Genomic DNA, 56,663 nt, shown 5'->3' on the forward strand with positions numbered 1-56,663 from the left:
ACCGCGCTAACCTGGGTATGGAAGTAATGCACGAGCGTAACGCTCACAACTTCCCCCTAGACTTAGCTGCTGGTGAAGTTACACCTGTCGCTCTGACTGCTCCTACTATCAACGGTTAATTCTGAAGATTTAGCTAAATAAAAAGCGCCTCCACAAATGGGGGCGCTTTTTAGTTGTAATTATTTTAAAGATTAAAAGTAAAGTCTTTCCAGGTTTGTGGTTAGCTGTCACCTCACTAATCATAGGAGATATGACAAAAGTTTTAGCAGTACTGCAACAAGGGTTAAATTCAAAAAAACACGCTGAGTTTGTTGAGCGTTTAGCTTAATAAAATTTAAAAATAATGTCTTGAAAAATAAAAATTACTAATGTAAAACGTGATATTATGAGCCGGGAAATTTTCCCCTTTTTTCAGACAGTCTCCCTTGGGAAATTAGTTAACAGCATTTTTGGTGTGAGGTAATTCCAGAGAGTCCCGGCTATTAGGGAGAAGGTATTTGGCGAAGTCTTTGAAAACAGCTTAATTCTCAATTCTTAAAATTGGGAAAGTTTGTTGTCACCGATTTATCAATAACACAGTTATGACCACAACTTTAGGAAGAAGCGAAAGCGGCAACCTGTGGGATCGTTTCTGTCAATGGATTACTAGCACCGACAATCGGCTTTATATTGGCTGGTTCGGCGTTTTAATGATTCCTACCCTATTAACCGCTACCATCTGTTTCATTATTGCCTTTATTGCTGCACCACCCGTTGATATTGACGGCATTCGGGAGCCAGTTTCTGGTTCTTTATTATACGGCAATAACATCATCACTGGTGCTGTTGTACCTACATCTAATGCAATTGGTTTGCACTTCTACCCAATTTGGGAAGCTGCTTCAATGGATGAATGGCTCTACAACGGCGGCCCTTATCAACTCATTGTCTTGCACTTCTTGATTGGTATCTTTTGCTGGCTCGGTCGGCAATGGGAGTTAAGCTATCGTTTGGGGATGCGTCCCTGGATTTGCGTTGCTTACTCTGCGCCTGTAGCTGCTGCGACTTCGGTTTTCTTAATTTATCCAATTGGTCAAGGTAGCTTTTCTGACGGGATGCCTCTGGGCATTAGCGGCACGTTTAACTTCATGTTCGTATTCCAAGCCGAGCATAACATCCTCATGCACCCATTTCATCAACTAGGTGTAGCGGCGGTGTTCGGTGGTTCCCTGTTCTGCGCGATGCACGGTTCTTTGGTGTCTTCCTCTTTAGTTAGAGAGACAACAGAAGCTGAATCTATAAACTACGGTTACAAGTTTGGTCAAGAACAAGAAACCTATAGCATTGTAGCGGCTCATGGTTACTTTGGGCGGTTAATTTGGCAATATGCCAGCTTTAACAACTCGCGTTCTTTACACTTTTTCTTGGCTGCTTGGCCTGTAGTTGGGATCTGGTTAACGGCATTGGGCATCAGTACGATGGCGTTCAACCTCAACGGGTTTAACTTTAACCAGTCAATTCTTGACTCCAAAGGTCATGTAGTTAATACATGGGCAGATGTGCTAAACCGCGCCAATTTGGGTATAGAAGTGATGCACGAGCGCAATGCTCACAACTTCCCCCTGGATTTAGCGGGTGGTGAGGCAGTACCTCTGGCAACGATGTCTACGACGGGCGTAGATGCAGCACCTATAATTCACGGTTAATTGTAAGTTAAAATTCACTGCGCTCTCTGTATGGAGGGCGCTTTTTTCGTGCATGAAGCTATAGTTATACAAATATTTACACAGATAAAATATAAAAAAAATATCTGGTGTATTTGGGTACAATTACTAAATTGTTACTCATTTATATTAGTAAATGCATTGGTATAAATAAAAATAATTATCAAAACTGTAAGCAGTGGATAAACTAACTACTGATGATTATCCCAAAAGTTTACATACATTGTGTTTTCACAAACTACAAATCTTAAATTTTAGTTTTTGTCTCAATTCAATATAAAATCTAAAACTTAAAATCCAAAATCAACATGGCAGACCTAACTCCTAATTCTAGTTTTAGTTTGACACTGCGCTTGCAGATTCCCAATCGTGTAGGGATGTTGGCGTCAGTAACACATGCGATCGCAACCTGTGGCGGTAATCTCGGTCAAATCGATTTAATCGAGCAAACCCGCAAAGAGTCCACCCGCGATCTGACTGTAGATGCTGCTAGTACTGAACACGCTGAAACCATTGTGCAAGCAATCAAGGTGTTGCCAGATATCAAGTTACTCAGTGTTTACGATCGCACCTTTAATTTGCATCGCGGTGGCAAAATCAGCATTAGCAGTAGAATTCCCTTGAAGAGTGTTTCCGATTTGGCCATGGCTTACACCCCCGGAGTCGGTCGAATTTGTACAGCGATCGCTCAAGATCCAGAGGAAGTTTATAAGTTAACCATCAAACAGAACACCGTTGCTATTGTTACCGATGGTAGTGCCGTTTTGGGTTTGGGAAATCTCGGCCCAGCTGCCGCCCTACCAGTTATGGAAGGCAAAGCAATGCTATTCAAGGAATTTGCGGGGCTGGATGCTTTTCCTATTTGTCTCGCCACCCAAGATACAGAAGAAATTATCCAGGCAGTTAAGAATATTGCGCCGGTGTTTGGGGGCGTGAATTTAGAGGATATTGCTGCACCTCGCTGCTTTGAAATTGAAAAGAGATTACGCCAAGAATTAGATATCCCCGTTTTTCACGACGATCAGCACGGTACAGCAATTGTCACTTTGGCTGCGTTATTTAATTCTTTGAAACTCGTACATAAATCCTTAGCAGAAATCAAGATCGTGATTAACGGTGCTGGGGCGGCGGGAGTGGCGATCGCTCGGTTACTCCGCAAAGCTGGGGCAGAAAAAATCTGGATGTGCGACTCTAAAGGGATTCTCTCTACCAGTCGCAGCGATTTGACAGAAGAAAAACTCGAATTTGCTGTGAAAGGTCAAGGTACATTAGCGGGTGCAATGCAAGGAGCAGATGTGTTTATTGGTGTCAGCGCACCAGGAGTTTTGACACCAGAAATGGTGCAATCGATGGCGAAAGATCCAATTATCTTTGCAATGGCAAATCCGATTCCAGAGATTCAGCCAGAATTAATCAGTAAAGATGTGGCTGTCATTGCGACCGGTCGTAGCGATTACCCAAATCAAATCAATAACGTCCTTGCTTTTCCTGGGGTATTCCGTGGTGCTTTAGATTGTCGGGCACAGACAATTACCATCAAAATGTACCTAGAAGCCGCAAGTGCGATTGCCTCTTTAGTTAAGCCTTCAGACTTAAATCGGGAACACATTATTCCTTCAGTCTTTGATGAGCGTGTTGTCACTGCTGTTGCTGCTGCTGTGCAACGTGCCGCGCGGGAAGAAGGCATCGCGCGAAATTAATTAACTAAGGGACTTCCAAATAAAAAATATTCAATTATTGATTGTAGGGTGGGCATCTTGCCCGCCATATAAACTGGGCACTCATGTTGCCCACCCTACAAGATTGGATAGTTTATTTCTTGGAGTTCCCTAAAATAATCACTTTTATGGGATGGGCGTATCGCCTGTCCCTGAACTTTTAGGCTGCAATCTATTTGCGCTATCAACTGATGTTAAACAGATAAGAATTGATGCATGATTGGTGATTAGATGAGTTGGGCTACCAATTTAGGAGCAAAGTAACACATCTAAAACACCATCATGTCAACTGTTTGCAATGAAGTACCAAGTTGGGGACGAGTTTTTACAAGAACTACCACTGATTTTAGCGGGGCCAATCCTCAAACATACTGAGCCAGAGTCTGTGACAGTATGGATGGCACTGAAACAGTCTTGTCAGGTAAAACTTAAGGTTTATGACACAACAAATGATGGTGAAACACTAGGAAATTGCTTATTGGAGGGAGAACGCTCTACCTTTGCTCTGGGTAAGTATCTTCATGTAGTTGCGATCACGGCTCGATCTACAATTGGACATTGCCTAACTGGAGGTCACATCTATGCATACGACCTCCAGTTTACTGTTGCTGACCAAACCCTGCAAATGCAACAAGCATTATGTTCAAACTCCTCTCCTCCAGTCAACATCAGCTACTTCGATCATCAAAAACCAACCTTTGCTTTACCGCCAAACCGTTTTCAAGATTTGCAAATTGTCCATGCTTCCTGCCGTAAACCTCATGGGCATGGGTTTGATGCACTGCCAATTCTCGACAGTATGATTCAGGCATCAGCAAATCAACCCCAGCACCGACCTCACCAGCTGTTTCTCACGGGAGATCAAATTTATGGAGATGATGTAGCAGAACCATCTCTGTGGGTTGCAACTACTCTTGGTGATGCCCTCTTGGGTTGGGAAGAACGACTTCCGGTGAATGGAGTGTACTGCACTCCTCAGCAGCTACCCCCTGGAGAACGGGCTGATGCTGCGACAAATCAAGCTGGTTTGACGGCAGGACTACATAACAAAGCAGAGAAAGTCAACAGTCATCTTTTCAGTCTGGGTGAATATTACGCTACTTATTTACTCGCTTGGTCGCCAGTGTGCTGGCCGACAACATTTCCCAAAGGACAGCAAGTAATGCGCGATCGCCATGCTATCAAAGACTGGAATCGCGCAGTCAAGCATTTGCGACAATTCATCTACACCCTTTGGAAAGTGCGCCGCGCCCTTGCCAATATCCCCATGTACACCATCTTTGATGACCATGATGTTACTGATGACTGGAATTTAAACCAAGCTTGGTGTTTGCGCGTGCTGGGGCAACCATTAGGGCGAAGAATAGTCCAAAATGCATTGTTAGCTTATACAGTATTTCAAGGTTGGGGCAATACACCAGAGCAATTTGCAGAAGGAAAATCAGGTGAAAAGCTGTTGGCGGCTGCACAAGCTTGGTCAGCTTCTCAAGGAAGAGATGCAAAGGCTAATCAGGCGATCGCTCGTTATCTAGGTATGCCAGCCAACGACCCCCACACAGACTTACCTATTTTAGTCCGAGACGGTGCAGTATTTATTCTGGATCGAGATCCGGAAGCGCTGACTTGGCATTATATAGTCCGCAGCGATTGCCATGAAGTAATTGTGCTGGATACACGTACATGGCGGGGTTATCCAGCCGATCAAAAACCAATTGCGCCGCCGATGCTGTTGTGTCCAAAGGCTTTTGAGCAACAACTACTTTTGCCTTTACAACAAGTAACTGAACAAACTCAAATTAAAACTACATTTGTGATTGCGCCCACAAATGTTTTTGGATTACAAGTGATTGATTGGATTCATCATTGGCACTTAAACCAGGAGAAAGTTTTTTCAACAGATGTTGGAGATGCCTGGAATATCAATGTTGAAGCACTGGCGAAATTCCTAACTACTTTGTTTGAGGAACGTCAACAAGTCGTGATTTTATCTGGGGATATTCACTACAGTTCTGTTGCTCACTTATCTTATGCACGCACCCATTCCAAATTACAATCTGTCTTGATACAGCTAACCGCTAGTGCATTGAAGAATGAAGAGATGTTGACGCGGCTGATTCATACACGATTGAAAGATTGGCTGCTACCAGAACAGGTACGACATTGGATCGGCTGGATAAAGCCACCCAATATGGTAGAAATTTCCGAGAAACAATTACACCATAATCCTCAGCTGCTGAATGACCCTGACTGGCATTGTGTACTGGAGTGGATACCTCGAAACACTGCTCAGACTTCTACTTACACAGCAGATATATTATCATTGATAGCTCCTTGGAAACGAGCCGAAAATGCTAAATGGAAATGGTTACAACCTCTGATTTTTTGGAAATCTCGTTGGTTTCAGGAGGGACGAGAAGTAGTTGGATTGAATAATTTAGCTCTGGTTCACTTTGAGTTAGCAGATGAGAGTAATTATTGTAAAGTTATGCAAGATTTATACTGGTTTTCTTGTTGGTATCCAACCCAAATTGTTTACAGCCGTTTTGAGAGCCAGTTAACGCCAAATCAGTCTTTATTACGATGAGCGGTTTTGCTATGTGAATGGAAAGTTTAGGTGTATATGTGGGCACTCTAGATGAAAGAAACATACTGGAGAGTGATTTCTATGTCTACGACCCCAATTAGTGCAACATTGGCACAAACAGACAGAGATGCTGTGTTGCAAGCGATCACCACCATTAAAGAAAAGCTACCATTTTTGGTTGATTTGAGTGCCGACGATCGCAAGACTTTACCCAAGATGGGCGATAAGAGTCGCGCCTTTGTAAGCAAAGCATTAGAGGTAGCGGCGCAGAATCCAGAGTTTTTACCGCGATCGTTTGACTTGGATGAAATGCGAAAGGATGTGCAATTATTTGAAGCGTTGTATCCGGTGTTATTGTCGTTGACGCAGTTACAAGAGTTGGTAGATGATACATCTCTTGCAGTCGGTAGTGAAGCTTATGCAGCCGCCTTACAGGTGTATAACTACGCCAAAGCCAGTGGACAAGGGGCGGGTTTAGATGCAGTGGTTGTGGAAATGGGACAACGATTTGCTCGTAAACCTGCAAAATCCAAGTCTCAAAAAGCAGCGTTGTAGAAAATAGCTCAGTACTTGCATTTAAAACGTGCAATATGAAAGCTCAGAATTTGGATGTTGGAGTTAAAAGTACGACATTCCAAGTTCTGAGCTTTATTTTTCGAGTTCAAAGGCGCAACGTTCGAGCAAAAAGGTGCAACTTCCGAGTTCAAAGGCGCAACGTTCGAGTAAAAAGGTGCAACTTCCGAGTTCAGAGGCGCAACGTTCGAGCAAAAAGGTGCAACTTCCGAGTTCAGAGGCGCAACGTTCGAGCAAAAAGGTGCAACTTCCGAGTTCAGAGGCTCAATGTTCGAGTAAAAAGGTGCAACTTCCGAGTTCAGAGGTTGAAAGTTGAGATTTTGAGAGCGATCGCGGAAATATTTATCTGGAAAACTCGTCTCTTAAAAGACATCATTAAGGGTTAGTGAGGTTAACATAGTAAAAATGTTTTCAGCCTCTTGTTGGTGAAAATGCCAAGTCCAGATTACAAATGGAAGCGGTTCTGGTGTCCTCGGTCAGGTCACATTAATCTAGCTGATGGCGGTTATCTATGCGACCCAGAAGAAAAGTGGGGCAAAATATACAATCCAGATTTAGTAACCTTCGATGCTATCTCCCACTTCTCATGTTTAGCACTCTTGGGTGAGCCAGGAATTGGTAAAAGTTGTGCTTTAAAAGCAGAGAAAAAACAAATTATCAGTAAAATTCAACAGCAAGGTGGTGAGGTACATTCGTTAGATGATATCCGTTCCTATGGAAGTGAAGACAGATTAGTTCGCAGATTATTTGACAGCCCAGAATTTACTCAATGGATAGAAGGAACTCATCAGTTACATATTTTTCTGGATAGTCTTGATGAATGCTTGCTACGAATAGATACATTAGCAACGCTCTTAGTTGACGAGTTCAAAATTTATCAGAAGCATATCCAGCGTTTACATCTTTGTATTGCCTGCCGAACAGCTGTTTGGCAACCAGTCCTAGAAGAAGGACTCAAGCAAATTTGGGGTAAAGATAGTGTAGGAATTTATGAATTAGCTCCGCTTCGCCGTATAGATGTTAGTCAGGCAGCAAGAATTGCAGGAATCAATGATGCTGAGGCATTTCTAGAAGAAATTAACCAGAAAAATGTTGTACCTTTGGCTATCAAGCCCATAACATTAGAATTCCTTATCAAGACTTATCATCGCCACGGTGGTCAATTTCCTCCTAATCAAAGGCTACATGAACTTTATGCTGAAGGATGCCTCTGGCTTTGTGAAGAACGGAATCAAAGCCGCATTTCATCAAAATTAATAGGAAATATTGAGCGGCAAAAACGTTTAATTATTGCCGCTAGGATTGCAGCTATTACAATTTTTGGTAATAAATTTGCTATTTGGAGTGGCACAGATTGGGGTGATGTTCCAGATGAAGACGTGCTGATTGAGAAGATATGCCAAGGAACAGAAACCTTTGACAGTAGAGAGTTTGAAATTACTCAAAAAACTGTTGCAGAAGTTTTAGACACTGGTTTATTCTCATCTCGTGGTGAATTAAGCCGTATGGGATGGGCACACCAAACCTATGCTGAATTTCTTGCAGCATGGTACTTAGTTCAGCACGAAACACCTTTGAATCAGGTAATGAAACTGATTGTTTCACCTGAAGATCCTGAACGTAAGTTAATCCCACAACTTCATGAGACAGCAGCATGGCTAGCTAGTATGAGGACTGACGTACTTCAGGAAATCATGAAAACTGATCCTGATGTATTGTTGCGAAGCGACATACCTACAGATGCAAATCTTCGAGCAGCAATAGTTGATAACTTATTAAAACAGTATGAGCAGGGAAAGCTATTTGATTCACATAGAAATAATTATCCCACATACGAGAAGTTTAAACATTCCGGGTTAGCTGTACAATTGCTTCCATATATTCAGGATTTAAGCAAGCCAATCGATGCACGAGATGCAGCAATAGATATTGCTGAGGCTTGTAAGGTAGATGAACTTCAGGAGGAGTTGGTAAACCTAGTACTTGATTCATCTCAATCAATTTACCTCAGAGTTAATGCCGCAAAAGCAATCTGTACAATTGGTAATGTAAATGCAAGATTGCAATTTAAACCACTGACTTGTGAACAGCTTCTAGAAGATGAGGACGACCGACTTAAAGGATATGCTTTGGCAGCAATTTGGTCAGATCATCTAACAGTAGAGGAATTGTTTAATGTCTTAACTCCACCTAAGAAGAGAAACTTTACAGGAGCGTATCAAATATTTCTTGACTTTGAACTCGTACCAAAACTACAGCCATGTGATTTGCTAGTTGCTCTTAAGTGGGTTGAAAAGCAAGGTCTTAGGTGCTTTGGACACTCATTTGAAAGACTTGCGGATGCGATAATGCTAAAAGCTTGGGAACATCTCGATTTACCTGATATAGCAGAAAGTTTTACTAAAATCGCTCTAATACAGTGGAGAGAAGATCAGAAAATCATAACTTTCGACAACGAGATCCAAGCACAATTTGAATTATCACTTGTTAATAATCTTGAAAGACGGCGCAAGCTTGTTGAGCAGGCAGTCATAACAGTTTCCCAATCAGGAGAAAATATATATTTTTTATTGGATTCATTAACACAAAATATCCTTTCGACAGAAGATGTTTTTTGGATGCTCGGAAAACTTCAAAATGTTGATTCTCAGCAAGAGCGAATTTGGGCAGCGCTAATTCAGTGGAAATTTAATCGTCAAGATGTGAAGCAGATAGATGCTATCCTTACAGCTACTCAGACTAATAATATCTTGCGTGAAGAATTTGCATATTATGTTTCAATAATTGATTTGGACTCAATGCAGGCTGAGAAGTCGAGGTCTGACTATCAAGAGATGCAAGAACGCATAGCTCGTAGACAAAAACCTATTCTAGATCCACCACCTAAAGAACGAGTACTTCTATTTTTAGAGCAGCTAGAGTCAGGAAATTTATTAGCTTGGTGGCAAATAAATATGGAGATGCTGCTTAAGCCAGATAGTCAATCTTATGAAAAAGAGCTTGAATCAGATTTAACAAAACTTCCTGGATGGCGAGAAGCTGATAGAAAAACTCGTGAAAGAATTATCAACGGCGCTAAAAAATATATTCAAGAATATAATCAGGTAGCTTATGACTGGATAGGGACAAATACGTATGATCGTCCAGCATTATCTGGCTGTAAAGCTTTACAATTGCTTTTACAAGAAACTCCAGAATTTTTAGACACTGTATCATCTCAGATATGGCAACGGTGGGCATCTATTATTGTTGCCTTTCCTCATAGCAGCACCACCCAAAAAGAATATTACTACACCGAATTAGTTAAGCGGGCATACATAAATGCCCCCTCTGAAACCCTAAATACACTGCTGTGTATTATTAATAAGGAGAATGAGGAACATGGCTATATCTTTATTCTTAATAAATTTGAGAAATGCTGGGATGAAAGTTTTAAAGCTGTTCTTTTAGAAAAGGCTAGGGATACAGTAATTAAACCTCAGTGTATGGGGCAGTTACTTGAAGAACTTTTAAAGCGTGAATCGATTGGAGCTAGAGAGTTTGCTAAATCTCTTGTTTCTATTCCTCTACCTTTAGAAGAAGAAGCACACCAGAAAGCTGTAGTTGCAGGTAGGGTATTAGTCGAATGTGCAGAACCTACTAGCTGGGCGGTTATTTGGTCGGCTATTCAGCAAGATACAGACTTTGGGCGAGAAGTATTTGAAGCAGTCGCTTACCGCTACTCGCATGGTTTGTATTTAAAGCTGACTGAAAAACAGTTAGCGGATTTATACATCTGGCTAGTTTGTCAGTATCCTCATGCTGAAGATCCTGATTACAGTAATGATGTTCTTGCTCACAATATGGGCGCTAGAGAAAGTGTTGCTAACTTAAGAGACAGTGTTTTAACACAACTTAGGGAAACTGGGACATCTCAGGCGTGTATCGAGATTGAGCGTATTGCTGAGGAGTTTCCTGAATTAACGTGGCTTAAAAAAACGCTGCTGAAAGCCCACAGCGTTAAACGGCGAAAAAATTGGCAACCACCTCAACCAGAGCAGATCCTCCAGATTGTGAGCAATCAGTCAAAAAATCAAAGTACACAAATTCAAGCAGGAGTCTTTATTATGCAAGGATCAAACAACCCAAACCTAAACTTTAGTGGATCTGTGGGTGCAGTCAATCTCAATAGCACAGTCAATGGAGATCAGATTGGAACACAGCATAATTATGCTCAAGACCAAAATCTCATAGAGACTTTTGACGATATTCAGCAAATCGTAAATCGGATCACTCAAAATTATCCCGCTCCAACTGAAGTAGAGAAACAAATTATTGTGGCAGAAGCAGTAGAGCAAGTGAAGCAGAATCCAACTTTGAGGAAGCGCTTGGAAGTCGGAGGAAAAGCATTTATATTTGAAGCACTTCAGAAAGCTTCAGATCAGTGGTGGGTTGCTCCATTTGTGAAAGCAATTGAGGCTGCGGTGAAAGGAGAATAAACTAAGTTGAGTAAATAAAGCGATCGCCTTCCAAGCCTCATCATCCAGACTCAGATATGGAAGAAGCAGGTAAAAATAATAGAATGGTAAAACAAAATTTTCAACCGGAACATACGCCGATATCTCCGTCAGATGGTTCTGAAAACCTGTCAACCACCATCAAGTTCAGCGAGATATCCAAATTAAGCGAACTTTCCTTTGACCTAAACGCTGTGCCTATTTGGGAATTAGTAGCTGAAATCTCTGCCCAAGTCCCTGATGAAGAATGGCAAAAACTACCCACAGACTTAGCTAGGAGATTTGATTACTACCAGAAACAGAAACAAGGAAAAGATTGATGCGGGTTGTGTTTGCAGATACAGGGTACTGGGTGGCGTTGCTTAATCCTCGTGATGATTTACATAACAAAGCGGTAAACCTCTCAAAAGCTTTACAGCCTGCTCATATTGTCACCAGTGAAATGGTCTTAACTGAAGTACTGAATGATTTTTCATCTAGAGGTGAGTACTTTCGACAAGCAGCCGCCAATCTGATTAGGAGTCTTTATCGCCATCCAAACACTACCATCATTCCACAAACTAGTATTCAGTTTCAGGCGGCGTTGACGCTTTATGAGCAAAGGGCAGATAAGGAGTGGAGTCAAACTGATTGCGTGTCATTCAAAATTATGGAGGAGCAAATTATTGCTGAAGCGCTTGCCTATGACAGACATTTTGTGCAAGCAGGTTATACAGCTTTGATGCGAAATTGCCGAGTATGAGATGGTTTAGCAGCGAAGCGATCGCCTTCTAACCCCCATCATCTAACCTCAGAACTCAGAGGTTGCACTTCAGAGATTAAAGAGTCGAGCTAGGAGTTTAGAATTTAAGTTACAGGAGATATAGATTACTGGCACAAGGGTTAGACAATGAGTGAAACTCAGACCCAGTTACCGACAGATATATGGATTTGTGCTTCTTGGCAGGAGTATGAGCAGATAGTCGCTAACTTGCTCAACGAGAAGGGAAAAAGCTATTACTACAAAGGACACATGAGGCTGGAGATGCCACCAGTTAGTTTTGCTCATGGTAAAGACCATGTAATAATTATTTTTGCTGTAACTCTATTTGCGACTATTAAAGGGATTTTAGCCACAGGCTTAGACACCACGATTTTTCGTAAAACTGGTATTCAGGACTGTCAGCCCGATGTAGCCTATTACCTCAGAGAACGTGCCCAAACTATCCCAGCAGGTACAGGAATTGTCAACCTCGATCGCTATCCTGCACCGGATTTAGTGATTGAGATTGCGAAAACATCTCTGCTGGATGACTTGGGTACAAAGCGATGTCTGGCGACAAGCCGCTTCGCGTCTACGCTCTATGAAGAATTGGGTATTGCTGAATACTGGGTAGTAGATGTTCAAAATGCCGAAATTATAGCTTATGCGATCGCAGATCGAGGCAGTAAACGGATTCAAGAATCACAGGTATTGCCTGGATTGGTAATTGCAATTTTAGAAGAAGCCTTACGCCGAAGTCGTGAAATAAGTCAATCTGAAGTTGGAACTTGGTTATTGAGCCAGTTTCAGCAAAAGGAGGGTTGAACTTTGGCAGTTTGGAGCATTGTTAATTACTAACAACTTCCATCAGATTTACGATTGGATTCCGAGTATTATCAGCCTGAGTATCTATTTTAGAAGAAGAAAATCTCAAATCTTCATCCAAGATACTTACAAAATTTAGCAATGATTTCTAATGGAAATCATCTAACGATTAGTGAGGTTTGAGATGATTATCCCGATTTTAGATATGCGTCTATTCCGAGAAAAAGAATGGTTATTTAGCTTACTGATAATATCTCTATTTTTATGGCTGATATTTTTGGGAAACTCCGCTTTAAGAGATTGGGATGAAGGTACTGTGGCACAGGTTGCCCGTGAAATTTGGCGTGCCCCGCTTGGTTCAATGCATTGGCTTTACCCCACATTGGGAGGGCAACCCTATCATAATAAGCCACCCCTGATGCACTTATTAATTGCTTGGACTTACTCGATTGCAGGCGTGAATGAGTGGACAACACGTCTACCGGGTGCAGTATTAACTGCCTTGGGAGTGCCTTTGCTTTACTTGGTGGGATGTTTGCTTTTTAACCAAAGTTTACCAGCTCTGTTTAGCGCTTTAGTTTACCTGACGATGTTGCCTGTAGTGCGTCACGGAAGGCTAGCAATGCTAGATGGTACAACTATTACCTTTTTCTTGCTGCTGTTGTTTTGTTTGCTAAAAGCACGTCAAAATCGTCGGTATGCTCTCGGTGTGGGATTTTGTCTGGGGTTAATTGCTCTCACCAAAGGGATGATAGTTTTACCGCTAGGAGCGATCACTTTTTTATTCATGATTGCAGATCGGCAGTTTGCTTTGTTAACAAGTCCCTATTTATTAGTGGGAATATTTTTCGGAAATGCACCTGCGATCGCTTGGTTTGTCGCTCAATGGCAACATTATGGCGAAACTTTCTTCCAAGTGAACTTTCAAACACAAACTTTTGATCGTCTGACACAATCTGTTGAAGGTCATAGCGGGCCACCTTGGTATTATTTAATTGAGTTAATTAAATATAGTTTTCCTTGGCTACTATTTTTACCAGGAGGTTTTTATCTAGCTTGGAAAAAACGTCATACTACCTGGGGTCGCTTAATTCTTATTGGCACAATTATTTACTTAGGGACTATCTCTTTAATGAAAACTAAGCTTCCTTGGTATGTTATGCCTGTATATCCATTTTTAGCTTTGGCAATTGGTGCGAAACTTAGCGAAATTTGGCAGTACGGTCATTTTCAGGTACGAAATTTGAGAATATTTATAACTATTATTGCTATTGCTGGTTTAGGAGGTTTTGTTTACTTTATTCTTGCAAAGAAAGAACCTAGTTTAATAGTCATGAGCATTGTTTTGGCAATCAGTATGAGCATTGCAGCATGGCTAATTAAACAACGCGATCGCAACTTTATTCCAGTGCTATTTTCTGGGATGTACTTAGTTTTAGCACTGTTAATGAGTTCGCAATCATGGATCTGGGAATTAAAGGAAGCTTTTCCGGTTAAACCAGTAGCAGAATTAATTCGGGCAAATGTTTCAACAGGAACACAAATTTATACTTCTTTTGCTTATGGGCGTCCCAGTTTAGACTTTTACTGCGATTGTAAGGTAACTCCTGCAACTGTCCCAACTTTACAACAAATGTTATCTAATAAATCTTATTTGCTGTTAGACAATGGGGCTTTGCAGCAAATCAATTTAACTGGTAGTAAAATTATCGGTTCGGCTCAAGGATTTACACTAATTTCACCATAATTTATGAATGAATTTATCCTTTAGAGACATATTCTCTAAAATTGAACTTTGGATAAATAGCGCTGCTACGATCCTTCGTTTGTTACTTGAACAATGGATTGACTAGATTGGGCTAAATAGATACCCATTAAAACTACGGCAAAAGTCGCCCAGTCAAACAAAGCTACTTGTTCTGCAAAAATAAACCAAGCAAAAATGGAAGCTAGAACTGGTTCTAAAAGAAGCGTGACGGCGACAACGCCTGAAGAGATTCTGCTAAGACTATAAGCTAAAAGTCCTTGACCCAACACTTGGCAGAAGAGAGCTTGAAAAATTATGAAAAACCAACCCATCCAGGAATAGGGCAATAGTCTATCTTCGAGGAATGGGAGGACTGGTAATAGAAACATTGTTGTTACTCCACATCGCCACAGCATGATAGTTGCAGTGCTAAATCTGGTTCGGAGTCTTTCTATCAGCAGCATACACGTAGCCATGAAAACCGCAGTTAGCAATGCTAATGCATCACCTAATATTTGATCGGTTGCAAATTGTACCTTATTGAGTTCAAAGGCGATCGCTCCCCCCAAAGCGACGACCAGACCAATCACGAATCTATTATCGAAACGCCGACCGAATAATAAATACCCAGCCAAAGCAACAAATAAAGAGTTCAAATTAGACAGTAAAGCCACGTTGGCAACACTAGTTTGACTCAGCGACCAAGCCCATAATAGAAGATAGGTTCCAGCAGAGGTTCCCATTGCCAACAATAGCCACACTTCTTGACTTGTAAAAGGCTTCTGTTCTATAGATTGGTTATCAAGTAAGACAGGAGTAAGAGTAATACTGCCTTCTATCTCCTGACTCCTGCCTCCTGCCTCCTGCCCTCTGCCCCCTGCCTCCTGCCCCCTGCCTTCTGCCCCCTGCCTCCTGCCTTCTTCAATAGACTGTTGGTAGCGAAAAGCCTCAAGTCCATTCCACAAACCAAAGACAACTGTTGCAATCCAACTGCGATGAAATACTACAGCATTTGCACCAATTTCTTGTTGACACAATTTAGTTAAAGATGGTGCTAAGGATATGGGAATTAAGGCAAACAATAATGATACAGTTCCTAATAAAGCTGGTGTTTCTGAAAATTGTTGCTTTAGTAATGACAGTTTAATCGTCATACTTTGAACGAAAGTGTTAACTATATTGTTGACTGATGCCTGGAACGGATAATTAATAGCAGCTTGGCTAGATATGGCTAAGTATAAACCCATTAAAACTACAGCGAAACCTATCCAATTCGAGAAAGTTAATTTTTCTGAAAAAATTACCAGAGCGAAAATGCCGCTAAATACTGGCTCTAACAGATGCACCAAGGAGACAACCACAGAGGAAAACTTAGCAAGGCTATAGGTCAAAAGCCCATGACCTAAAACTTGGCAAACCAGCGCCAAGCAAATTACCCACACCCACCCACTGACTGTAGAGGGGAAAAGCCGATCTTGAGTGAACAAAAGTATGGGGAAGATAGCTAGAGCAGCGATCGCACAGATCCACAATTGAATTGTAGCTGGAGAAAATTTAGTTCGTAATTTTTCTACGATCAGCAGGTATGCACTCAATAAAACCGCCGAAACGATCGCAGCCAAGCCTCCTTGAACCTCGTCTGTAGCAATTTGCAATTCCTCAAATTCAATGGCGATCGCTCCCCCAAGGGCGATGACCATGCCAATCAGGAATTGCTTCTCAAAACCCTTACCAAATAGCAGCCACACCCCTAAACTAGTAAATATGGGAGCGAGATTATGCAACACACTAGAAATTGCAACACTAGTTTGAGTCAGCGACCAAGCCAACAAAACTAAAGTGGCAGCCCAAAGAATACCAGCACCTAGTAATAGCAGCATATCCTGACTGGTGTAAGACTGCTGTTCTACAGGTTTGTCTGCGGAAAATTGCTGCCGTATTGCTTTGTATCCATGCCAAATCAAGAAAGCCACGCTAGCAAGCCAAAAGCGATTAAATACAGTTGCACTGGGGCTAAGTTCAATTTCGCTCAATTTCATAAAAATAGAGCCAAAAGAAATGGCACCTACACCTAGAAATAATGAAGCGATCGCTATCTTCGTTTGATTGAATACATTCATTAGGAAATTTAAATTCAATTTCTTCGCAATAATGGATCGAACCTTCTAACCAACCCAATGCTCTTGGGCAAATCCTACAGCTATTTTGGCTAGTAATGTCAAAAAAGCGCCTAATATTAAATATCCTTGACGAGGATAGTGAGATAGCAGCACACCAATTGCTATGTTCAAAGGCACAATACCGTAGGCGAGACGGCTCAAGGAAATAGTGCCTCCAGAGGCTAGCAGTAAACCAATACCACAAAAGCCATAAATAACTGTAACTGTGGTCAGTTGCGTGTGGAAGCGCCACAACACATAGCCACCACCCAAGACCATGAACAAGTTGAGGAAGTTATCGATCCACTGTTCGCTTGCCAGAATCAACAAAAATAAGACTAAACCATAAAACCCATAAAATAATTTTACAGAACTAAAACGTTGACGGAAATGCCATAAAAGATAACCACTAGAAACGATCGCACCAAATAACAAGAGATACCAGGGGTCTTCAATCCCGCCAGAGGAGTTTTGAACCCAACCAAATTGCCAATTTTTACTGCCAACGGCAATTTGCATGAACATATTTAACCAACCCTGCCAATCAAATCCGAGAGTTGGTCGCCATCCTCGCTGTGCTTCGATAAAAGCTAAAGGGTCGCCAAAATAAATGGCACAATACAAACTGAATAGAAGTATGCCAATAGCAGTAGTCAAAGCGGCTATATAGGCAATAGGTGGTCGGCGTTCTTTCCAGGCTGCGATTGCCAATGCTGGAATTAGTGCCATACCTGTAGGACGTGTTGCTGTCGCCATCGCGCCCCAAAGAGCAGTCCAGCCATATTGCTTTCGATCGAACGCCTGCAAAGTCGCCGTACTCAAAAACAAATACAGCCCCTCTGTGTAAATCACTCCCGTAAACATCGAAGCCGGATACAAAGAAAGCACAGCAGTTACCCAGTGTGCTGCATTGATGCCATAACAATCCTTGACCCAAAAATACAAACAGTAAAGTGCTGCAAAAAATGCCAAGTTGTTGACTAACGTGCCTGCCAATTCAAACGGTAAGCCCAACTCCATCAAAAACCAGATGCTTAAGGGAAACAGGGGAAAGAAGGCCAGATTATGTTGCTTGCCGTCATTCACAAATTCATAACCAGAAGTTGCGATCGCACGGTAATGGATACTATCCCAAGCATCAAAAACCCCCCAGCCAAAACGGGGCAAAAATTCCTCTGCTGGTAATGATAGTTTTGGCGCAACCAGCAACATAGCTGTCCAGATAAATATTCGACTGGCAAGCCACATTGCTGCTGGAAACAGGAAATCATTTTTCCATAAAATTTTTTTTATAACTATCTGAGCTTTGACCATAGGGTTGAGTGCTTCAACAAACTCCTTTATGTATCTTTTTACCTATGGCTGCAATCTAGCAATTTATGAGTAAGATTTTGCATATTAAATCCTCCACCAACATAATTAAGAAACTGGACAGATGAGTAATTAATTGAAATTATTTCCTATTTGGTTACCTTTGCCAATTCTCTCGGAATTTATCTTTTAAAATATAGTATTTATAAATACAAATTTTGTCTAGTTATATGAAAATTAAACCTTGTCTGGTTTGAGATCGTAGCAGGATTTTTGCCGTACTAGCAGTCTATCGAGTTGAAATTAACGGATTGGGACTGGCACAAACAGGTACGCGAACAAGAAGACACGGGGATATGTTCTTTCTTTGCGTCTCTCCTCCTCGTCAGTGTATCGATTATGGCGCTCGCTGTGATTAAAGAGTCCCCAGCAATTTATAGTGAGAGTTGTCTGTAAATCCTTAAGCAATTGTGAAAGCGATTACTCTTGTTGGTTCTACTGGTTCTATTGGTACTCAGACTTTAGATATTGTTACTCAGTACCCAGATCGGTTTCGGATTGTGGGATTGGCAGCTGGGAACAATGTAGAGATGTTGGCTGCTCAAATTCGGCAGTTTCAGCCGGAAATAGCAGCCATTTGCTCAGAAGATAAATTACCAGCGCTCAAAGAAGCAATCATTGACCTCAATCCCCAACCGATTCTACTGGCTGGTGAGGCCGGAGTGATAGAAGTTGCCCGTTACGGCGATTCCCAAACCGTAGTCACTGGGATCGTTGGTTGTGCTGGTTTGCTACCCACGATCGCCGCGATTGAAGCTGGTAAAGATATTGCCTTAGCAAACAAAGAAACTCTGATTGCTGGCGGCCCTGTGGTTCTACCCCTAGTGGAAAAACATGGTGTAAAATTACTCCCTGCCGATTCCGAACATTCCGCAATCTTTCAATGCCTCCAAGGTGTTCCCAAAGATGGCTTACGGAAAATTTTGCTGACTGCATCTGGTGGGGCTTTCCGCGACTGGGATGTAGAAAAGTTAGCAGATGTAACCGTTGCTGATGCCTTGAAGCATCCTAATTGGTCGATGGGACGGAAAATCACGGTAGACTCTGCTACTTTGATGAATAAAGGACTGGAAGTAATTGAGGCTCACTTCCTGTTTGGCTTGGATTATGACAATATCGAAATTGTCATTCATCCCCAGAGCATTATTCACTCACTGATTGAACTACAAGATACTTCAGTTTTAGCCCAACTCGGCTGGCCAGATATGCGCTTACCCTTGCTATATGCTTTATCTTGGCCCGATCGCATTTACACCGACTGGGAACGACTAGATTTAGTCAAAGCTGGAAACTTAACTTTCCGCGAACCAGATCACCAGAAATATCCTTGTATGCAGTTGGCTTATGCTGTGGGTAAAGCTGGCGGTTCGATGCCAGCGGTGTTAAATGCTGCCAATGAACAAGCTGTAGCTTTATTTTTAGAAGAAAAAATTCGGTTTTTAGATATTCCTCGGTGTATCGAATGGGTGTGCGATCGCCATCAAAATGATAACCGTACTAATCCCTCTTTAGATGACATTTTGGCAGCAGATCAATGGGCAAGACAAGAAGTTTTAATAGCAAGTGAAAGGTTAGAAACTCAGTCGCGGATAATCTCTCTGCGATAAAAACCTTCAGTTCAGTTTGGACTGAGGATTAGAAATTGATGCCTAGTCCCCAATCTCTAATCCCCAGCCTCTAATTTAATTAATATGAAAATTATTTCACTCGATCGCAAAGATGTACTCACCGAACTATAAAAAAGTTAACAAATAAAACTTTATTGAAGATAACTTTTGACTTCCGGATCGGTCGTCAGTTTTATGTATATCTATAATTTATCTTCAAAAAAATATAAAGCTTTACAAAAACTTTGCAAATAAACCCAGTATATTACATCAATAATTATCTGATTCTTAGGTAAAATATCTCCAGGCTAATTATCACAAAAACCTCCATTTTAGTAAATATTAACAACTGGGTTTAGCATTTTTTATACCAGTAATTAGTACCAAAATAAAAGCTTATCCTTTCTGAGTCAACTCACTTTCAGACAAGGGCAATTATTAAGGAATGAATATATATGATTATTACGTTAATTATAGCTTGGATAGTCTTCATAATATTATGGAAATTGCTGAAAGCAACCGTGAGCACTGCATTAACTCTTGCGGCAATCCTTGTTTTATTAAATATTAGTTTTGGCATTACTCCCCAAGATATTTGGCATTACGTAACGCAGTTTGCTCAAAATTTGTCGCAGATCCAAACTGGAAAATAACGATCTATACTTCACTTTTGCCAATAAAAGGTGAAGTAGAAAAGGTGAAATGATAACCTTGCCCGATCAATTGTTATTTAATGCTGAAATCTTGGCTAATGCATCCTTAAAACTCGGCGGTAACTGACGCATAATCTTGCCTCTTTCGCGATCTAAAGCGACTAAAGTCACCTTGGCAGTAACGTACAATTGTTGTCCATCAGTTGAGATAATGGCGTAATCCCAATTGATGCGGACACCAGTCACCTCAGCCATACGGGTTTTTACCAGCACTGCCATACCCAATTGAATTGAACGGTGATAGCGCACCGACAATTCTACAACTGGTAAATCGCAGCCTATAGCGACTAAATCAGCAAATTCAATCCCTATAGATCGCAAGCATTCAATCCGCGCTTCTTCCATCCAAGCTATATAAGAACCGTGCCAGACAAGACCGGCATAGTCAGTGTGGTGGGGTTGGACTCTGACAGGATATTCAAACCAATTCCCAAACTCGTGACTGGATGGATTGTCAAGAGCGCTGGTTGGTGGTAGTTTTGGTTGGCTGGGTTTTTCTTCTGACATCTTCAAATTTCTCAACGCCTATAAATTTTCCAAATTATTGAATAGCATAAAAATTAATTGCGTTGCCGGACTTCTTGATTTAATATTTACCTTCCGAGCATAGGGAGTGTTTTGTTATGCAGCCTAATCTCCGGCATGTGAGTGTTGTTACTTTATCTCTACTTAGCTTACTAGGTTTTGGGATGGTATATCCAGACAATAACCAGGTAAATACAAATGCAAGGTTGAGGTACGAATCTGGAGAAAAAGCTCAAGCTTTACCCAAGAATAATCAACTCTCAGAAATTGCAAGGCTCAATCAAGAAGCTATCAAAGAATCTCGTCAAGGTCAATCAAAAGAAGCGTTGCAGAAATTACAGAAAGCATTAACCATCACTAGAGACCTTGGAGAGCGCTCTTGGGAAGCGGTAACATTTAACAATATTGGCAGAATTTACCAAAGTCAAAAAAAGTATCCTGAAGCACTTCAATCCTATCAGCAAGCCTTATTGATTAACAAAGAACTTGGGGATCTGGTTCGACTTGGCAAAACCTACAGTAACATAGGTTACTTATTCGATATCCAAAACCAACCAGAGTTAGCAATTTTTTTCTACAAGCATTGTTTGATTAATCGTGAGAAAGCTCGCTTGAATCCATCAGCATTGAGTGCGCCACAACCAGATGCTTACAACATAACTGTTAGCCAGACATATCGCATTTTGGGTGAACGATTGCTCAAACAAGAACGTGTTGCTGAAGCACAAAGGACAATGGATTTACTCAAAGTTGAAGAACTAGAGGAATATCTCCAGAATGTGCCAGGTAATCAACGTACTGTCAAAGGTATTAATATAGCGGCAACAGAAAAACCAATTAAACAAAAGCTGGATCAAAGTGTGGATAATGCTGTTGTACTGGGTAAGGAATTAACAACACTACGGAAAATTTCCCCTGAACAGCGATCGCTCGAACAGAAACAACGCATCGAACAATTAGTCTTAAATCAACAGCAACTTCTAGATGGATTTAACCAATTTATCAATAGTCCTTCAGTGAAAGCACAGGTAGAGCAAATTAGCCGTACAGCTAGGCGGCAAAATTTGGATTTGGAAAGTCTCAACGAACTTCGAGATAATTTGGCGCGATTACCGCAAAAATCGGCATTACTCTACCCACTGATTTTAAAAGATAGTTTGGAATTGGTATTGGTAACTCCTGAATCCCCACCAATCCATCGCACCGTTGCTGTAAAGCGCGAAAAACTTTATCAAACAATTGATGCTTTCCGTCAAGCTTTAATCAATCCCAGTCGAAATATCAAAGCACCTGCACGCCAATTGTATGACTGGCTAATTAAACCGATAGAGAAAGACTTAAAGCTATCGGGTACGCAAACTCTGATTTACGCTCCAGACGATCGATTACGCTACATTCCTTTAACTGCTGTGTATGATGGCAAACAATGGCTCGTACAGCGTTTCAACGTGAATCACATTACATCTGCTAGTCTGACTAATTTAAACACCCCAAAACAATCCACTTTGCGGGTTTTAGCGGCTGCTTTTACTAAAGGTAATTATCAAATCAAAGTTGGTAATCGACAGGTTGCTTTCGCTGGCTTACCCTTTGCAGTGCGGGAAGTGGAAAGTCTAGCAGCAGCGGTTCCTGAAACTACGAAGCTTTTAGACGATGCCTTTACTCCTAAAGTCGCTGTACCCCAAATGGATGATTATACAATTGTCCATTTAGCGACTCATGCAGCCTTTGTGGTAGGTAAACCAGAAGATTCGTTTATTTTATTTGGAAATGGCGATCGCGTTAATTTTAGAAATGTCGCCACTTGGTCACTCCCGAATGTAGATTTGGTAGTGTTGAGCGCCTGTGAAACCGGCTTGGGAGGCAAGTTAGGTAACGGTGAAGAAATTTTGGGCTTTGGCTATCAGATGCAACAAACCGGCGCTAGAGCCGCGATCGCCTCTTTGTGGTCTGTAGATGATGGTGGTACACAAGCACTCATGAGTGCTTTTTATGGTATTCTTTCTACTGAGAAGCTGACTAAAACTGAAGCTTTACGCCAAGCTCAACTCTCATTAATTACTGGAAACTGGAAGGAAATAAGTCATAATGCACCCGTAGCAGCAGTCAATGACTTTAGTCACCCGTACTATTGGGCACCCTTTATTTTAATTGGCAATGGACTTTAGATATTCGCGCAGTGTCTCGTAGAGAAGTTATCGCGTTTTGATGAAATTATCGCAAAAGAGGAGCGCTCAACTAACTAACCTCTGACTTTGCTGTGTTTTAACACCTTCTAGCTAGAGGCTGAAAATCAAGATCGTCAGATTTTCGCTGATACAAAAAATATGCGATGGGCCAGCCATAGCCAATCACTTTATGATAATGGAGAAATAGGTAAGCGATCGCTTAACTAAGCCACTGTTACCGATTAACAGTTACCGATAATCAATTTCTAATTTGCTCTCGACCTCTGAAATCTTAATACTTCTTGGCAAGAGTTTTAGAGCCTGTATCACTTTGCATAGATTGCTTGACAAGATCGGCCAATTCATCTAATTGGCTTATTGCCTCTGCACCCTCTAACTTCATTAATTCGCGGTCATCCCGCATTTCTGTCCAAGTAATGCCGTAATCGGACACTAAAAATCGAATTAGATGATTATCACCCAAGCTAACCATAAATGATGCACTATTCATTTGGTCGCCACAGGTATAGCAAGATGCAGGATACCCACGCCGCTCTAATACAATCGCCAAGGCTTGCAGGTTCATTACTAAGTCTTGGACGAATTGTCGATGTTGATGTGCTAGTCTCAGAAACACTTTTGTCCTCCAGACACCACAGTAATTTGAGTTTCTTTTATATTTTCTTTAGATTTTCTCACCCATTGGTATTGTAAACTATTCATTACAATTACCAGACAGATGATATTGAGTCGTGAATTGACTACTTTGTTTAGGGTAGTGGATCGGGATTTTGAAGGCCGTATCAAACTATTCAGTTTGTAAATTCAAAATCTCGGACAGAATTGCTAAATTTAACTATATCTTTATACATTTCTGTCAGGGTAGATTCTTAGAGCAAGAGATCCGCTTTAAGAGTAACTTAAATTTAGCACTAGTCAACTACAGAAAAGCTACATATTTAGTTTTTATTGGCTATGTGCAGTCAAATAGACTGTTATTAAACGCCATAATGTAGTTTTCCATCGTTATAGTGTCTCTTGCTTAGATGTTTAATCTGTTCTGTTTTTAACGTAGATTTTGGTATAGACAAATGATTAGTTATACCAAATTCCTTCCTCCTATATATATAAAGTTAAGCAGATGACAGTGCGAATTATAGGTTAAGTAGTTGCAAAAGCAGGGAAATAACAATTTATACCAAATTAGTGATGTTAGTAGATTAAGTGTGAGTGTAGAATCCACAAGGGGAAAACTTAACACTGACAATACCTAAACTCAGCAGAACAATGTTGCCATTTAGGCAATATTCTCAGGTATTTTTAGATTATTTTCAAAAACTTGTACAAACCAAAGCACGATGAATTTAGAAGGATTCTTATCTTAATTTGGTTTTGCCAAATTTAATGCATATATAATATATTTCGATTATCTATCCAAAATGAGTAATTATTTTTTATTAATAACTCAGTTAACTAATTCGTAATTCGTCATCATGCTTTTTACAAGAGGCTACGCCTAGCTTGCTTTCCCATAGGGTACGCAAACTGCCCACCGTTGCGCTAATGTAATTTGTAATTATTGGCAAGACACTTGCGAGTTATTGTCTTTTTTTGCAGTCTTGAATTAGTTGGATATCTAGACTCCAACTAATTCAATTATGAATTAAGAGACTACTTGCCACCAACCGAAAGCTGGGCCGATAAAACGGATTGTTACCCATCCAACAACCATTAGACCAATGCCTATCCAAGCACCGCGAGTAGTCCAAGTGACAAATTGTTCGCCTTGAGTTTTTGTGATCGGAATCCAAGACAATATCCGAGTCTCTTTACCGTATGTTTCCCCTAGTGTGGTTTTACGACGTTTTGCTTCACCCATAATCAGCAACTCAAATTCTACTTAGGTTCTAAATTTATTTTGCCAGGAATTATGCTTACTCGAAAGGCGATGAATTGCATCACCTTCTATAAGCTGATAATAATGCTTGCTTTTAGGCGATCGCGCTTTGCTTCGTCAAAATTTAAATTGGGCATTGGGGAACCACTGCGGTAGGCAGCCCCCGTCTTCTCCCAAGGGGAGACGCGAAGCGCGATGGCGGTTTCCGTCGTTAGCGCTAGCGGTAGCGAAAGCGTTGCGGTAGCGAGGAACGAGCGTCGGAACGAGCGTCTGGGGGACTGCCGAACCCGAAGGGTCTTGGGGTCTCCCCAAGTGGAGGAGGCAGTGCGGTCTTGGGGTCTCCCCCTTCGGGTTCGCGAGTTCCTCTTTGTTGAAACAACAAGACCGGACTCGCTCACCAAGTGGAGCAACTGCCGTCAAGTGGCGTCACTGGTAACTGAATTTTAAGCAGAATTTTCCTCATCGGTATTGGAAAACAGGCTGGGATCGAGATAGTTAATGCGTGCCAGAGGACTTAAAGCTGTGAGAATTTGAGCGCCGTAGCTGCGGTTAACTACACGACTATCAAGCAAAGCCACAATCCCTTGACTTTCTCGTACTGGAGCGATCGCCCGTTGTAATTCATTTAAAGCTGCTGGCAACAAGTATAAACGGAACCAATCTTGATGCGATCGCTTATAAAGAGCTACCCTACCAGCTACCAAGGGATTTTCCAAAGATGGTAGGGGCAACGTAGCAATGATTAACAGATGGGGTGCTGGCAAAACTCGTTGATGTTCTCGCCAAAATTCCCAACCGCTAATCAAAATACCATTTTCATCTAAACAAGTTTTTTCTACTTGCACCCGCGAACCAAACTCTGAAGCCAGAATTGCCGCTACTTGAGCCTTTAGTGGTACATCCCCCACCAAGACAACAGTTAATCCTGGCGCTGTCGCACTTAGACAAACCAGTGTGCGGACTTTGTGAATAAATGCCGCTTGAAATTCTGGCGTGTTGGGTAAGGGCAACTTATAGGGTACATACAGTTGAATTGCTTCTGCTTGACTCTCCGAAGAGAACTTCAAGCAAGTTAAATCTTCCAAACCCAGGCGCTGGCGAAAAAGGGGAGCCTCAGTTTCCGGTTCGATAGCGCTGCCAATTAAAACTACTGGTTGTCGCTGCCAAATCGGCGAGAGTATTTCCCCTAATTCCATTGGGGCGTAGTGCAAAGAAAATAAACCTTGCCGATGGGCAATAGTCGCCCAGAAGAGAGCAGGGGAGGAAAGATTTTCGTTGAGGGTTTGAAATTGTTGCCAGAATTGTTTCCAAGGTTCTGGCAGTGCTTGTACTGACTCTAAAGCAGAATAGAGACGGCTTAAAATTTCTATTTCTGGCTGGGAAATTAGATAGCACTGATATGGATTAGCAGGATGCTGAAAAAGTTCGTGTGTTAGTTGTATCCGTGCTTCACGAATTGCCTCAGCTTGGTTGGGACAAGCTAGCATGAGTTGATCCCAATCATCGGGTTGAATATCTTGGGTAAGTTGATGACGCACCCAATCTTCAAGATCGTCTACCCCATCAATAATTGTGGGAATGCCTTGGGGAAAGCGTGAGCCACCAGTTAACTGTCCTTTTAACCAAGCTTCTGGGGAGGTCAGCAGTAGCCCTTGGAACTGGGCATCAGGCCAAGCATCACCTGTCCTAATCGATTTATTGGTTGGTAGCCACTGCTGTAGACGGGGAATTTCAACCCGCAGCAGAAGTTGCTGCACTGTTTCTTGAGCAACAATAATTACAGGGCCATGCCACATCAGGGCTGATGCTACAAAACTAGTACGATACCGCCCTTGATAGCCACAAACCGCCCCTACTTGAATTAGGGCGCTACGTCCCAGGCGCAAGGCGCGTGCTACCAACCGTGCCATCGTCAAATGATGGGGCCAGGAAGGGAACCCCGCTTGCGATCGCAAAAAGTTATGTAGTGACAAATGAACTTCTGCCTCAATCACACGCTTTCAATTCCATACAAAGTGATTTTTACTTCCAATTGCCCCATTTCTATTATCTTGTCATTTGTCATTTGTCATTTGTCCTTTGTCCTTTGTCCTTTGCTAATGACCAATGACCAATGACCAATGACCAATCATCCAATACCCTAAATTATGCCAACTTACACAGGAATTTCCAGCGAAGCCTTCAGGCATCCACTAGATCGCCAAGCGGAGCAAGCTTTACGAAATTTGCCAGGATTTGATTTAATCGCTCGTAAATTTGTGGAATTTATCTACGAACGCCCTCAATTAGTCTATCTAATGGGTAACAGCATCCAAGTCGGGCCGCGTCAATATTCCACTATTTACCAGATGTTTCGGGAATGCGTCCGAGATTTGGACATTTACCCAGAACCAACACTGTTTGTCTCGCAAAATCCCCAAGTAAATAGCTATGCCTTGGGGCAAGAAAATCCTTACATAGTCATAAATACAGGGATACTAAACTTACTAGACGAAGCCGAGATTCGGACGGTGCTAGCCCATGAACTGGGGCATATTAAATGTGGTCATACTATTTTAATTCAAATGGCGATGTGGGCGATGAGTGCTGCTTCGGCATTGGGAGAATTGACCTTCGGCATCGGTAATATTGTTACCCAAGGCTTGATTTACGCCTTTTTTGAATGGCGGCGCAAAGCCGAGTTATCGTCAGATCGCGCTGCACTACTAGTAATGGATGACTTGAATCCTGTGATGTCAACGATGATGAAACTTTCTGGCGGTAGTAACAAATATGCCAATGAATGTAGTTTACAAGAGTTTATCAAGCAGTCAGAAAATTATCAGGCATTGGACGAGGATGGACTGAATCAGATATATAAGTTTTTAATCTACAATGGCGCTCAGGGTATGATGTTGAGTCATCCTTTCCCTGTTGAACGCTTGCATTACTTACGGTCGTGGGCTGTATCCGAAGAATATCAGCAAATTCGCCGAGGAAATTATCAGCGATCGCCTGCTTCCGGATCGGTAAATGTTTCAGCAGAATCTTCCGAAAATCAAACAGAAATTTTACGCCGCCAAATTGAAGAATTACAACGAGAAATTGACAGAATCCGAAGGTCTGAGTAGTTTTGAGCACTAAATAAAGATTAGTAGGGTGGAATAGTGCCTACTAAATCGTTGGATTTAGATCCCCGATTTTTTGGAGAAGTCGGGGATCTGCGTTAACGTACATCTCTCTATGGGAAATTACAATACTTAAGAGTTGAACCAAATAATTACTCCAGTTCCCAATACACAAATAATTCCCGCCAAGCCAGCTAGGGGTTTTTTATTTTTACCTGTAAACCAGTCAGAGGCTTTACCAGTGTAAGTAATTAATTCTGCTGTATCTATGGTAGCGATCGCCCATACCCATCCTGCGTGCAATCCCCAAGCTAAACCCAAATTACCTCTAGAGGCAAAGCGTGCTAACACCAGCACCATTCCCATCAGCCATAATCCAGGAAGTTGGGGTGCAGTTTCGCGTTGCTCCCAAACCAAGTGTAACAAGGCAAAAATCAAGCTAGAAATTGCTGCTGCTAACCAAACTGGGTAATCCTGTGCTAATTCTGTGAACAGGAAACCGCGAAAAACTAATTCTTCTATCCCACCGACTAATAACGCTATCAAGAAAATCGGTAGCAATATGGGTAGTAGTAATTTGAAATTAGACTTTTCAAAAGAACACCAACCTAACCCGAATTGCCCACTAAATACAATAGCTAGACTCAGCACTCCCAAACCAAAACCTAGCGCTAAAAAACCAAGAGTTGAAAAATTGGCAACAAAGCCGTAATCTGAAAAAGATTTATTACTCAACCAAACAACTCCCCAGAGGATCGGGGGAGCTAACAGGTAAAGTGACACCAATAAAGGCATTTTTTGCTCTGGCTGTAAAGGTTTAGAAGGTTGCCAATTAAGCAATATTGCTGATACTGTTGCTACTGGCAACCAGCAAACTATCCAGCAAACAAAAAATGCCGTCACTATAACTAGTGGCGGTGCATTTTCTCTAAACGCCAGTAAGGCGTTGACCGAAGACTCAAAGAAATTTATCAAAATAAACAAAAAAACACGATAGACTTCTTGCATTATAGATTTCTTGCTGATTAATCAAGACTCTACTAAATTTGGTGAATTCTGCAAGGGGTCTAATCGTATTTTTTACCTGGCTACCAATTTGCTGTCGAGGTAAGGACAAGTTATCATCACCTGAAACTTATCCTTACCATCAGCAAATTTACTCTTCGTCTTCTAAATCTTCGTCTGATTCGTCAGAATCTATATCTTGTGAGGTTAGTTTTTTATCGCTTTCACCTAGTTGAATCAGGTGAATATGTTTGTATCCCAGCCTAATTTCAAACTCATCTCCAGCCTTCAAGCCCATTGCTTTGGTATATGTAGCACCAATTACAATCTGACCATTTTGATGGACACTAACCCGATATGTCGGTTCGCGACCACGACCATCTTTAGGTGCTTCTGGACTTAGAGGAATTCCCCTAGCAGATAGCAAAGCGTCATAAAAATCGGTGAGATTAACACGAACTTGGTTATTCTTAGTAACAGTGTAATAGCCGCACTGTTTAGCTCTTTCTCGGCGTGGTAATGTGGAAAGTTCTTTTACTTTAGCAAGTAGTGCTTTTCCAGTTAATGGCGCGGTTGCAGTTTCAGTCATTATGCTCAAATTTTCCTTACTCTCTCCAAACTGATAAACTATGTAGTCTCATGCCAGCATTTAATTTTTTAGCATTTGCATAGAGCTACTGAAGACCCTAGTGTAACGGGTGAATTCCTGCCGATAGGAGCCAAAAGCACTTCTATATATGGTTGTCTACAACCAACTAGAGGCCATAGTTGCCACAGACATTAATTTTGGTGATGTTACGGCACTTTTAACCATTATTCGCCATCAGAAAGAAAACTATTTTCTTCTTTAGCGCTACTGTAGCGGTGTAACTTTCAGCCACCATTACAAATGGGGTTAGGTTCTACTGCAAATAAGTCGTAGACCCAAAAAATTGCAGGTTTTTCACTTTCAGTGCTTGCCTTTCTTGCCAATGAGCAAGTAGAGTTTTCTCCACTCGTCCTCTCAAGGTTAGGACAGCATAGTATTTCAATAGAGTCCTACGGGCATACACCCTTTTGTCCTACCAATAGAGACGCGAATTTTCTTGTCTCTACATTACGAATCAACAAAGCAGTAGTAACCGCGCTGATACGGCTATTGATTCTGGTTTTGCTACTTCGTAATTTTATATTAAATACTAGCATGGACTAATAATAGCAAAATAGTTGTTTAATTTTGAATTAAAGTTGCTGGTAAATTTTTATTTAAATTCCTGGACTTGAAAGTTGAAAAAAGCAGTGACGATTTTCTTAACCCTTTATTATTGCAAGCGCGAGCATTGCTATCTGGCTTTTATAAAAATTTATATATTGAGACGAGCAATTTTGACCAATGAGTTCAATCGCATATTTTGTTGATTGAGAGCAAGCCAAAAAGTGAAAAGTCATGCACCTCCGGGTTTCGCGCTACTCTAACTTTTATTTGAAAGTGGTGAGGATTTTTCCTCGGTTTATTATCTTCAGGTCAAAAGCGGCCAGAGGATTTTGCACGTCTGTCTATGGGATGAACAAATCTCTTAACATCTGCTTAGTGCTTGATTGCCACTACTATATATTAAACATGGGCTTTCAGACTTCTATATAATCAAAAAATTCTGTCAAGTGGTGGCGAAGGTGGAATTTTACTGTCAGGACTGCTTGACTAAAGTTGACATCAAGACATGTTGCTAACTTCAGATGCATTTCATTTGGATAGGATCGCTAGATCAAAGATCAACTGAAGTTACTTTTGAAGCAAACTCTCTTTCCTTTACATTGCCAAACAGATAAATTCAATGCAAAGCTGCGATGACATTTTTGGCGTTTTAACTTAGAATTTGACAAAAATCTTGCCTACAGCGCTAGTACAAGTAAAATTTTAATGGTTATCCTTAAACTAGAATCAGTCGCGCTTTAATCGTCAGCCTATTAACACCAGGGTTTGAATTAGGGGCAAAAAGTATAACTCACTTTTCGCAACTAGCTGCTTTGACTCATGATTGTTGAGGCTGGTGAAGTAATTTTAAAATTTTGGTTAGTATTTATGGAAGTTATTTTTAAGGTCATTCGACAGCAACAAAATTCCTCCCCTGTTGTGCAAACCTACATTGTAGAGGCCGAACCAGGTAATACAATCTTGGATTGCCTCAATCATATTAAGTGGGAGCAAGATGGAACTTTGGCATTTCGCAAAAATTGCCGCAATACTATTTGTGGTAGCTGTGCTATGCGAATTAATGGGCGTTCGGCTTTAGCTTGTAAAGAAAATGTTGGGAGCGAACTTGCCAGATTACAACAAATACCATCATCTCAAAGTAAAGTAAATGCTATTGCTGAAATCACGATCGCGCCTCTTGGCAATATGCCCGTGATTAAAGATTTGGTTGTAGATATGAGCAGCTTTTGGAATAATCTAGAGGCAGTTGCCCCTTATGTGAGTACGGCAGCACGACAAGTACCAGAAAGAGAGTTTTTGCAAACACCACAAGAGCGATCGCGCCTCGATCAAACTGGTAACTGTATTATGTGCGGTGCTTGTTACTCTGAATGCAACGCTCGTGAAGTTAATCCAGACTTTGTAGGTCCCCATGCCCTTGCCAAAGCTTACCGAATGGTAGCAGACTCCCGCGATAGCGATACCGAAAATCGTTTAGCAAGCTATAACGAAGGTACTAAAGGCGTATGGGGTTGCACCCGTTGTTTGTACTGTGATTCTGTTTGTCCAATGGAAGTTGCACCATTAGAACAAATCACCAAAGTTAAACAAGAAATTCTCACCCAAAAACAAGTCAGCGATAGTCGTTCAATTCGTCACCGGAAAGTATTGATAGATTTAGTTAAAGAAGGTGGTTGGATTGATGAACGCCAATTTGGTTTACAAGTAGTTGGTAATTATTTTCAGGATTTAAAAGGATTACTCAGTCTTGCACCCCTCGGTTTGCGGATGATCCTCCGGGGTAAGTTTCCTTTATCATTTGAATCTTCTGAGGGTACGGAACAAGTGCGATCGCTCATTGAATCTGTTCAACAAGTAGAAAACAAAAGTTAAAGGTGAGGAAGGAGGAGTAAGGGACTTCCAGAAAATAAATTATCCCATTTCACCCCTATCAACACGACTTTCTTTCCCCCTGCCCCCTGCCCCCTGCTCCCCTGCCTTCTAAGCAATGGAATATTTTTTTAATTGGAAGTCCCTAAGGAGTTAGGAGTGAGGAATTTTAACTCCTAACTCCTAACCCCTAACTATAGTTCAACGCGGTTCTTGAGGTATATTCAACGGCTGTCCATAACGGTCATATACTAAAACATCCCACTGACCATTGTTACTAGACTCAAAAGCAATCCTGCTACCATCAGCACTAATTGTAGGGTTGCGGACTTCGGCTTGCAGGTTGTTGGTCAAATTCCGTGATTGGCGTGTTTCTCGGTCGTAGAGAAAAATAGCCGATCGCCCCTGGCGGCTAGCAGCAAATACAATATAACGACCATCTTGTGAAACGCTAGGATGATTTGCGATCGCATCAAAGGAATTTAAACCTGGCAAATCAACCAAATCACGAGTTACCGTATCAAACATATAAACATCTTGGCTACCGCGTCGGTCAGTAATAAAAACAATGTATCTCCCAGAAATTTGGGGGTTTAATTCCGACGCTAAACTATTAAGACTTCGACCCCCTGGATCAAAGGGATAACTCAAAATCCGAGGGTAGCCAAAACACCCAGTCAATAAACTTAAACAGAAAAATATAGGTATAAAAAAAACACGTTTCATATAATTTAGTCATTAGTCATTAGTCAATAGTCTCACAACTCCTAACTCCTAACTTTTAACTCCTGTACAGACGCGATTAATCGCGTCTCTCCTAACTCCTACGGAGGTGAACCTACGGTTGCACCATTGGGAATATCTAACTCAATATTTGGCCCCCGGTCTAGGACTTCAATATCCCACTGACCACGAGTAGCAGTTTCAAAGACAACATAACGTCCATCTGGACTAATATTTGGTTTTCTGACCCAGCCGCGATAAATTGGTGTGACAATTTGCGACTGTTGCGTAGCGCGATCGTAAAGCGCTACCACTGGTCTTCCCTGGTCACTAGTAAGATAAGAAATATAACGCCCGGTGTAGCTCAAACTAGGACTTTCGGCAATTGTCTCCTGTCGGTTTATTCCCGGTGTACTAATAAACAGTTGCCTCTCCAAATCGTACATTAGTAGCTGCTGATTACCATTCCGATTAGATACAAACGCTAAAAAGCGTCCATTTCCACTCAAAGCAGGTTGCTCCTCGGTGTAGCGACTGTTAAGAGAAGTAGGCCCTATGGGAATATCGTTAGAACCACAAGATACAAGCAAACTTGTTAAACCAAAAACCAGGCTCCAATGAATTGGTCTTTGGAGCCAAAATGCAGGCGTAAATTTTTCCACCTCAACTGTTTTCCGTCGCCTTTAAACCTACTTGCACGCCAACTGTTTTAAACATCGTCATCAAAGTCACTTAGATTATCTGGCCCCTCATTTGGTTTTTCAATTGGGTTGTATGGCACATAATCGGTTGGGATCGCATCATCATCTTCGCGCGGTCTTCGAGAAGTTGAGTCAGTGGGCGGACGACGCCTTCTCGGTCTAGGAGAAACATCATCTTCACGACTTTCGGGACGCTGTGACCCGTTATTACTACGGCGAGAAGGTTTTCTAACTTCCCCACCCGAATTTTCCCAATCATCAACTTGCCTAGATGAAGAACCCCAGTTCTCTTCTTCAAAGCTTTCAGAAGGGCGATTTACAGGACGCCCAGAAGTCCGCCGGCGCGTTCTATCAGATGGAGCCTGTCTTTCACTAGTGCTGCTGTTGCGGCGTTCTGTACGACGGGGAGGTTGTTCCTGATAGTAGTCATCACGAGTTGAAATCTCATCCCTGCTACCGCGAATCCGGGGACGCACTGGGCGTTCTTCCTCGTCTTCATAAGGCAATGGATCTAAGTCTGCCTCCATTTCAGCTTGATAGTTTCTGCGATTATTGTACGAATAGCGATCGCTAACCGGTCGGTCTTCGTCCACAATCGGAGTGTTGCGCTTTGCTTGCTGAGTAGCTATACTTCGCAGACGAATACTTTCAACTGCAAAAAACACAGTTGTGCCAACTAAAAGCAGTTGACCAAATTGTAGAATCGGGTCTAGTCGCCATCCTTGAAAGACGAGAATGAAGCCGCAAAGTAAGCCGACTGCCGCAAAAAAGATATCTTGATCCCGTGACAATTCCGGACGCACAGTGCGGAGAAAATACAGTGCTGCCCCAGCCACAGCCAGGAAAATTCCTAGAATACTGGCTGAGTTTGCCCCAAAATTTACCTGAGCCAGAAAACTGGCTGAGTTCAGCCCAAAATTTATCATTGCTGTTTTCCCAATATCAAATCTATGTTAGCGAGTCACAATTAAAATCACTACTGTAATTAGGCACGATATATTGAAGCTTCAAAGCCTCTGGCAAAGAAGCTCTGAAGCTATTCACCGAAAAGTAAAAACGTCTATGTCTGTCAGCTACAACTGCCACCAGTCGCAGTTTATGCTGCTTTTAGTGCAATTTAAGTAAATAGCTGACAGACAATCGATTACGAGAGCTAATTTAACTCTCATAAGCATTATGAACGCTGTATTTTATCTTTTTGGCTAATGAAAATTAGACCAACAGTAGCGGGTATTACAACAATTGCTGTACCCCATAGCAGGCTCCAAAGAAAATTTGCTAAAGAAGGCGTCATACTTCTCAACCTTTTTTTACACACTTCATCCTAATTTTAATAGTGAATTACTTTCTTGAGAAGCCTCTAACTCTGAACTGCCAAACTTGGTAACTTCTTTCACCAGTTATTGAGTTAACCACATGGGCGAGTTCGCTTTTCTATTTCAGAAAGAAGTGACAGCATTTAGTTAAAATAACGATCGGAGTGCTTTACAAAGCTTAAAATTTTGTAGCTATGTCTATGCAAAGCGCAACTTGCCTGTGCCTAAGTTTTTCTTTTTTTACAGATAGATAGTACCTAAAACCGATGACTGGTGTTAACCTGACTGCTTGGATTCTTGGCCCTGTGTTAGGGGTTATGACATTCTTATTTATATTTCGTATCATTCTCACTTGGTATCCGCAAGTGGATTTGAATCGTTTGCCCTTTAATTTAATAGCTTGGCCAACTGAGCCATTTTTAATACCTTTGCGAAAGCTGGTGCAACCTATAGGTGGGGTAGATATTACACCTATTATTTGGGTTGGTATCTTCAGCCTGCTGCGAGAAATCCTGTTAGGTCAACAAGGATTGTTGACTATGCTATCTCGTGTTAATTAGGGTACAGGTTACAGGTTATAACCTTGTCGCCTGTAACCTATAACCTTTTTCCTTCCCTACTTTCCTACCCGTTCATTTCCTGTACAAAATTTGTATAGACATTACCCTGTAAAAACTGCGGAGTTTCCATAATTTTTTGATGAAACCCAATGGTGGTAGGTAATCCAGTAATGGCACATTCCCGCAGCGCGCGTTTCATCCGGTTAATAGCAGTGGGTCGGTCTGGCGCCCAAACGATTAACTTGCCGATTAAAGAATCGTAGTAAGGTGGGATTTGGTAATCTGTGTAAACGTGGGAATCAATTCGCACACCAGGGCCTCCGGGGGGCAGATAGCTACTAATCCGTCCAGGAGAAGGGCGAAAGTCACGATCGGGATCTTCGGCGTTGATTCGGCATTCGATCGCATGACCTCGTAATACTACTTGGTCTTGGGTAAGCTTGAGTCTTTCACCTTGAGCAACGCGGATTTGTTCGGCAACTAAGTCTATCCCAGTAATCATTTCTGTTACAGGATGTTCTACCTGAATCCGGGTGTTCATTTCCATAAAGTAGAATTTACCGGATCTATCCAAGAGAAACTCAATAGTACCCGCCCCACTGTAGTTAATGAATTGGGCAGCTTTGATCGCAGCTTGTCCCATTTTTTCACGTAGGTCTTGGTCGAGAGCTGGACTTGGAGCTTCTTCTAACAGCTTTTGATTCCGGCGCTGAATTGAGCAATCCCGTTCGCCTAAGTGGATGACATTACCATAGTTATCCGCCAAAATTTGAAATTCTATGTGGCGGGGACGTTCAATAAATTTTTCTATGTAAACGCCAGAATTCCCAAAAGCTGCTCCTGCTTCGCCTTGGGCGGCGAGAAAAAGTTTGACAAATTCGTCTTCAGAACGAACTAAGCGCATACCCCGTCCACCGCCACCTGCTGTAGCTTTGATCATCACTGGATAGCCGATATCCTTGGCGAATCCTAATCCTTCTTGCTCGGATTCTACCAATCCCTCACTACCTGGTACCGTCGGTACTCCAGCTTTTTGCATGGTTTCTTTGGCAGTGGATTTATCGCCCATCCGTCTCATAGCATCTGGAGTTGGGCCGATAAAAGCAATATGATGGTCGGCACAGATTTCCGCAAACCGAGCATTTTCTGCCAAAAAACCATAGCCTGGATGAATGGCAGTAGCATTGCGCGTCAGTGCAGCAGCAATAATATTGGGAATATTCAAATAACTTTTACCGCTAGCAGGTTCGCCAATGCAAACCGCTTCATCAGCAAGTTGGACGTGGAGAGCATTACGGTCAACGGTGGAGTGAACCGCAACTGTGGCAATTCCCATTTCTTCACAGGCGCGGAGAATGCGAAGGGCGATTTCTCCCCGATTGGCAATTAATATTTTGTCAAACTTCATTTTTTAGTTTCGATATCATTACCAGTAGATTGACATTTTCTCCGATCCAACTTGAAACAATGCTTCCACATTATTTCAAATTATTGCAGGAGATTCGCCACCCTGATTCTAAGTAAGCTTGCACATTGCAGGCTTGCTGCCTCTACGGGTCTTACTACACTAACAACATTGCTGCTGTAAGTCTTGGCTAGACTACCAAGCTGGGCTTTTGCGAAGCCGATAGCGATCGCGTAGCGTCATAGCCCGTCGTAGACATCGACTACCGCAGACGGATACGCGATCGCACCCTGCCGAACACAGTAGCTCTACCCTTTTCAATCAATATCACTTGTACAGCTGCTAAATTTCTGTCAGTCTGATACCGCCTTGAGAAAATTTATTTTTTGAGCAACTGAATTTAGATATCACCTTACTATAATTATTTTCTTATGCTATAGTCTATTTTTAGAGAAACCATGCGGATGTGGCGGAATTGGTATACGCGCACGCTTGAGGTGCGTGTGGCTTTGCCTTGGGAGTTCGAGTCTCCCCATCCGCATTTTTGCTTGTTTAAGCATAGGGTCAATAGTCACAGGTCAAAAAACCTTAGACTGTTGACCCTTAAATATTAAGTTTGCTTCCGAAGCACTTCAGTGCTTACTAGATATTAAGTAAAGTTGCCTTGTCAAAGTACTAGTCCTTTATGCTTTTATAGAAATAGGTGAAGTTTTGTAAAAAGCATTGACTATTTCTTTTCCGCCAACAAACAACTTAACACTGCCACCAGCTTGGCATCGCCTCACTCCGATTTGGCAAGGAGGGGAGGAAATAATTCAACAAAGTTTACCTCACACTCAGCTAGCACCTACATGGCAGCTAATGCTTTTGGGTGACGGCTCTCCAACACGTCACTTAGAATTGCTCACAGGTGAGCCTGTAGAAGTAGATGTTATTGATATGTCATTGATTGGCATTGACTTGGATGCTGCTCCTGAGTTAATCCAAGCTGTCCCAGAACCGCGATTACGGCGACAAGTATGGCTGCGTACCGCTTCTGGTCAAAGATTAGCCTATGCTACTTCGTGGTGGGAAGCCAGTCATGTCGATGAGTATTTACAAAACCGTTCATTACCAATTTGGGCAAGTTTAGCTCGTCTTCGCACAGAATTGTATCGAGATGTTCGAGGAATTTACTACGGAGACTCATTGGCACTAGAATCAGGTTTTGGTGTAACTGGGCCTTTTTGGGGTCGCCACTACTTGTTTTGGCATCATGGGCAGCCACTGACATTAATTTATGAAGTTTTTTCGCCTTATTTAACCAAATATTTGGGGCCTATGCAATTAAATTCCAAAAATCAGTAAGAAGCCATGATGTAGGCCGCTCGCTATCGAGTAAAACTAAGTAGCTGAAATCATCCAATGAAATTATCAAAGGAACGTTGAATTATTGTTGCAGCGATCGCTTCTGCTAATAGTACCGTTAAACTAATGAGTTTTCGGTGATAGTTTGCCGTTGTTTAGCGATCGCATCCTCTTTAAAATAGAGTCATTCCTCAAGATCAACTATGATTCAACTCAAAACCCAACTCACCCTCAAAGAATTTATCGCACTTCCCGAAGGTGATATCACCAAACCAAACGCGGTACTGATAGTTGAGAAGATTCATTATTTGAAGGGCTGCAAATTACACCTCAACAAATCTTCCAACAAGCAATAATTTCCTACTGATGTTAGCAATAAAGACGTGAGGAAAGGTTTAATGAATACTGTTGTGCTAAATCTAGAACCGATTGCTCATTTAACCGATGAGCAATTTTATCAATTGTGTATTGCCAATCGTGATGTCAGCCTGGAAATGAACGCATCTGGAGAATTAATAATTGTACCACCAGTCGGAGGAGAAAGCGGAAATCAAGAAGCAGATTTAATTACAGACTTAAATAATTGGAATCGTCAAGCTAAATTAGGGAAAGTTTTTAGTTCTTCAACTATCTTTATACTTCCCAACGGTGCAAAACGTTCTCCTGATGCTGCTTGGGTAAAATTAGAGCGGTGGGAAGCTTTAACACCAGAACAACGAAAAAAATTTCCGCCACTTGTACCCGACTTTGTGATTGAACTGCGTTCGGAGACAGATCGCCTTGCACCGATTCAAGAGAAAATGCAGGAATACATTAAAAATGGTCTGCGTTTGGGTTGGCTGATTAATCCTCAAGATCGCCAGGTTGAAATTTACAGACTTTTAAAACCTGTAGAAGTTGTGCAAATGCCAGCGATTGTTTCTGGAGAAGATATACTACCTGGATTTGAGTTGCAAGTATAAGTATAGGAGGGTTTCAAATTACACTTCAATAAATCTTCCAACAAGCAATAATTTCCTACTGATGTTAGCAATAAAGACGCGAGGAAAGGTTTAATGAATACTGTTGTGCTAAATCTAGAACCGATTGCTCATTTAACCGATGAGCAATTTTATCAATTGTGTATTGCCAATCGTGATGTCAGCCTGGAAATGAACGCATCTGGAGAATTAATAATTGTACCACCAGTCGGAGGAGAAAGCGGAAATCAAGAAGCAGATTTAATTACAGACTTAAATAATTGGAATCGTCAAGCTAAATTAGGGAAAGTTTTTAGTTCTTCAACTATCTTTATACTTCCCAACGGTGCAAAACGTTCTCCTGATGCTGCTTGGGTAAAATTAGAGCGGTGGGAAGCTTTAACACCAGAACAACGAAAAAAATTTCCGCCACTTGTACCCGACTTTGTGATTGAACTGCGTTCGGAGACAGATCGCCTTGCACCGATTCAAGAGAAAATGCAGGAATACATTAAAAATGGTCTGCGTTTGGGTTGGCTGATTAATCCTCAAGATCGCCAGGTTGAAATTTACAGACTTTTAAAACCTGTAGAAGTTGTGCAAATGCCAGCGATTGTTTCTGGAGAAGATATACTACCTGGATTTGAGTTGCAAGTATAAGTAGGCGATCGCGACCATGCCAAAACGTTGAGTAGTAGGGAGAACATGATTGCTGGTAAAACCTGTACCGTCGTCTCAGTAAGGATTATGAACGTCTCCCTGAAATGAGTGAAGCTGCCATCTATGCTGTTATGACTCGTCTCATGCTGCGTCGTCTTGTCGTCTAAAGATTTACTTTATAAATGGTCTCTAAAAATAGAGTTCTTAGGGCGGGGTAATACTTTAAGGAGAATTGAGAGAAATCCCTAAAACCATTACAATACCTAGAGTTTTCTGATTATATATAATTTCTGTAACTCCGAAAAAAATGTTATATTCTCGCTTATTGCTTGGAATAACAGTTTACTTGTGGAAACTTTCCGACAGAGGAATTAATCTCAGGGAAACGTCCTACGAAATTCAACAAAGCATGTTAAAAATGGTAACTGAGCCAAAAACATAGCTTTTAAAAGACTACGGAAAGTTGATTATCGAAGTACCATCAACCATCTAGGGTAGAAAAATTTAATATAATTAACTGCCCTAAAGAATGGGTAATACTGTTGGTGTACTTGACTAATCAAGCAAGTAATAAGTTTGCAAGTATAAGGTACAGGTTTCAATGGCACCGCCTCTTGTGTCTGTTCAGATGAATAAAAATAAGAAACCGTCTCTGGTGCTGACGCTCTCGGCTGCTGGGTTATTGATTGGTGCAGGGAGTGTGGGCTACTGGTTGTTAGCCCAGAGACAAATATCTTCTAGCGATTTGCTAGTAGGTGCAAATATTATTCCTGGTGATGCCCTGTTTGCGGTTTCCTTAACAACAGATCCCCAGCAGTGGCAGAAATTGCGGCAGTTTGGGACAAAAGAAACCCAAACAGAACTGGACAAAAATTTAGTCCAGTTACGCGATCGCTTTCTGACGAATAATGGTTACGACTTCCAGAAAGATATCGCTCCTTGGGTAGGCGATGACGTGGCGATCGCAATTCTTGCCCCAACTACAGGAAATAAACCTGCACCCAAACCAGTTACCACTAATGAAAATGCCGCTAGCGATCAGCAGTCGATGGTAATGGTATTGCCAGTAAAAAATTCAGAAATCGCCAAAACTATTTTGGCACAACCCAAAATTCTTAAACAAGGCAAATGGAGCGATCGCACTTATCAAGGGATCGCCATTAAACAAAGTGAGGGACAAGCAGGGCAAAACTTCTCGGTTGCATTATTAGATGGGCGTTTTTTAGTCATAACTGATAGTCCTAAAGCCACAGAACGAGCGATCGATGCTTACAAAAATAAAACATCCCTAGCTACAACAGGAGGATTTGCTGAGAATTTCCCAAAAATTGCCAATTACCAACCCTTTGGACAGTTTTATATCAATGTGCCAACAGCAGCGAAAATAGCCGCGGCTTCTCCAAACCGCCCTTTACCTGCTCAAGTTTTGGCTCAACTGCAAAATAACCAAGGTTTAGCAGGGACAATAACTTTAGAGTCAGAAGGAATCCGCTTTAAGGGCGTTTCTTGGTTAAACCCTAATAGTCAACGCGTGCTGACAGTGGAAAACAAAGCTGGGAAAATGCAAAGCCGCATACCAGCCGAAACCTTAATGATGCTTACTGGTGGTAATTTACAGAGGTTGTGGAGAGACTATGTTTTAACATCTCAGGGAAATCCTTTATCACCGATCGCACCAGAACAGATTAGAGGTGGGATAAAATCTCTTACCGATCTCGATTTGGAGAAGGATTTGCTTAGTTGGATGAAAGGGGAGTTTTCCTTATCAGTAATTCCTGCTACTCCAAAAGAAGGTTCACCAAATGATTTTCGTGCGGGTTTGCTGTTCATGGTACAGACAAGCGATGACTACGGCGGGCAAAGCCTACGCAAATCAGCAGAAGCATCCATCAGTAAGCTGGATGAAGTGATGAAAAATCAATACCAATTCCAAGTGCAACCGGGGAAAGTCGCAGGTCAACCCGTTGTTAACTGGGTATCACCTTATGGTACGTTAACTGCAAGCCACGGTTGGTTAGATGGAGATGTCGCTTTTCTGATAGTGGGAGCTCCGATCGCGGATAAAATTGTTCCCAAACCTAACTACACACTAGCTGGCACTCTTCCCTTCCAACAAACAGTTCCTACAGAACCCAATCCGACAAACGGTCAATTTTTTCTGGATGTGGAACGAACTGTGAAAAACTTCCCTTTACCAACTCTAATTCCCAATCAAGAAACTTTGCTAGATGCAACGCGCACAATTGGGATGACATCTGCTGTCAGCGACAATCGCAGTAACCGTTACGATATTTTTATCGAACTGAAAAAAGTTACTAACACTACTACATTGCCTAGTCCAGAAAATAGTAAGAGTAACTCTGTTAGATAGAGGAGAGAGGAAAGCAGGGGAGCAGAGGAGCGGGGAAATGAGGGAGTGAGGGAGTGAGGGGACAAGGAGATAAACAAAACTCCTAACTCCTAACTCCTAACTCCTAACTCCCAATGCCCCATGCCCCATGCCCAATCCCCAATCCCCAATCCCCCATTCCCGATTCCTCTCTTAACATATAGGATCAAAACAGTCAGAATCGATATTTTAAATCATCCACGGAGAGAAGACTTTATGAATTTGGTTGTACTCCAGAACTGGCTGGACAATGCGTCCTTTGCCATATTATTCCTGACAATGCTGGTGTATTGGGGAGGAGCGGCTTTTCCAAATCTGCCTTATCTAGCCGCTTTGGGGACAGCTGGGATGGCGATCGCAAATTTGTGTATAGCCACTCTACTAGGGGCACGATGGATCGAAGCTGGTTACTTTCCCTTAAGTAATCTCTATGAATCTCTGTTTTTCTTAACTTGGGGAATTACCGCCGTCCATCTGATTGCCGAAAATAGTAGCCGTAGTCGCTTAGTAGGAGTTGTGACATCTCCGGTAGCAATGGCGATTACTGCTTTTGCTACTATGACACTACCATCCCAGATGCAAGCGTCAGAACCCCTAGTACCTGCCTTGAAGTCAAATTGGCTGATGATGCATGTCAGCGTTATGATGCTGAGTTATTCTGCTTTAATGGTGGGTTCGTTATTAGCGATCGCTTTCTTAATTGTCACTCGCGGTCAAAATATTCAACTACAAGGTAGTTCTGTTGGTACTGGTGGCTATCGCAGCAACGGCTACCGCTTGCACAAAGCATCTGAACTAATTTCTCAACCACCAACCCCTGCTGTCGAAAATAACGGCTTTGCTCGTTTTGAAACTAGTAGCAATGGCAACGGTAACAGTAATACGGCTGTTTTGAATTTAGTAACTACTCCTGAATCTCCAGCCGTTGCATCTGCTGAACCTCTTTCACCCCAGCGCCTTAGCCTTGCCGAAACCCTCGACAACATTAGTTATCGCATCATCGGACTAGGTTTTCCCCTGCTGACAATTGGCATTATTGCCGGTGGCGTTTGGGCTAACGAAGCCTGGGGTTCCTACTGGAGTTGGGACCCGAAAGAAACTTGGGCATTAATCACCTGGTTAGTGTTTGCTGCCTACCTTCACGCCAGAATTACTCGCGGTTGGCAAGGGCGCCGTCCGGCAATTTTAGCCTCCGCCGGCTTGCTTGTAGTTTGGGTTTGCTATCTCGGTGTGAATCTTTTGGGTAAAGGTTTGCATTCTTACGGTTGGTTTTTCTAAGAACCGTTTAAATAAAACTACCTCACCCGCGCTACCGCGCACCCTCCCCTTGGTAAAGCTACGGTGTATACACAACAAGTCCTTTTCACCCCTTCTAACTCCCCCGATGCATTGAGGGAGAACCGGATATTTCCCCCCTTTGCAAGGGGGGATTAAGGGGGGTAAACCCAGGGTTTGCGCTTCATTAGCAAGATGTGTGTACACCGTAGCCGATGTTTTGGGGAGGGGTAAGGTGAGAATTATAGGCTAATTTACCAGACATCAAATTATTACTAAATTTTTATTTGACCAGCACTAAATCTATAAAATCATCATTTTATTTCGGATGAACTGTTATATCTCTGGAAAATATAAATTGATTAACAGGAGATTTTTATGGAAGATGGATTCGAGATACTAAACCATGATGAAGTTGTGTCTATACAACCGGACACTTTTAATAAGTTAAATATTGCTAAAACTTTTAAAGTCCGCGATTTGATTACAGCAATTAAGGAATATGTTGGAGCAGAAGAAACGGATGAAGTAAATTTGTATACTCAAGGATTAAATTGTGAAGTTTTACAATTTAGTACTTTGGGATGGAAAAAAGGAAAAGTGAGACTTGCTTTAGAATTTTGTCCTGATGAATCTGAGTCACCACTTGATGAAATTTTTCAAAAACTCAAACAAGTGGAAAATTAATACTCAATAAGCAAAATATCCCCAACTTCTTCAAGAATTCGGGGATATGAGCCTCTTGATGTTTACAAATAACCGAGAGACTAAACTACAAAATTATCCCGTTATATCGAAAAGCATTATCCCAAACGTAATCAATCACTGCTTTAGCTTCATCCAAGGATAAAACGTGACATGCTCCTTGGCGGTCGTAGGCTAGTAAAGGGATTTCTGGTACTTTGTCTGTTGTTTTGCTATTTTGAATTATTTGGCCGCGAATATCTTCTAGATTGCTTAGAGGCCCTTGAATATCAAAGTTAATCTTTGTGCCTAATTTATTGTCCATCCAAGTTTCAATGCGAGAATCTAATTGTTGAGGAGTTAATGGTGTGGGGCTAGTCAGTAAGTGATAATATGCCAGAATAATTTCTTTACATTCTTCTTCTTCTGCTAATTCCAGAAACATTTGAAAAACACTATTATTGCTAGCTAAATTCTTGAAGAATAACGTATCAGTGACAATTTTTTGAAATTTAATTTTTTTATTTTTGTAATTAGTGTATTGCGTAAAGGCAAATCCACCCAAAGCGATCGCTAATGATAAAGCTGCCACCAAGACGGGCATAAAATTTCTGACTTTATCCAACTCTACATTTAATGATTCAACCCAAAAAGTAACGTTTAGTACTAGTAAAATTGCAGCAACTATTAATAATAAATTCGGCAATGTTCTTAATATTAAAGGAATTGCTGCGCCAATCGCCGGAATTCCAAATAGTAACCGATCTTTCCAGGTCATACTTGTTTTTACATTGGGAAAGATTAAGTCAACATCTAGTTTTGGAATATTTTTGTAGAAGTAAACATACATCTTACCGGGAATGAATTTTAATTCTTGGATCTTGTCTTTCTTCGCACGAAAGTAAGCTGCTTCTTTGAACTTGACTAACAAAACTATCCGTTCAAAAATATCAATCATCTTTTCTTCTTGCCAAAAGAAGAATTTTTTTACCGAAATTTTCTTAGAACTATCACCCCGGTAATAACAGATCAAGCGGTCAAAATCCTCAAAATTTACTTGAGTTTTCAATTCAATGAGAGATTTGGTTGCCAGCGCTCGTTTGAGAATCGATTCAGGCAAAAGAATATAATTAGCTCTTTCAACAATATGCCCAAAGGCTTCAACTACTTTCAACTCCATGTCATCATATTGCTCGAATGTTGGTGGAGTTATTGGTTGAATCTCTGCATTAGGGTTAAAAGGTACGTAGTTATCTTTGATAACTTCTAAGGTTTGGTGGAAGCGAAAGTGATAGTATGCAATGAGGATTTGGCAGAAATCTTGAAATTTTTTGACATCAGCTTTATCTAGCTGACCGTCTTGTAAGCAAAGTTTGATAATATCACTGCGAGTGTAGGGAATAAATGCTTCTCTATTTTCGGAAACAGCCATATTCAACAGATGAATCAGAATCTAACTAGGGTTTGCCACATCTCACGAAAACGGCGGCGATGAGACATTATGTTTTAATTGGTAATTAAATTCTAGTATCTTGGGTAGTAAATCTCGCAGTTTTTTCCTGAGCCAAGGGAAAAAGTGAGTAGAGATATTTGCTTTGCCTTGCACATCTCCAATGCGTTCTGTTATTTTCAAAGACTGATTGAAAAGTGCGTAGGCGTTGCCCGTCGTAGACATCGCTCGGCATAGATTCTGATTCTCTCATTTAAATTACTATCAAGATTCATTAACGAAATAAACCAGAACGATTGCGATCGCTCGGCGTAGATCCAGATTCTCTCACTTGAAAAAGGAAGTAGGGAAGAAATATTTTTCATGGTTCGTTGTGGATTTTTGCAGTACTGTATTGAATTGGTGTAAAAACTCATTAAAGGGGTTCAAAGACTCATTAATGAGTATCAAAGCCTCATTAATGGGGTTCAAAGCCTCATTACAGCAATTTTCATTCACTTAAATCACACTCTCGCATTCTTCTGTGCGCCTCTGCATGAGATAAAAAACCTTCGCTCCTGTAATTACGAATTACGAATTACGAATTACGCATTACCCTATCAAGACTTGCACTCACACTTTCAGAATCCGGTGACTTCAATCGCTGCAAAATCTCTAAAGCTGGTTGCAAATAGGATATCGCTTTAGTGTATTCACCCTGCTGTTCTGCCAAATCTCCTAACCTCCGCAGAGTCATTGCTTGAGTTCGGACATTACCAATGCGTTCATTTATTTCCAAAGACTGATTGAAAAGTGCGATCGCTTCATCTACTTCCCCTTTGTTAGCGTAAAGAATTCCCAGATTGCTCAACGTCACCGCTTTGCCTTGGACATTTCCAATGCGTTGTGTTATTTCCAAAGACTGATTGTAGAGTGCGATCGCTTTATCCACTTCCCCTTTGTTAGCGTAAAGAATTCCCAGATTGCTCAACATCGCGGCTTTGCTTTGGACATCACCAAGGCGTTCAGTTATTTCCAAAGTCCATTTGTAGAGTGCGATCGCTTCATCCACATCCCCTTTATTGGCGTAGATACCTGCTAATTCGTGCAATGTCACCGCTTTGGTTTGGACATCACCAATGCGTTCAGTTATTTCCAAAGACTGATTGTAGAGTGCGATCGCTTTATCCACATCCCCTTTGTTGGTGTAGATACCTGCTAGTTCGTGCAATGTCACCGCTTTATCCCATTCTCCTAAATCATGATAAGTGTCACCCAGTTCGTGGAGAACGCTGGCTTTGATTCCTGCTAAATTTTCATCTTCTTCAGTCAACTTCAAAGCTTTTAGCAAAAAATATTCTGCTTTTTCTACCTCAGCAATACTCTTATAAGCTGCCCCTAACTCCTGCAAAATAGTAATGCGGGTGCGTACATCAGTTGATTCTTCCATTAGCAAGCGCTCAAGTAAATCAATTCGCCCTTGCCTTTCTGCTAAATCTAAACTTCCTAATATTCTCTCCGACTGAATAGTTTTTTCAATAGCCAACTCTTGAGTAGACTGGACTGTTTGAAAATAAAATACTCCTTTTCTCCATGCCCAAAAATCTGGGGCATATTTTGCTAAACGTGTTAGAGCATGATCTGGCAGAAATATCAGTATAGGGTGAGGAACACTACTAGTAAAAGCGTCTCGCACAAAGTTCAAATCTTGCAGTACAGGGGGATATTCTCCAGATAAACCAATAGATTTTTCTGAACCGATAATAATTAAAACTAATTTTTTATCTGGTTCTAAATGAATTCCTTTTAAATCACGAATAATCTCATCCCTTAAAAAACGCAAATTAGGGTCGCCAAAATTGAGAAGTTCAAACTGAATATCATGACATTGAGGATGGTTATTGAGAATTTCAATTAAAGTATTTCTATCTTCTGCAAAATTAACAGCAACGAACCCAATCGTTAACTGAGTATCAGCAAAGTCAATAAAGGTTAATAATTCCGCTAATGACTGCTGATTTATTTGCACAAAAGTTTCTTTTTCTAAATTTAACTCAGGGGTTACTTGTGGTTGATTTGACTGCTTCTTGGAAAGCATGGATTTGCCTCACAACTGGATTAACATAATTCCAGCGATTTTTGCCGTTATATTCAAAAACCCAAAGATTGAACAGCATCAATCTGCCGATTTCATCTTTAGAAACATCTTTATTGACATATACCGCACCCAAAGCAGAATAGTATTCTGTTGATATACTGCGCTCAAAATTAAACTGCTCTTGCTTAATCGCATAAGTGATATCATCAGCTGTAACTTTGTCATGCTCACGAGTTGCTGCTGTAATAAATGCTTTTGATGCTATTTGCATCAATTGACGGATGTGACCGCCGCTTGCTTTTGCTAAATCTACTAATAGTTTACGCGATTCAAACACTGCGTCTACTTCAACTCTTTGTTCAATTAAACTCGTAATTGCTGTTATTCCCTCATCGTTATAATCTAACTCGTTTTTGTCTTGTTCAAACTCTATATCTAGTTCAGCGTCGGCTTCTATATAAATAACTTTATATTGAGATTCTCATTCTTGCTGAATCTTCCTTAATTCTGTACTTTTACCGCATCCCCGATGTCCAGTAAATAAAAGGCTGCAAAATTCGGCGGGTTCCAGAAAACTTAAGCGAGTTTTAATAGTATTAATTGCCTCTGTCTTGCGAACTTTCGATAAATTAACATAATAACGTTCAATGTCTTTATTACTCACTAGAGGAGCTACATCACAAACACGAAAAGCAGCTTTGAGCGTATTAGCACGATTAGCAGGTAAGGAACTTATTAGGTACTATTTATATTAAGAATTTATATATATTACAGCAGCAAAATCTTAAAGCTTCTAGGCGTTAGATAACTTTTAAAAATCACTAGCGCTCAACCAGAAGTATTGAAGTGGTAGTATGTTCAGGAATACCTGACGTTAGATTACCAACAGAATTGTATAATGTCTCTTGCTCCTTGGCGAGGTGCGATCGCTCATGCACTCCATCGCAACCGCAGCCTTGTTTATGCTCGTTACTTGCAACTAGCAACGCTACAAGCGAATGGTCGTCCCGCCAATCGTACCCTAGTCTTTCGCGGCTTTCTGGACAATACAAACCAGCTAAAATTTATCACGGATAACCGTAGCGCCAAAGCCGACCAAATACAGCAACAACCTTGGGCAGAAGTTTGCTGGTATTTCCCCAATACACGAGAACAATTCCGCATCGCTGGCTGTTTAACCCTAGTAAGCGGTGATGATTCTGACCAGGTTTTCCAGCCAGCGCGGATCGCAATGTGGCAAGAATTGAGTGATGCGGCGCGTTTACAGTTTGCTTGGCCGCATCCTGGTAAACTCAGAGTTGAAAACCCAGGAGCTTTTGCACCACCAGCACCCGAACCCGTGCAGCCAGTGCCTAATTTTTGTTTACTGCTACTCGATCCGGTGCAGGTAGATCACTTAGAATTACGCGGCGAACCACAAAATCGATGTCTTTATCACCGTGATGACCAGCAAGAGTGGTCTAGCCAAGCGATTAATCCTTAAATATTCGAGTAGAGACGCCATTAATGGCGTTTCTACAGTAGTTAGGAGTTGGAAACTGCAAACCTGACATTTATGATTTTTATTGAAAGCGATAGGAAACTCCATCCTGCAAGTGGCGTGGAGTTTTTTATTCCTCACTCCTCACTCTTAACTTCTCAATTTTTTAAATGCCAGCACCATCTAAAAATTCCTGGATGGTCTTATCCTTGAGGTTGCACCAGCGAGGATCGTGGGTTAGTTCATCCTCTTTCGTTGCTAAACCACCTACTAAAACAGGAGTTTTTTCTGAAGAATTGTTGCGCTGAAGGGTTTGTATTTGTTCTTCCAACGCTTCAATTCGGTCTACTAAAGCACGAATTACTTGAGCTTCTGAATCTGGTAAGTTATTGTGTTCAAGAGGTGAAACCCGAACTCCAGAACGATACATAATGCGCCCAGGCACACCTACCACAGTACAGTCTGAAGGCACATCTCTGAGAACCACAGAACCAGCACCAATACGGACATTATTGCCAATTTGGATATTGCCCAGTACCTTAGCTCCAGCCCCAACTACGACGTTTTCACCCACAGTAGGATGGCGTTTGCCACATTCTTTACCAGTACCCCCAAGGGTGACACCTTGATAAATTAGAGCATAGTCTCCGACGATCGCAGTTTCACCAATTACTACACCCATGCCGTGGTCAATGAACACACTTTGCCCAATTGTTGCACCAGGGTGGATTTCAATTCCAGTAAAAAACCGAGCCAAGTGAGAAATCAGGCGCGGAATAAAGGGAAGACCAACACTATACAGCCAGTGAGCCAGCCTATGGAATAACAAGGCTTGCAAACCAGGGTAACAAAATAAAACTTCCAACCAGTTACGGGCAGCTGGGTCACGTTCAAATATGATACGAAAGTCAGCACGCAGTATAGATAGCACGAGATAGCACCCTCGGAAAGCACAACAAGCTACTCTCCCATATTATCCTCTCAGGTGTTACACATAAAAGTTGGGCATTGGGAATTGGGCATTGGGCATTGGGCATTAGTTATTAATCACTTAACTCCTAACTCCTAACTCCTAACTCAGCACTCTCCACTTCACTGTTGCTCCACTTTCAAAGTATAATCACGCTTGACTCCAGGATTAAATGTACCTACCCAAATCCGATAGGTTCCCTTTTTCCAGTCGCGATCGCTAACGCTAGCATCTTTACTTTTGCCAGTATCATCGCCGCAACGAATTGTTGTTTTATCTGGGCCTTGGATGATTAAAGTGGTGTCGTTGTTGTTGCTATCAACTTGGATTGTTAGCTGAGGAAAGTCTTTTTCCAAAACCATAATGTGATCTGGTTTGGAATCGGCAAAGCCAATACAGGCTTTTTGATCGCGATCGCGGTTACTTATGGCAGACAATGAGTAAGAACCACCTGTAAATCCCTGCACTGTTCCTTGTGATGAATCAAAGTTTGTTGATAAATTCAAAGTGGCAAAGTTTGCTGTCTGTGCGATTGCAGGGGTAGCTGTAATGGCGGTAAGTATAGCCAACAGCCAACCGCCGCGAAACTGAAGTCGGGGGCGACAGTATTTCATAGTAGCCCTCCAACAGGCTTTTAAATAAGTAGTGATATATACATATTCTAATAAAAAAATTCCAGTGAAATTTCAGTTGGTTGTGCCACAATCAAATGTGCCACAGTTGATGTTTTTGAAAGTGGACTGTTAATTGCTTGGTTATTTCTGGATCTAGACAGCAACATTAAATCACGCTCGTTGATAGTAGGCCATTTTGGCAATCAAGCGATTAATTAGTAAATCATACAGAATATCTACCTAAATACTATGGGGGAAGAAAGTAGAGGAGGGAAAAAATTCTTTTCCCTCCTCTAGTTTGAGCTTTTATGAAAATCTCACGAATTATGGAGTTTGAAGAAGACACCACCTTTAAGCGATCGCGTGTCAGTTCCATAACTACTGACTGTGAGCGATCGCAGGTTGTTAAAAAATGGTTTACCTAAAACTTCCACTAGTTTGAGAATCGGTACTTGACGCTCTAACAAATTCTGGCTCTTTGTCCAATCGAGATATACATAACCTTGGTTTGGTAGGGGAATTGCCGCGATACTATCTTTGAAATTAGGATTGTCAATTATGGAATTATCCTTGGTTGTGAGAATTTCATCGATCGTCTCCAAGTCAGACGCGAAAATTTCGTAATTTCCTAAAGTTGTGTGCAATCCCCGCACTTTTGTTTCAATGCTGAAAGATTCTCCTTCTTTGACATCACTTTTTTTTGTTGCTGTGGTTAACTCTGTCCAAGCAGATATTTTTTGCTTGTCTATAGTTAAGAAATTAATACTGAGTCCATTGGATGAGGCGATCGCATCTAATCGAGCAACACCTTTTTCCACACTCTCGGATTTTTCTACTACAAAAATCCAATGAGGAGTTGTTTGCTCTTTCGCCGGTAACAATGCTATGGCATATTCTCCTTCTACCCAACTGAAAATATCTTTTGGTAAATTTATACCCCAGCGTTTTTGGACATCTGCCAAAGGTTTTGCTAATCGGGAAACTATATCTTCCTCAGAACCATATATAGTTGCTGTTGCTTGTTTCCAGAGTTTGGCTAAATCACTGTCAGCCAAATTACTCAAATTCAAGCCGGAAATTGCTAAACCTGCGGATGCTGGAACATACTGCAATGCTCCCACAGGTTTAGATAGTGGTGCAGATGGAGGGACAATTTCCGATGAAGTCAAAATGCTGGTTTCTGCTAGCAATCCTTTTGGATTCAACACTAAAGATATGATTTGGCTGTTATAAAGTTGTTCTGGTAACTCTAACCCTTGCCATTTTGCGACGATGGGAAGATTCAAGAACGCTACAGCTAAACCTCCTTTGATCTGTTCTTTGGTAGCTTTTTGGTATTCGGGTGAGCTAGTCAAATTCAGATCGGGCGCTTGGACGTTATTGATAGCATCTCTTAGTACTTTGGGATCGTTGGCAAATAAGACAAAGTTTTCACCGACAACAGCACCAGCAAGCAAGTCTTGTTCTGGTTGAGAATTGTCAGAAATCAGTTTTACACCTTTATATTGTTCAACAGCTAAGGTTGCACCAGCTAAGGCTCGTTTGGAAAACAACAACTCTACAAACTCGCGGCTTTTCTCCGATTGCTTGGTTGCTAACGCTAACAGATATCCTGGCTGCTGTCCGTTTTCTGGATCGCGATCGATATCTAAGGTGGTAATAGCTAATGTAATTTCGTCCCCTAACCAGGGTTGAATGTCTTGTTTGTAATCTATGCCACTCTTGGCGAATAAACTGGTTTTGAGTTTAGATAGTTCTTCTTCGCGCTCCAACGCCTGCAAACGGTCAGGATTGGTCAATAATGAAACCATTGCAGGGGACAGTTTCGACACGAATATGGCTGCACCAGGCCCAGAGCTAGAAGCAATGAGATTAGCCGGACTTTTAGCGAAAAACCAGTAAAAGCCTGCGATCGCAATTACTAGCAGGGCGATCGCCCCAGCGACGATAAAACCGATAAATGAACGTTGCCTATTCACATTAAACCTATTAAAAAAGACGGTTTACAGCCATTTAAGCAGAAAGCCTAGCAGAATTAATCAACCTTCTTGAGAATGGATACTCATGCAAAGGCAGAGATTTTCTGTCACCATAAATAGGATTAAGACTGTTTATCGGGAATTCTTTTAGTCAACCCATGAACCAAATTAGTGTAGAAGAACTGGCGCAACGTCTTTCTTCTAGTGATGTAAGTATTCAGCTAGTAGATGTGCGTGAACCAGAAGAATTGGCGATCGCTAGCATTGAGGGCTTTGTTAACCTACCTTTAAGTCAATTTGCCGAATGGGGAGATCGAGTACCTACCCTCTTCAATCCCGAAGCCGAAACCTTGGTGTTATGCCACCACGGCATCCGCTCTGCCCAAATGTGCCAGTGGTTGATTGCTCAAGGTTTTACAAATGTGCAAAATATTTCGGGTGGTATTGATGCCTATTCCCAATTAGTAGACTCTTCAATTCCCCAGTATTAGCTTATGCTCGGATAGATCATTCAGATGGAACTTACTCTTCCATCTGAATTTTGCTATGCTAAACATAGAAGTACATCTATTTAAAGGCTTGCCGGAAAGTTTGAAATTTGGGCATCACCTACATCTGCATAAAAATGTTGGATTGCTCTAAATTACAGTTCGGCAGTAACCCCTGAAGAAAATACGTATCTAATAATACTGTTGCAAGCATAAATTTATGCAAAAGTACGGTTAGAAAAAAGCATCGGAGGGGTACATTATAACTAGCAGCTTTTGCAAAAAAATTGAGCTACTAGTTCAACCCTAATCTTAAAAAATGCTTTGTATATAAACTTTAAAAATACTTATCATAATATAGTTAGATAATTTGATATCTTAATAAATTATTAATATTTTCTGTTTCGATTAAATCCACAAATTTCTTGAGAGTTTGATTAAAATCTGCCTTCAGCAAAACATACCATAATGGAAGTTCAGTTAACAAATCGACAACAGCATATACTTTGGGCAACGGTACGTCACTACATTGCTACGGCAGAGCCAGTTGGTTCAAAGGCTTTGGTTGAGGAGTACGATCTGGGTGTAAGCTCGGCGACAATTCGCAATGTCATGGGTGTTTTAGAAAAGTCTGGATTGCTCTACCAACCACACGCTTCTGCTGGACGTGTACCTTCAGATTCAGGGTATCGCATTTATGTTGACCAGCTAATTACACCTTCTCTGCGGTCGCGCAGCGTGTCGCAGACAGACGCTACGCGGAGCTTGCTTCCACAAAGTGCTACGGAAATTTTAGGGCGAGAAGTAGAGGTGGCATTGCAAAAGCAGCTACAGTGGCAAGATCGGAGTTTAGAAACCCTACTGCAAGGAGCCGCGCAGATTTTAGCAACCTTGAGTGGTTGTATTAGCTTGATTACTATACCGCAAACGACCACAGCGCTATTGCGACATCTGCAATTAATGCAAATTGAAGCCGGACGGATCATGCTGATTGTGGTGACAGATGGTTATGAGACACATTCTAAATTGATGGATTTGTCGCTAACACCAGAAGAAAGCCAACGGGATTCAGAGGTAATAGATCGCGAGTTGCAGATTGTTTCTAACTTTTTGAATAGTCACCTGCGGGGGCGAAGTCTGTTGGAGTTAGGCCACCTCAACTGGAGCGAACTAGATCAAGAATTCCAACGCTACGGGGAATTTTTGAAAAACTCAGTTGCCGAATTGACTCGTCGCACTCTTGCACCGACTGCAACCCAAATTATGGTTCGGGGTGTGTCAGAAGTTTTGCGCCAGCCAGAATTTTCCCAGTTACAGCAAGTACAAACAATTATCCACCTGCTGGAAGAAGAACAAGACCAACTGTGGCGATTAATATTTGAAGAACCAGAACTAGAGGATGGTGGAAAACCAAAAGTAACGGTTCGCATTGGCGCAGAAAATCCATTAGAACCGATACGCACCTGCACCTTGATTTCTTCTAACTATCGCCGAGGTTCGATACCCGTAGGAAGTGTAGGAGTTTTGGGGCCAACGCGTCTAGATTATGAAAGTGCGATCGCAGTAGTAGCATCTGCTGCTGATTATCTCTCAAAAGCTTTCAGTTATTTCAATCCTTAATTAGCGGTTAATCTTTAGGAACAAGCCGCTACGCCTCTAGGGGAGGAAACAATACCACATAGCAAGCACATAGCCGTATTTGTAACGGCAAAATCAATAATTAATACTACTTAAATCTTTCATGCTTAGAAAAATTGCCTTTAGTCTACTGTGGCTGGGATTTGTTGTCTATGGTTTTTTTCTCGCACCTCCTGAGCAACCTGGTACATTCGAGTTAATTAAAAACCTTTCTATTGGGCAGTGGCAAGGCATAAACCCGTTAGTCATAGCATTATTCAACCTCATGGGCATCTGGCCTCTTATTTACAGCGCAGTAGTCTTTATTGATGGTAGAGGACAAAAAATACCTGCTTGGCTGTTTGCTACTGTCTCTTTCGGAGTTGGTGCTTTTGCATTGTTGCCGTACTTAGCCTTTAGAGAACCAAATAATAAATTTGTCGGTAAAAAGAATACCTTGCTCAAGCTGTTAGATTCTCGTGTGACTGGGGTTGTCTTGATGGTAGCCACCGTTATTCTAGCTGTCTATGGTTTAAGAGGAGGAGATTGGAGTAATTTTGTGCAACAGTGGCAAACCAACCGCTTCATCAATGTGATGAGTTTAGATTTCTGTCTACTTTGCCTATTATTTCCAGCTGTCCTAGGGGATGATATGGCGCGTCGTGATTGGAAAAATCCACAGATATTCTGGCTAATAGCGTTGATACCGCTATTAGGCCCATTGATTTATTTGTGTGTACGTCCACCTCTACCAGACGTAGGTGTTGAGGCAATACGCAGTCAGCAAACAGCTGCAAATTAAAGCACTTTTTAATTCCTAATTAAAGACAGTTTCAGTTGGAGATTTAGTCCCCAACTGAAACAAAAATCACGTATATATTTACTCCTATTTTTCAACAAGCTAAGGGCAGCGTTCTACAAAAAGGTGGATTTAGACGCAAAAAATACGAACTATAAATTAGTAATTATGTTAAATGCACCCATCTAAAAATGATGAATAGAAAAGTTGCATTGTGGTTACTATGGCTTGGATTTGTCGCCTATATCTTACTGTTAGCACCGCCCTTGCATTTACAGGAAACCCTAATTCTGCTGAAAAATATATTTACTCTTCAGTGGCTTGACATAAATCCAATTATCCTTTCCTTGTTTTCTTTAGTCGGGATCTGGTTACTAATTTACAGTGGTTTGTTGTTCATTGATGGCAGAATGCAACGAATTCCTTTTTGGCCTTTTGCCTTGGCATCAGTAGGATCGGGAGTGCTTGGTTTATTACCATATTTGGCTTTTCGCGAACAAAATCAAGAATTTTCTGGACAAAAGGATACTTTTTTACAGCTGCTAGATTCTCGTTTTTTTGGGATTGTTTTGAGTTTAAGTACTGTTGGCTTGCTCACCTATGGGTTTGTCTTAGGTGACTGGGGAGATTTTGTGCAGCAGTTTCAAGGCGATCGCTTTATTAATGGCATGAGCTTGGCATTTTGCCTTTTTTGTCTTTTATTCCCCACAATCCTTGGCGATGATATGGCTCGTCATCACTGGAATAATCCCCAGGTGTTTTGGGCAGTAGCGTTTGTCCTGCTACTCGGCCCACTTGTTTATCTTTGCTTGCGCCCGCCCTTACCATCAACTATTCGTGAAGAATCGTTGATAGCTAATCGGTAGTAAATTTCTTCTATTGATCGCCAAGGTTCACTGCCAGAAAGAAGTGTGGGAGTTTTGGGGGCAACGCACCTAGATGATAAAAGTGCAGAGCCTCCCTTTTTTCAGTAAATTGGGGACTTCCTGTTGTGGGTGCGTAAATCCCAAGAGAAAATTTTTTCTGAAAGTACTTTACAAAACGCAATAAATTCTTTAATATGTGTAACAGGTAGTCAAACCTACCTAAATTCATCTGCAAATAATCGCATTTATAAAACAATGACAACAACCTTACAACAGCGCCAAAGCGCCAATGTATGGGAT

The 56,663-nt window shown here is 41.5% G+C and carries 48 protein-coding genes, 1 tRNA gene and 2 pseudogenes; 30 read left to right on the forward strand and 21 right to left on the reverse strand.

All coding sequences use genetic code 11. The features are described from left to right. The 10 genes and pseudogenes from RMY64_RS27940 to RMY64_RS27990 all read left to right on the forward strand — a co-directional run. A pseudogene (locus tag RMY64_RS27940) lies at positions 1-119 on the forward strand (photosystem II q(b) protein); the annotation flags it as partial. A gap of 462 nt (positions 120-581) precedes the next feature. After that, positions 582-1,685, forward strand: coding sequence for a photosystem II q(b) protein (gene psbA, locus RMY64_RS27950; RefSeq protein ID WP_322673244.1), 1,104 nt, complete (start codon positions 582-584; stop codon positions 1,683-1,685). 326 nt (positions 1,686-2,011) lie between these two features. Further along, a complete protein-coding gene (locus RMY64_RS27955) occupies positions 2,012-3,403 on the forward strand; it encodes a malic enzyme-like NAD(P)-binding protein (protein WP_322673243.1) in 1,392 nt (463 codons plus the stop codon). A gap of 316 nt (positions 3,404-3,719) precedes the next feature. After that, complete coding sequence (locus RMY64_RS27960) at positions 3,720-6,005, forward strand: PhoD-like phosphatase (protein ID WP_322701706.1); 2,286 nt, start codon at positions 3,720-3,722, stop codon at positions 6,003-6,005. An 81-nt stretch (positions 6,006-6,086) separates the two neighbouring features. Further along, on the forward strand, positions 6,087-6,560 hold the full coding sequence (locus RMY64_RS27965; protein ID WP_322673241.1) for a hypothetical protein: 474 nt from the start codon (positions 6,087-6,089) through the stop codon (positions 6,558-6,560). A 449-nt stretch (positions 6,561-7,009) separates the two neighbouring features. Further along, positions 7,010-11,056, forward strand: coding sequence for a hypothetical protein (locus RMY64_RS27970; RefSeq protein ID WP_322673240.1), 4,047 nt, complete (start codon positions 7,010-7,012; stop codon positions 11,054-11,056). A gap of 83 nt (positions 11,057-11,139) precedes the next feature. Next, on the forward strand, positions 11,140-11,394 hold the full coding sequence (locus tag RMY64_RS27975) for a hypothetical protein (RefSeq protein ID WP_322673239.1): 255 nt from the start codon (positions 11,140-11,142) through the stop codon (positions 11,392-11,394). Then, positions 11,394-11,816 (forward strand): type II toxin-antitoxin system VapC family toxin, encoded by a 423-nt coding sequence (locus tag RMY64_RS27980; protein WP_322701707.1) that lies wholly within the window; start codon positions 11,394-11,396, stop codon positions 11,814-11,816. The genes RMY64_RS27975 and RMY64_RS27980 overlap by 1 nt, the downstream gene beginning before the upstream one ends. A gap of 147 nt (positions 11,817-11,963) precedes the next feature. After that, positions 11,964-12,641, forward strand: coding sequence for a Uma2 family endonuclease (locus RMY64_RS27985; RefSeq protein WP_322701708.1), 678 nt, complete (start codon positions 11,964-11,966; stop codon positions 12,639-12,641). 205 nt (positions 12,642-12,846) lie between these two features. Beyond that, a complete protein-coding gene (locus RMY64_RS27990; RefSeq protein ID WP_322701720.1) occupies positions 12,847-14,388 on the forward strand; it encodes a glycosyltransferase family 39 protein in 1,542 nt (513 codons plus the stop codon). 65 nt (positions 14,389-14,453) lie between these two features. Here the strand turns inward: RMY64_RS27990 and RMY64_RS27995 are convergent, their stop codons facing one another. Next, a complete protein-coding gene (locus RMY64_RS27995; protein WP_322701709.1) occupies positions 14,454-16,508 on the reverse strand; it encodes a DMT family transporter in 2,055 nt (684 codons plus the stop codon). A gap of 45 nt (positions 16,509-16,553) precedes the next feature. Next, positions 16,554-17,861 (reverse strand): mannosyltransferase family protein, encoded by a 1,308-nt coding sequence (locus RMY64_RS28000; protein ID WP_322701710.1) that lies wholly within the window; start codon positions 17,859-17,861, stop codon positions 16,554-16,556. 467 nt (positions 17,862-18,328) lie between these two features. On the opposite strand from RMY64_RS28000, the gene RMY64_RS28005 reads away from it, so the two are divergent. Next, positions 18,329-19,525 (forward strand): 1-deoxy-D-xylulose-5-phosphate reductoisomerase, encoded by a 1,197-nt coding sequence (locus tag RMY64_RS28005; RefSeq protein ID WP_322673233.1) that lies wholly within the window; start codon positions 18,329-18,331, stop codon positions 19,523-19,525. A 455-nt stretch (positions 19,526-19,980) separates the two neighbouring features. Then, on the forward strand, positions 19,981-20,178 hold the full coding sequence (locus RMY64_RS28010) for a hypothetical protein (RefSeq protein WP_118162507.1): 198 nt from the start codon (positions 19,981-19,983) through the stop codon (positions 20,176-20,178). A gap of 66 nt (positions 20,179-20,244) precedes the next feature. Here the strand turns inward: RMY64_RS28010 and RMY64_RS28015 are convergent, their stop codons facing one another. Beyond that, positions 20,245-20,745: a thioesterase family protein gene (locus RMY64_RS28015; protein ID WP_322673232.1), complete on the reverse strand. Its 501-nt coding sequence runs from the start codon at positions 20,743-20,745 to the stop codon at positions 20,245-20,247. Between the two features lie 116 nt (positions 20,746-20,861). Between RMY64_RS28015 and RMY64_RS28020 the strand changes: the two genes are divergently transcribed. Next, on the forward strand, positions 20,862-22,931 hold the full coding sequence (locus RMY64_RS28020; protein ID WP_322673231.1) for a CHAT domain-containing protein: 2,070 nt from the start codon (positions 20,862-20,864) through the stop codon (positions 22,929-22,931). Positions 22,932-23,223: 292 nt separating this feature from the next. Here RMY64_RS28020 and RMY64_RS28025 read toward each other — a convergent pair whose 3' ends face one another. The 3 genes from RMY64_RS28025 to RMY64_RS28035 form a co-directional block, all read right to left on the reverse strand. Beyond that, on the reverse strand, positions 23,224-23,568 hold the full coding sequence (locus RMY64_RS28025; RefSeq protein ID WP_094350113.1) for a DUF1815 family protein: 345 nt from the start codon (positions 23,566-23,568) through the stop codon (positions 23,224-23,226). A gap of 1,026 nt (positions 23,569-24,594) precedes the next feature. After that, a complete protein-coding gene (locus RMY64_RS28030) occupies positions 24,595-24,810 on the reverse strand; it encodes a DUF2839 domain-containing protein (protein ID WP_322682217.1) in 216 nt (71 codons plus the stop codon). Positions 24,811-25,271: 461 nt separating this feature from the next. Further along, positions 25,272-26,822 carry an ATP-dependent DNA helicase gene (locus tag RMY64_RS28035; protein ID WP_322673962.1) on the reverse strand — a complete coding sequence of 517 codons (1,551 nt, stop codon included), beginning with the start codon at positions 26,820-26,822 and terminating at the stop codon, positions 25,272-25,274. A 153-nt stretch (positions 26,823-26,975) separates the two neighbouring features. Here RMY64_RS28035 and RMY64_RS28040 point away from each other — a divergent pair, with 153 nt between their 5' ends. Further along, positions 26,976-27,938 carry a M48 family metallopeptidase gene (locus RMY64_RS28040; protein WP_322701711.1) on the forward strand — a complete coding sequence of 321 codons (963 nt, stop codon included), beginning with the start codon at positions 26,976-26,978 and terminating at the stop codon, positions 27,936-27,938. Between the two features lie 129 nt (positions 27,939-28,067). Here RMY64_RS28040 and RMY64_RS28045 read toward each other — a convergent pair whose 3' ends face one another. Further along, entirely contained in the window at positions 28,068-28,943 is an 876-nt protein-coding gene (locus RMY64_RS28045) for a type II CAAX endopeptidase family protein (RefSeq protein ID WP_322701712.1), read from the reverse strand. 148 nt (positions 28,944-29,091) lie between these two features. Beyond that, positions 29,092-29,529 carry an AbrB family transcriptional regulator gene (locus tag RMY64_RS28050; RefSeq protein WP_094350106.1) on the reverse strand — a complete coding sequence of 146 codons (438 nt, stop codon included), beginning with the start codon at positions 29,527-29,529 and terminating at the stop codon, positions 29,092-29,094. A gap of 1,473 nt (positions 29,530-31,002) precedes the next feature. On the opposite strand from RMY64_RS28050, the gene RMY64_RS28055 reads away from it, so the two are divergent. Continuing rightward, positions 31,003-32,007: a succinate dehydrogenase/fumarate reductase iron-sulfur subunit gene (locus RMY64_RS28055; RefSeq protein ID WP_322674023.1), complete on the forward strand. Its 1,005-nt coding sequence runs from the start codon at positions 31,003-31,005 to the stop codon at positions 32,005-32,007. A 198-nt stretch (positions 32,008-32,205) separates the two neighbouring features. Here RMY64_RS28055 and RMY64_RS28060 read toward each other — a convergent pair whose 3' ends face one another. From RMY64_RS28060 to psbX, 4 genes are all read right to left on the reverse strand, one after another. Further along, on the reverse strand, positions 32,206-32,730 hold the full coding sequence (locus tag RMY64_RS28060; protein WP_322673965.1) for a Tol biopolymer transporter periplasmic protein: 525 nt from the start codon (positions 32,728-32,730) through the stop codon (positions 32,206-32,208). 98 nt (positions 32,731-32,828) lie between these two features. Continuing rightward, complete coding sequence (locus RMY64_RS28065; protein ID WP_322673966.1) at positions 32,829-33,389, reverse strand: hypothetical protein; 561 nt, start codon at positions 33,387-33,389, stop codon at positions 32,829-32,831. Between the two features lie 47 nt (positions 33,390-33,436). After that, positions 33,437-34,354, reverse strand: a complete 918-nt coding sequence (locus tag RMY64_RS28070; protein ID WP_322673967.1) for a Ycf66 family protein — start codon at positions 34,352-34,354, stop codon at positions 33,437-33,439. A gap of 248 nt (positions 34,355-34,602) precedes the next feature. Further along, positions 34,603-34,722 carry a photosystem II reaction center X protein gene (gene psbX, locus RMY64_RS28075; RefSeq protein ID WP_174709687.1) on the reverse strand — a complete coding sequence of 40 codons (120 nt, stop codon included), beginning with the start codon at positions 34,720-34,722 and terminating at the stop codon, positions 34,603-34,605. A 288-nt stretch (positions 34,723-35,010) separates the two neighbouring features. Here psbX and RMY64_RS28080 point away from each other — a divergent pair, with 288 nt between their 5' ends. Then, positions 35,011-35,304, forward strand: a complete 294-nt coding sequence (locus RMY64_RS28080; protein ID WP_094350101.1) for a YggT family protein — start codon at positions 35,011-35,013, stop codon at positions 35,302-35,304. Positions 35,305-35,368: 64 nt separating this feature from the next. Here the strand turns inward: RMY64_RS28080 and accC are convergent, their stop codons facing one another. Beyond that, entirely contained in the window at positions 35,369-36,712 is a 1,344-nt protein-coding gene (gene accC / locus RMY64_RS28085; RefSeq protein WP_322673968.1) for an acetyl-CoA carboxylase biotin carboxylase subunit, read from the reverse strand. 457 nt (positions 36,713-37,169) lie between these two features. Here accC and RMY64_RS28090 point away from each other — a divergent pair. From RMY64_RS28090 to RMY64_RS28130, 9 genes and pseudogenes are all read left to right on the forward strand, one after another. After that, positions 37,170-37,250 (forward strand) — tRNA-Leu (locus RMY64_RS28090). Between the two features lie 182 nt (positions 37,251-37,432). Next, positions 37,433-38,056: a chorismate lyase gene (locus RMY64_RS28095; RefSeq protein ID WP_322701713.1), complete on the forward strand. Its 624-nt coding sequence runs from the start codon at positions 37,433-37,435 to the stop codon at positions 38,054-38,056. 203 nt (positions 38,057-38,259) lie between these two features. Further along, complete coding sequence (locus RMY64_RS36935; RefSeq protein ID WP_409883748.1) at positions 38,260-38,412, forward strand: hypothetical protein; 153 nt, start codon at positions 38,260-38,262, stop codon at positions 38,410-38,412. Between the two features lie 42 nt (positions 38,413-38,454). Beyond that, entirely contained in the window at positions 38,455-39,018 is a 564-nt protein-coding gene (locus RMY64_RS28105) for a Uma2 family endonuclease (RefSeq protein WP_322701714.1), read from the forward strand. 93 nt (positions 39,019-39,111) lie between these two features. After that, positions 39,112-39,675, forward strand: a complete 564-nt coding sequence (locus tag RMY64_RS28110) for a Uma2 family endonuclease (protein ID WP_322701714.1) — start codon at positions 39,112-39,114, stop codon at positions 39,673-39,675. A 59-nt stretch (positions 39,676-39,734) separates the two neighbouring features. Beyond that, positions 39,735-39,842: pseudogene (locus RMY64_RS28115) on the forward strand (IS5/IS1182 family transposase); the annotation flags it as partial. A gap of 434 nt (positions 39,843-40,276) precedes the next feature. Then, entirely contained in the window at positions 40,277-42,046 is a 1,770-nt protein-coding gene (locus RMY64_RS28120; protein WP_322701715.1) for a DUF3352 domain-containing protein, read from the forward strand. Between the two features lie 234 nt (positions 42,047-42,280). Beyond that, positions 42,281-43,342 (forward strand): c-type cytochrome biogenesis protein CcsB, encoded by a 1,062-nt coding sequence (ccsB, locus tag RMY64_RS28125; RefSeq protein WP_322689603.1) that lies wholly within the window; start codon positions 42,281-42,283, stop codon positions 43,340-43,342. Positions 43,343-43,717: 375 nt separating this feature from the next. After that, on the forward strand, positions 43,718-44,026 hold the full coding sequence (locus RMY64_RS28130; RefSeq protein WP_322673975.1) for a KGK domain-containing protein: 309 nt from the start codon (positions 43,718-43,720) through the stop codon (positions 44,024-44,026). Positions 44,027-44,111: 85 nt separating this feature from the next. Here the strand turns inward: RMY64_RS28130 and RMY64_RS28135 are convergent, their stop codons facing one another. From RMY64_RS28135 to RMY64_RS28155, 5 genes are all read right to left on the reverse strand, one after another. Next, positions 44,112-45,455: a TMEM143 family protein gene (locus RMY64_RS28135; protein ID WP_322689602.1), complete on the reverse strand. Its 1,344-nt coding sequence runs from the start codon at positions 45,453-45,455 to the stop codon at positions 44,112-44,114. A 42-nt stretch (positions 45,456-45,497) separates the two neighbouring features. Next, positions 45,498-45,698, reverse strand: coding sequence for a hypothetical protein (locus RMY64_RS28140; RefSeq protein WP_322673977.1), 201 nt, complete (start codon positions 45,696-45,698; stop codon positions 45,498-45,500). A gap of 352 nt (positions 45,699-46,050) precedes the next feature. Further along, on the reverse strand, positions 46,051-47,550 hold the full coding sequence (locus tag RMY64_RS28145) for a tetratricopeptide repeat protein (protein WP_322673978.1): 1,500 nt from the start codon (positions 47,548-47,550) through the stop codon (positions 46,051-46,053). Continuing rightward, positions 47,507-47,887: a hypothetical protein gene (locus tag RMY64_RS28150; RefSeq protein ID WP_322673979.1), complete on the reverse strand. Its 381-nt coding sequence runs from the start codon at positions 47,885-47,887 to the stop codon at positions 47,507-47,509. Before RMY64_RS28150 ends, RMY64_RS28145 begins: the two co-directional genes overlap by 44 nt. 144 nt (positions 47,888-48,031) lie before the next feature. Beyond that, positions 48,032-48,214: a hypothetical protein gene (locus RMY64_RS28155; RefSeq protein WP_322673980.1), complete on the reverse strand. Its 183-nt coding sequence runs from the start codon at positions 48,212-48,214 to the stop codon at positions 48,032-48,034. 234 nt (positions 48,215-48,448) lie between these two features. On the opposite strand from RMY64_RS28155, the gene RMY64_RS28160 reads away from it, so the two are divergent. After that, on the forward strand, positions 48,449-49,033 hold the full coding sequence (locus RMY64_RS28160) for an Npun_F5749 family FMN-dependent PPOX-type flavoprotein (protein WP_322673981.1): 585 nt from the start codon (positions 48,449-48,451) through the stop codon (positions 49,031-49,033). Positions 49,034-49,196: 163 nt separating this feature from the next. Here RMY64_RS28160 and cysE read toward each other — a convergent pair whose 3' ends face one another. From cysE to RMY64_RS28175, 3 genes are all read right to left on the reverse strand, one after another. Continuing rightward, positions 49,197-49,961, reverse strand: coding sequence for a serine O-acetyltransferase (cysE, locus tag RMY64_RS28165; RefSeq protein ID WP_322701716.1), 765 nt, complete (start codon positions 49,959-49,961; stop codon positions 49,197-49,199). A gap of 161 nt (positions 49,962-50,122) precedes the next feature. Then, complete coding sequence (locus RMY64_RS28170) at positions 50,123-50,614, reverse strand: hypothetical protein (RefSeq protein WP_322701717.1); 492 nt, start codon at positions 50,612-50,614, stop codon at positions 50,123-50,125. 317 nt (positions 50,615-50,931) lie between these two features. Continuing rightward, positions 50,932-52,593: a DUF3352 domain-containing protein gene (locus RMY64_RS28175; RefSeq protein ID WP_322701718.1), complete on the reverse strand. Its 1,662-nt coding sequence runs from the start codon at positions 52,591-52,593 to the stop codon at positions 50,932-50,934. Positions 52,594-52,751: 158 nt separating this feature from the next. On the opposite strand from RMY64_RS28175, the gene RMY64_RS28180 reads away from it, so the two are divergent. From RMY64_RS28180 to RMY64_RS28195, 4 genes are all read left to right on the forward strand, one after another. Further along, the gene (locus RMY64_RS28180) at positions 52,752-53,084 is read left to right on the forward strand and encodes a rhodanese-like domain-containing protein (RefSeq protein ID WP_322673985.1); all 333 of its coding nucleotides are present in this window, start codon (positions 52,752-52,754) and stop codon (positions 53,082-53,084) included. A 465-nt stretch (positions 53,085-53,549) separates the two neighbouring features. Beyond that, complete coding sequence (locus tag RMY64_RS28185) at positions 53,550-54,701, forward strand: heat-inducible transcriptional repressor HrcA (protein WP_322701719.1); 1,152 nt, start codon at positions 53,550-53,552, stop codon at positions 54,699-54,701. Between the two features lie 121 nt (positions 54,702-54,822). Continuing rightward, complete coding sequence (locus RMY64_RS28190) at positions 54,823-55,500, forward strand: DUF2834 domain-containing protein (protein ID WP_322673987.1); 678 nt, start codon at positions 54,823-54,825, stop codon at positions 55,498-55,500. A 191-nt stretch (positions 55,501-55,691) separates the two neighbouring features. Then, positions 55,692-56,363, forward strand: a complete 672-nt coding sequence (locus RMY64_RS28195; protein WP_322674024.1) for a hypothetical protein — start codon at positions 55,692-55,694, stop codon at positions 56,361-56,363. Positions 56,364-56,663 lie beyond the last annotated feature (300 nt).

The organism is Nostoc sp. DedQUE08 (assembly GCF_034530895.1).
Classification (GTDB): domain Bacteria; phylum Cyanobacteriota; class Cyanobacteriia; order Cyanobacteriales; family Nostocaceae; genus Nostoc.

Excerpts from the sequence above, each read along its gene's own strand:
- psbA (WP_322673244.1), top strand. The coding sequence starts at position 582 with ATGACCACAACTTTAGGAAGAAGCGAAAGCGGCAACCTGTGGGATCGT.
- RMY64_RS27955 (WP_322673243.1), top strand. The coding sequence starts at position 2,012 with ATGGCAGACCTAACTCCTAATTCTAGTTTTAGTTTGACACTGCGCTTG.
- RMY64_RS27960 (WP_322701706.1), top strand. The coding sequence starts at position 3,720 with ATGAAGTACCAAGTTGGGGACGAGTTTTTACAAGAACTACCACTGATT.
- RMY64_RS27965 (WP_322673241.1), top strand. The coding sequence starts at position 6,087 with ATGTCTACGACCCCAATTAGTGCAACATTGGCACAAACAGACAGAGAT.
- RMY64_RS27970 (WP_322673240.1), top strand. The coding sequence starts at position 7,010 with ATGCCAAGTCCAGATTACAAATGGAAGCGGTTCTGGTGTCCTCGGTCA.
- RMY64_RS27975 (WP_322673239.1), top strand. The coding sequence starts at position 11,140 with ATGGTAAAACAAAATTTTCAACCGGAACATACGCCGATATCTCCGTCA.
- RMY64_RS27980 (WP_322701707.1), top strand. The coding sequence starts at position 11,394 with ATGCGGGTTGTGTTTGCAGATACAGGGTACTGGGTGGCGTTGCTTAAT.
- RMY64_RS27985 (WP_322701708.1), top strand. The coding sequence starts at position 11,964 with ATGAGTGAAACTCAGACCCAGTTACCGACAGATATATGGATTTGTGCT.
- RMY64_RS27990 (WP_322701720.1), top strand. The coding sequence starts at position 12,847 with ATGCGTCTATTCCGAGAAAAAGAATGGTTATTTAGCTTACTGATAATA.
- RMY64_RS27995 (WP_322701709.1), bottom strand. The coding sequence starts at position 16,508 with ATGAATGTATTCAATCAAACGAAGATAGCGATCGCTTCATTATTTCTA.
- RMY64_RS28000 (WP_322701710.1), bottom strand. The coding sequence starts at position 17,861 with ATGGTCAAAGCTCAGATAGTTATAAAAAAAATTTTATGGAAAAATGAT.
- RMY64_RS28010 (WP_118162507.1), top strand. The coding sequence starts at position 19,981 with ATGATTATTACGTTAATTATAGCTTGGATAGTCTTCATAATATTATGG.
- RMY64_RS28015 (WP_322673232.1), bottom strand. The coding sequence starts at position 20,745 with ATGTCAGAAGAAAAACCCAGCCAACCAAAACTACCACCAACCAGCGCT.
- RMY64_RS28020 (WP_322673231.1), top strand. The coding sequence starts at position 20,862 with ATGCAGCCTAATCTCCGGCATGTGAGTGTTGTTACTTTATCTCTACTT.
- RMY64_RS28030 (WP_322682217.1), bottom strand. The coding sequence starts at position 24,810 with ATGGGTGAAGCAAAACGTCGTAAAACCACACTAGGGGAAACATACGGT.
- RMY64_RS28040 (WP_322701711.1), top strand. The coding sequence starts at position 26,976 with ATGCCAACTTACACAGGAATTTCCAGCGAAGCCTTCAGGCATCCACTA.
- RMY64_RS28045 (WP_322701712.1), bottom strand. The coding sequence starts at position 28,943 with ATGCAAGAAGTCTATCGTGTTTTTTTGTTTATTTTGATAAATTTCTTT.
- RMY64_RS28050 (WP_094350106.1), bottom strand. The coding sequence starts at position 29,529 with ATGACTGAAACTGCAACCGCGCCATTAACTGGAAAAGCACTACTTGCT.
- RMY64_RS28055 (WP_322674023.1), top strand. The coding sequence starts at position 31,003 with ATGGAAGTTATTTTTAAGGTCATTCGACAGCAACAAAATTCCTCCCCT.
- RMY64_RS28060 (WP_322673965.1), bottom strand. The coding sequence starts at position 32,730 with ATGAAACGTGTTTTTTTTATACCTATATTTTTCTGTTTAAGTTTATTG.
- RMY64_RS28070 (WP_322673967.1), bottom strand. The coding sequence starts at position 34,354 with ATGATAAATTTTGGGCTGAACTCAGCCAGTTTTCTGGCTCAGGTAAAT.
- psbX (WP_174709687.1), bottom strand. The coding sequence starts at position 34,722 with ATGACGCCTTCTTTAGCAAATTTTCTTTGGAGCCTGCTATGGGGTACA.
- RMY64_RS28080 (WP_094350101.1), top strand. The coding sequence starts at position 35,011 with ATGACTGGTGTTAACCTGACTGCTTGGATTCTTGGCCCTGTGTTAGGG.
- accC (WP_322673968.1), bottom strand. The coding sequence starts at position 36,712 with ATGAAGTTTGACAAAATATTAATTGCCAATCGGGGAGAAATCGCCCTT.
- RMY64_RS36935 (WP_409883748.1), top strand. The coding sequence starts at position 38,260 with ATGATTCAACTCAAAACCCAACTCACCCTCAAAGAATTTATCGCACTT.
- RMY64_RS28105 (WP_322701714.1), top strand. The coding sequence starts at position 38,455 with ATGAATACTGTTGTGCTAAATCTAGAACCGATTGCTCATTTAACCGAT.
- RMY64_RS28110 (WP_322701714.1), top strand. The coding sequence starts at position 39,112 with ATGAATACTGTTGTGCTAAATCTAGAACCGATTGCTCATTTAACCGAT.
- RMY64_RS28120 (WP_322701715.1), top strand. The coding sequence starts at position 40,277 with ATGGCACCGCCTCTTGTGTCTGTTCAGATGAATAAAAATAAGAAACCG.
- ccsB (WP_322689603.1), top strand. The coding sequence starts at position 42,281 with ATGAATTTGGTTGTACTCCAGAACTGGCTGGACAATGCGTCCTTTGCC.
- RMY64_RS28130 (WP_322673975.1), top strand. The coding sequence starts at position 43,718 with ATGGAAGATGGATTCGAGATACTAAACCATGATGAAGTTGTGTCTATA.
- RMY64_RS28135 (WP_322689602.1), bottom strand. The coding sequence starts at position 45,455 with ATGGCTGTTTCCGAAAATAGAGAAGCATTTATTCCCTACACTCGCAGT.
- RMY64_RS28140 (WP_322673977.1), bottom strand. The coding sequence starts at position 45,698 with ATGTCTACGACGGGCAACGCCTACGCACTTTTCAATCAGTCTTTGAAA.
- RMY64_RS28145 (WP_322673978.1), bottom strand. The coding sequence starts at position 47,550 with ATGCTTTCCAAGAAGCAGTCAAATCAACCACAAGTAACCCCTGAGTTA.
- RMY64_RS28160 (WP_322673981.1), top strand. The coding sequence starts at position 48,449 with ATGTCTCTTGCTCCTTGGCGAGGTGCGATCGCTCATGCACTCCATCGC.
- RMY64_RS28170 (WP_322701717.1), bottom strand. The coding sequence starts at position 50,614 with ATGAAATACTGTCGCCCCCGACTTCAGTTTCGCGGCGGTTGGCTGTTG.
- RMY64_RS28180 (WP_322673985.1), top strand. The coding sequence starts at position 52,752 with ATGAACCAAATTAGTGTAGAAGAACTGGCGCAACGTCTTTCTTCTAGT.
- RMY64_RS28185 (WP_322701719.1), top strand. The coding sequence starts at position 53,550 with ATGGAAGTTCAGTTAACAAATCGACAACAGCATATACTTTGGGCAACG.
- RMY64_RS28190 (WP_322673987.1), top strand. The coding sequence starts at position 54,823 with ATGCTTAGAAAAATTGCCTTTAGTCTACTGTGGCTGGGATTTGTTGTC.
- RMY64_RS28195 (WP_322674024.1), top strand. The coding sequence starts at position 55,692 with ATGAATAGAAAAGTTGCATTGTGGTTACTATGGCTTGGATTTGTCGCC.